At 71.6% G+C, this 56,120-nt stretch carries 51 protein-coding genes and 1 tRNA gene (2 of these 52 cut by a window edge); 17 read left to right on the plus strand and 35 right to left on the minus strand.

What is annotated here, in order from left to right; genetic code table 11:
* From SAM23877_RS09220 to SAM23877_RS09230, 3 genes are all read left to right on the plus strand, one after another.
* Window positions 1–613: the 3' portion of a carbohydrate ABC transporter permease gene (locus SAM23877_RS09220; RefSeq protein WP_079030103.1), read on the plus strand. The gene continues 263 nt to the left of window position 1, outside the view; 613 of the gene's 876 nt are visible here — the last part of the coding sequence; the start codon falls outside the window, past its left edge; the stop codon is at window positions 611–613.
* The gene (locus SAM23877_RS09225) at window positions 610–1,599 is read left to right on the plus strand and encodes a zinc-dependent alcohol dehydrogenase family protein (RefSeq protein WP_053128808.1); all 990 of its coding nucleotides are present in this window, start codon (window positions 610–612) and stop codon (window positions 1,597–1,599) included. The genes SAM23877_RS09220 and SAM23877_RS09225 overlap by 4 nt, the downstream gene beginning before the upstream one ends.
* 250 nt (window positions 1,600–1,849) lie before the next feature.
* Window positions 1,850–3,067, plus strand: a complete 1,218-nt coding sequence (locus SAM23877_RS09230; protein ID WP_079030104.1) for a TerD family protein — start codon at window positions 1,850–1,852, stop codon at window positions 3,065–3,067.
* Between the two features lie 37 nt (window positions 3,068–3,104).
* Here the strand turns inward: SAM23877_RS09230 and SAM23877_RS09235 are convergent, their stop codons facing one another.
* The 5 genes from SAM23877_RS09235 to SAM23877_RS09250 form a co-directional block, all read right to left on the minus strand.
* Entirely contained in the window at window positions 3,105–3,671 is a 567-nt protein-coding gene (locus SAM23877_RS09235; protein WP_053128818.1) for a TetR/AcrR family transcriptional regulator, read from the minus strand.
* Window positions 3,672–3,774: 103 nt separating this feature from the next.
* Window positions 3,775–5,358 (minus strand): TROVE domain-containing protein, encoded by a 1,584-nt coding sequence (locus SAM23877_RS09240; RefSeq protein ID WP_053128820.1) that lies wholly within the window; start codon window positions 5,356–5,358, stop codon window positions 3,775–3,777.
* Window positions 5,359–5,713: 355 nt separating this feature from the next.
* A tRNA-OTHER gene (locus SAM23877_RS39635) sits at window positions 5,714–5,842 on the minus strand.
* Window positions 5,835–7,301: a PhoX family protein gene (locus tag SAM23877_RS09245; RefSeq protein WP_053128822.1), complete on the minus strand. Its 1,467-nt coding sequence runs from the start codon at window positions 7,299–7,301 to the stop codon at window positions 5,835–5,837. Before SAM23877_RS09245 ends, SAM23877_RS39635 begins: the two co-directional genes overlap by 8 nt.
* Window positions 7,302–7,585: 284 nt before the next feature.
* Window positions 7,586–9,013, minus strand: coding sequence for a hypothetical protein (locus tag SAM23877_RS09250; protein WP_053128825.1), 1,428 nt, complete (start codon window positions 9,011–9,013; stop codon window positions 7,586–7,588).
* A gap of 308 nt (window positions 9,014–9,321) precedes the next feature.
* On the opposite strand from SAM23877_RS09250, the gene SAM23877_RS09255 reads away from it, so the two are divergent.
* A complete protein-coding gene (locus SAM23877_RS09255; protein WP_053128827.1) occupies window positions 9,322–11,145 on the plus strand; it encodes an endonuclease/exonuclease/phosphatase family protein in 1,824 nt (607 codons plus the stop codon).
* 20 nt (window positions 11,146–11,165) lie between these two features.
* Here SAM23877_RS09255 and SAM23877_RS09260 read toward each other — a convergent pair whose 3' ends face one another.
* From SAM23877_RS09260 to SAM23877_RS09270, 3 genes are all read right to left on the minus strand, one after another.
* The gene (locus SAM23877_RS09260; protein ID WP_053128829.1) at window positions 11,166–11,870 is read right to left on the minus strand and encodes an antibiotic biosynthesis monooxygenase; all 705 of its coding nucleotides are present in this window, start codon (window positions 11,868–11,870) and stop codon (window positions 11,166–11,168) included.
* A 150-nt stretch (window positions 11,871–12,020) separates the two neighbouring features.
* Window positions 12,021–12,548, minus strand: coding sequence for a DUF3618 domain-containing protein (locus SAM23877_RS09265; protein WP_053128831.1), 528 nt, complete (start codon window positions 12,546–12,548; stop codon window positions 12,021–12,023).
* Window positions 12,545–12,964 (minus strand): phage holin family protein, encoded by a 420-nt coding sequence (locus SAM23877_RS09270; RefSeq protein ID WP_053128833.1) that lies wholly within the window; start codon window positions 12,962–12,964, stop codon window positions 12,545–12,547. The genes SAM23877_RS09265 and SAM23877_RS09270 overlap by 4 nt, the downstream gene beginning before the upstream one ends.
* A gap of 154 nt (window positions 12,965–13,118) precedes the next feature.
* On the opposite strand from SAM23877_RS09270, the gene dapA reads away from it, so the two are divergent.
* Window positions 13,119–14,042, plus strand: a complete 924-nt coding sequence (dapA, locus tag SAM23877_RS09275) for a 4-hydroxy-tetrahydrodipicolinate synthase (protein WP_053128835.1) — start codon at window positions 13,119–13,121, stop codon at window positions 14,040–14,042.
* Here dapA and SAM23877_RS09280 read toward each other — a convergent pair.
* The 12 genes from SAM23877_RS09280 to SAM23877_RS09335 all read right to left on the minus strand — a co-directional run bounded on the left by SAM23877_RS09280 (window position 14,027) and on the right by SAM23877_RS09335 (window position 23,228).
* Window positions 14,027–14,257, minus strand: a complete 231-nt coding sequence (locus SAM23877_RS09280) for a hypothetical protein (protein ID WP_053128842.1) — start codon at window positions 14,255–14,257, stop codon at window positions 14,027–14,029. The genes dapA and SAM23877_RS09280 overlap by 16 nt on opposite strands.
* A 357-nt stretch (window positions 14,258–14,614) precedes the next feature.
* Window positions 14,615–15,604 carry a 2,3,4,5-tetrahydropyridine-2,6-dicarboxylate N-succinyltransferase gene (gene dapD, locus SAM23877_RS09285; RefSeq protein WP_053128845.1) on the minus strand — a complete coding sequence of 330 codons (990 nt, stop codon included), beginning with the start codon at window positions 15,602–15,604 and terminating at the stop codon, window positions 14,615–14,617.
* Window positions 15,605–15,699: 95 nt separating this feature from the next.
* Window positions 15,700–16,245: a TetR/AcrR family transcriptional regulator gene (locus tag SAM23877_RS09290; RefSeq protein WP_053128847.1), complete on the minus strand. Its 546-nt coding sequence runs from the start codon at window positions 16,243–16,245 to the stop codon at window positions 15,700–15,702.
* Entirely contained in the window at window positions 16,245–16,565 is a 321-nt protein-coding gene (locus tag SAM23877_RS09295) for a DMT family transporter (RefSeq protein WP_053128849.1), read from the minus strand. Before SAM23877_RS09295 ends, SAM23877_RS09290 begins: the two co-directional genes overlap by 1 nt.
* An 87-nt stretch (window positions 16,566–16,652) precedes the next feature.
* Window positions 16,653–16,985 (minus strand): metal-sulfur cluster assembly factor, encoded by a 333-nt coding sequence (locus SAM23877_RS09300; RefSeq protein WP_007448279.1) that lies wholly within the window; start codon window positions 16,983–16,985, stop codon window positions 16,653–16,655.
* Window positions 16,982–17,452 carry a Fe-S cluster assembly sulfur transfer protein SufU gene (gene sufU, locus SAM23877_RS09305; RefSeq protein ID WP_053128850.1) on the minus strand — a complete coding sequence of 157 codons (471 nt, stop codon included), beginning with the start codon at window positions 17,450–17,452 and terminating at the stop codon, window positions 16,982–16,984. The genes SAM23877_RS09300 and sufU overlap by 4 nt, the downstream gene beginning before the upstream one ends.
* Before the next feature lie 17 nt (window positions 17,453–17,469).
* Window positions 17,470–18,726 (minus strand): cysteine desulfurase, encoded by a 1,257-nt coding sequence (locus SAM23877_RS09310; protein WP_053128852.1) that lies wholly within the window; start codon window positions 18,724–18,726, stop codon window positions 17,470–17,472.
* On the minus strand, window positions 18,723–19,487 hold the full coding sequence (sufC, locus tag SAM23877_RS09315; RefSeq protein WP_053128855.1) for a Fe-S cluster assembly ATPase SufC: 765 nt from the start codon (window positions 19,485–19,487) through the stop codon (window positions 18,723–18,725). Before sufC ends, SAM23877_RS09310 begins: the two co-directional genes overlap by 4 nt.
* A gap of 7 nt (window positions 19,488–19,494) precedes the next feature.
* Entirely contained in the window at window positions 19,495–19,812 is a 318-nt protein-coding gene (locus SAM23877_RS09320; protein WP_053128856.1) for a non-heme iron oxygenase ferredoxin subunit, read from the minus strand.
* Window positions 19,809–20,993, minus strand: a complete 1,185-nt coding sequence (gene sufD / locus SAM23877_RS09325; protein ID WP_053128859.1) for a Fe-S cluster assembly protein SufD — start codon at window positions 20,991–20,993, stop codon at window positions 19,809–19,811. Before sufD ends, SAM23877_RS09320 begins: the two co-directional genes overlap by 4 nt.
* Window positions 20,994–21,051: 58 nt before the next feature.
* A complete protein-coding gene (gene sufB / locus SAM23877_RS09330; RefSeq protein ID WP_003976894.1) occupies window positions 21,052–22,473 on the minus strand; it encodes a Fe-S cluster assembly protein SufB in 1,422 nt (473 codons plus the stop codon).
* Window positions 22,470–23,228, minus strand: coding sequence for a helix-turn-helix transcriptional regulator (locus SAM23877_RS09335; protein WP_053128860.1), 759 nt, complete (start codon window positions 23,226–23,228; stop codon window positions 22,470–22,472). The genes sufB and SAM23877_RS09335 overlap by 4 nt, the downstream gene beginning before the upstream one ends.
* A gap of 160 nt (window positions 23,229–23,388) precedes the next feature.
* Between SAM23877_RS09335 and SAM23877_RS09340 the strand changes: the two genes are divergently transcribed.
* The 4 genes from SAM23877_RS09340 (at window position 23,389) to SAM23877_RS09355 (ending at window position 27,144) form a co-directional block, all read left to right on the plus strand.
* The gene (locus tag SAM23877_RS09340) at window positions 23,389–24,177 is read left to right on the plus strand and encodes an AAC(3) family N-acetyltransferase (protein WP_053128862.1); all 789 of its coding nucleotides are present in this window, start codon (window positions 23,389–23,391) and stop codon (window positions 24,175–24,177) included.
* Between the two features lie 197 nt (window positions 24,178–24,374).
* Complete coding sequence (locus SAM23877_RS09345) at window positions 24,375–25,298, plus strand: ABC transporter ATP-binding protein (RefSeq protein ID WP_079030106.1); 924 nt, start codon at window positions 24,375–24,377, stop codon at window positions 25,296–25,298.
* The gene (locus SAM23877_RS09350; protein WP_053128866.1) at window positions 25,295–26,068 is read left to right on the plus strand and encodes an ABC transporter permease; all 774 of its coding nucleotides are present in this window, start codon (window positions 25,295–25,297) and stop codon (window positions 26,066–26,068) included. Before SAM23877_RS09345 ends, SAM23877_RS09350 begins: the two co-directional genes overlap by 4 nt.
* Window positions 26,069–26,121: 53 nt before the next feature.
* Window positions 26,122–27,144, plus strand: a complete 1,023-nt coding sequence (locus SAM23877_RS09355) for a COX15/CtaA family protein (protein ID WP_244902925.1) — start codon at window positions 26,122–26,124, stop codon at window positions 27,142–27,144.
* Between the two features lie 132 nt (window positions 27,145–27,276).
* Here the strand turns inward: SAM23877_RS09355 and SAM23877_RS09360 are convergent, their stop codons facing one another.
* The 3 genes from SAM23877_RS09360 to SAM23877_RS09370 form a co-directional block, all read right to left on the minus strand.
* Window positions 27,277–28,383, minus strand: coding sequence for an amidohydrolase family protein (locus tag SAM23877_RS09360; protein ID WP_053128869.1), 1,107 nt, complete (start codon window positions 28,381–28,383; stop codon window positions 27,277–27,279).
* Between the two features lie 82 nt (window positions 28,384–28,465).
* Window positions 28,466–28,798, minus strand: a complete 333-nt coding sequence (locus SAM23877_RS09365; RefSeq protein ID WP_053128871.1) for a hypothetical protein — start codon at window positions 28,796–28,798, stop codon at window positions 28,466–28,468.
* Between the two features lie 114 nt (window positions 28,799–28,912).
* On the minus strand, window positions 28,913–29,881 hold the full coding sequence (locus SAM23877_RS09370) for a heme o synthase (RefSeq protein ID WP_418080494.1): 969 nt from the start codon (window positions 29,879–29,881) through the stop codon (window positions 28,913–28,915).
* Between the two features lie 356 nt (window positions 29,882–30,237).
* Here SAM23877_RS09370 and tkt point away from each other — a divergent pair, with 356 nt between their 5' ends.
* Genes tkt through pgl form a run of 5 tightly spaced genes read left to right on the plus strand, consistent with a single transcriptional unit; the run spans window position 30,238 to window position 36,854 of the window.
* On the plus strand, window positions 30,238–32,340 hold the full coding sequence (tkt, locus tag SAM23877_RS09375) for a transketolase (RefSeq protein WP_053128880.1): 2,103 nt from the start codon (window positions 30,238–30,240) through the stop codon (window positions 32,338–32,340).
* Between the two features lie 34 nt (window positions 32,341–32,374).
* Window positions 32,375–33,493, plus strand: a complete 1,119-nt coding sequence (tal, locus tag SAM23877_RS09380) for a transaldolase (RefSeq protein WP_053128882.1) — start codon at window positions 32,375–32,377, stop codon at window positions 33,491–33,493.
* Window positions 33,494–33,496: 3 nt separating this feature from the next.
* Entirely contained in the window at window positions 33,497–35,020 is a 1,524-nt protein-coding gene (gene zwf / locus SAM23877_RS09385) for a glucose-6-phosphate dehydrogenase (protein ID WP_053128884.1), read from the plus strand.
* The gene (opcA, locus tag SAM23877_RS09390; RefSeq protein WP_053128885.1) at window positions 35,017–36,075 is read left to right on the plus strand and encodes a glucose-6-phosphate dehydrogenase assembly protein OpcA; all 1,059 of its coding nucleotides are present in this window, start codon (window positions 35,017–35,019) and stop codon (window positions 36,073–36,075) included. The genes zwf and opcA overlap by 4 nt, the downstream gene beginning before the upstream one ends.
* Window positions 36,072–36,854 (plus strand): 6-phosphogluconolactonase, encoded by a 783-nt coding sequence (gene pgl / locus SAM23877_RS09395; RefSeq protein ID WP_053128888.1) that lies wholly within the window; start codon window positions 36,072–36,074, stop codon window positions 36,852–36,854. The genes opcA and pgl overlap by 4 nt, the downstream gene beginning before the upstream one ends.
* Before the next feature lie 58 nt (window positions 36,855–36,912).
* Here the strand turns inward: pgl and SAM23877_RS09400 are convergent, their stop codons facing one another.
* The 5 genes from SAM23877_RS09400 to SAM23877_RS09420 form a co-directional block, all read right to left on the minus strand.
* The gene (locus SAM23877_RS09400) at window positions 36,913–37,752 is read right to left on the minus strand and encodes a carbohydrate ABC transporter permease (protein WP_053128890.1); all 840 of its coding nucleotides are present in this window, start codon (window positions 37,750–37,752) and stop codon (window positions 36,913–36,915) included.
* A 10-nt stretch (window positions 37,753–37,762) separates the two neighbouring features.
* Window positions 37,763–39,127: a carbohydrate ABC transporter permease gene (locus SAM23877_RS09405; protein ID WP_053128893.1), complete on the minus strand. Its 1,365-nt coding sequence runs from the start codon at window positions 39,125–39,127 to the stop codon at window positions 37,763–37,765.
* Between the two features lie 6 nt (window positions 39,128–39,133).
* Window positions 39,134–40,462: an ABC transporter substrate-binding protein gene (locus SAM23877_RS09410; RefSeq protein ID WP_053128895.1), complete on the minus strand. Its 1,329-nt coding sequence runs from the start codon at window positions 40,460–40,462 to the stop codon at window positions 39,134–39,136.
* A gap of 35 nt (window positions 40,463–40,497) precedes the next feature.
* Window positions 40,498–42,120, minus strand: a complete 1,623-nt coding sequence (locus tag SAM23877_RS09415; RefSeq protein WP_053128903.1) for a glycoside hydrolase family 13 protein — start codon at window positions 42,118–42,120, stop codon at window positions 40,498–40,500.
* 178 nt (window positions 42,121–42,298) lie between these two features.
* Window positions 42,299–43,570: an ABC transporter substrate-binding protein gene (locus tag SAM23877_RS09420; RefSeq protein WP_053128906.1), complete on the minus strand. Its 1,272-nt coding sequence runs from the start codon at window positions 43,568–43,570 to the stop codon at window positions 42,299–42,301.
* A 167-nt stretch (window positions 43,571–43,737) separates the two neighbouring features.
* Between SAM23877_RS09420 and SAM23877_RS09425 the strand changes: the two genes are divergently transcribed.
* From SAM23877_RS09425 to SAM23877_RS09435, 3 genes are read left to right on the plus strand one after another with little or no spacing between them, the layout of a single operon-like run.
* The gene (locus SAM23877_RS09425; protein WP_053128913.1) at window positions 43,738–44,253 is read left to right on the plus strand and encodes a PadR family transcriptional regulator; all 516 of its coding nucleotides are present in this window, start codon (window positions 43,738–43,740) and stop codon (window positions 44,251–44,253) included.
* Window positions 44,250–45,050 (plus strand): ABC transporter ATP-binding protein, encoded by an 801-nt coding sequence (locus SAM23877_RS09430; protein WP_174532206.1) that lies wholly within the window; start codon window positions 44,250–44,252, stop codon window positions 45,048–45,050. The genes SAM23877_RS09425 and SAM23877_RS09430 overlap by 4 nt, the downstream gene beginning before the upstream one ends.
* 55 nt (window positions 45,051–45,105) lie before the next feature.
* Entirely contained in the window at window positions 45,106–47,517 is a 2,412-nt protein-coding gene (locus SAM23877_RS09435; RefSeq protein WP_053128915.1) for an ABC transporter permease, read from the plus strand.
* A 28-nt stretch (window positions 47,518–47,545) separates the two neighbouring features.
* Here SAM23877_RS09435 and pgi read toward each other — a convergent pair whose 3' ends face one another.
* The 7 genes from pgi to SAM23877_RS09470 all read right to left on the minus strand — a co-directional run.
* Window positions 47,546–49,198 (minus strand): glucose-6-phosphate isomerase, encoded by a 1,653-nt coding sequence (gene pgi, locus SAM23877_RS09440; protein ID WP_053128917.1) that lies wholly within the window; start codon window positions 49,196–49,198, stop codon window positions 47,546–47,548.
* Between the two features lie 126 nt (window positions 49,199–49,324).
* Window positions 49,325–49,660 (minus strand): RNA polymerase-binding protein RbpA, encoded by a 336-nt coding sequence (locus SAM23877_RS09445; RefSeq protein WP_003976875.1) that lies wholly within the window; start codon window positions 49,658–49,660, stop codon window positions 49,325–49,327.
* 200 nt (window positions 49,661–49,860) lie between these two features.
* On the minus strand, window positions 49,861–50,091 hold the full coding sequence (gene secG / locus SAM23877_RS09450; protein ID WP_053128919.1) for a preprotein translocase subunit SecG: 231 nt from the start codon (window positions 50,089–50,091) through the stop codon (window positions 49,861–49,863).
* A 151-nt stretch (window positions 50,092–50,242) separates the two neighbouring features.
* Entirely contained in the window at window positions 50,243–51,019 is a 777-nt protein-coding gene (tpiA, locus tag SAM23877_RS09455; protein WP_053128921.1) for a triose-phosphate isomerase, read from the minus strand.
* Window positions 51,020–51,024: 5 nt separating this feature from the next.
* A complete protein-coding gene (locus SAM23877_RS09460; RefSeq protein ID WP_053128923.1) occupies window positions 51,025–52,236 on the minus strand; it encodes a phosphoglycerate kinase in 1,212 nt (403 codons plus the stop codon).
* 138 nt (window positions 52,237–52,374) lie between these two features.
* The gene (gene gap, locus SAM23877_RS09465; protein ID WP_053128925.1) at window positions 52,375–53,382 is read right to left on the minus strand and encodes a type I glyceraldehyde-3-phosphate dehydrogenase; all 1,008 of its coding nucleotides are present in this window, start codon (window positions 53,380–53,382) and stop codon (window positions 52,375–52,377) included.
* A 227-nt stretch (window positions 53,383–53,609) separates the two neighbouring features.
* Window positions 53,610–56,120, minus strand: partial view of a M14 family metallopeptidase gene (locus SAM23877_RS09470; protein ID WP_053128928.1) — the 3' portion only. Its footprint extends 441 nt past the window's final position; only the last 2,511 of its 2,952 coding nucleotides appear in the window; its start codon lies beyond the right edge, outside the window — the gene reads right to left on this strand; it ends in the stop codon at window positions 53,610–53,612.

Below are 56,120 nucleotides of genomic sequence, written 5' to 3' on the forward strand. Positions count from 1 at the left end.
CAACTCGGCCGTGGCGTCGATCGCCTCGACCCTCCTCGTCCTGGTCCTCGCCCTCCCCGCCGCCTACGCCCTGTCCATCCGCCCGGTGAAGAAGTGGACGGACGTCCTGTTCTTCTTCCTCTCCACCAAGATGCTGCCGGTCGTGGCCGGCCTGCTGCCGGTCTACCTGTTCGCCAAGAACACGGACCTGCTGGACAACATCTGGCTGCTGGTCATCCTCTACACCTCCATGAACCTGCCGATCGCGGTCTGGATGATGCAGTCCTTCCTGGCCGAGGTCCCGGTCGCGATCATCGAGGCGGCCCGGGTGGACGGCGCGCGGCTGCCGACGGTCCTGACCCGGGTGGTCGCCCCGATCGCCCTCCCCGGCATCGCCGCGACCTCGCTGATCTGCTTCATCTTCAGCTGGAACGAGCTGCTTTTCGCCCGGGTGCTGACGGGTGTGGTCGCCGAGACCGCCCCCGTCTTCCTGACCGGCTTCATCACCAGCCAGGGCCTCTTCCTGGCCAAGGTGTGCGCCGCGTCGCTCGTCATCTCCCTGCCGGTGCTCGCCGCGGGGTTCGCCGCCCAGGACAAACTGGTCCAGGGCCTGTCGCTTGGAGCCGTGAAATGAAGGCCGCCGTCATCGAGTCCGTGGGCCGTGCCGTCGTCACCGAGGTCCCGGATCCGACGCCAGGGCCGCGCGAGGTCGTCGTGGAGGTCGCCGCCTGCGGCCTGTGCGGCACCGACCTGCACATCCTCCAGGGCGAGTTCGCGCCCGAGCTCCCCATCGTGCCGGGCCACGAGTTCGCCGGCGCGGTGGTCGGCGTCGGCGCCCAGGTCACCGAGGTGGCGGTCGGCGACCGGGTCGCGGTGGACCCGTCCCTCTACTGCCACGAGTGCCGCTACTGCCGGACCGGCCACAACAACCTCTGCGAACGCTGGGCGGCGATCGGCGTGACGACGGCGGGCGGCGCGGCGCAGTACGCGGTGGCACCGGTGGCGAACTGCGTGAAGCTCCCCGAGCACGTCCGCACCCAGGACGCGGCCCTGATCGAGCCCCTGTCCTGCGCGGTCCGCGGCTACGACGTCCTCCAGTCCCGCCTCGGCGCCCACGTCCTGATCTACGGCTCCGGCACGATGGGCCTGATGATGCTGGAGCTGGCCAAGCGCACCGGCGCCGCCGGCGTGGACGTGGTGGACCTCAACCCGGCCCGGCTGGAGACGGCCCGCACGCTCGGCGTCACGGGAGCCGCCGCCACCCCGGACGAGCTGGACCGCCCGCAGGGCTGGGACCTCGTCATCGACGCGACCGGCAACGCCGCGGCGATCCAGGACGGCCTGGACCGGGTCTCCAAGGCGGGCACCTTCCTCCAGTTCGGCGTCGCCGACTACGCGACGCGGGTGCAGATCGACCCGTACCGGATCTACAACCAGGAGATCACCATCACCGGCTCGATGGCGGTCCTGCACAGCTACGAACGCGCGGCGGAACTCTTCGCGAACGGCGTCCTGGACCCCGACGTCTTCATCAGCGACCGCATCGCACTGGACCGCTACCCCGAGGCACTGGAGCAGTTCGCGGCGGGGGTGGGCAGGAAGATCGTGGTCGTGCCGTAGCACCGAAGGGGGTCCGGGGCGGCAGCCCCCGGGGAAGAGGCGGTGGGGGCGGCAGCCCCCGGGGAGGAGGCGGTGGGGGCGGCAGCCCCCTGGGAGGAGGCGGTGGGGGCGGCAGTCCCCGGGACGGGAAGGGGCGGCGGGGCGAGACCCACTGGGCCCGCCACCCCATCCCGCCCGGGCCTGCGACCCGATTGGCCCCCGGGTAAGGGAACGGTAAAACGGCCTCGCTCGTTCACCCGGCATGACAGCTATGACCCCCGGCTCGAACATCCCCCTCTCCGCCGCCCGCGTGACGGTGGACGTCGCCGCGCCCGTGCGGCTCGACGTATCGGGCCTGCTGCTCACCGCCGACGGCAAGGTGCGCTCCGACGACGACTTCATCTTCTACAACCAGCCCACCGGGCAGGGCGTGACCTACCGCTCCGGCGGCGGCTCCGCCCCGGACGCGATCGTGGTCGACACGGCCGCCGTCCCGCCGGGCATCGAGAAGATCGTCGTCACCGCCAGCCCGGACGCCGCCGGCCAGTCCTTCCAGGGCATCGAGCCCACCGCCACCATCCGCAACGCGGACGACAACTCCGTCCTCGCCACCTTCACGCCCCCGCAGCTCGGCACCGAGACCGCACTGGTGATCGTGGAGGTCTACCTGCGCAACGGCGCCTGGAAGGCCCGCGCGGTCGGCCAGGGCTACGCCAACGGGCTCGCCGGCATCGCGACGGACTTCGGCGTGAGCGTGGAGGAGCCGGCCGCCCCCGCCGCCCAGCCCGCCGCACCGCCGGCACCGCAGCGGTCCCAGGCGGTCACCCCGCCCCCGCCCGCCGCCGCGCCGACGATGCCCGCCGCGCCCCCCGCGGCACCGGCCGCCCCGCCGGCCCCCGCCCCGGGCGCCGGCAAGATCAACCTCGACAAGGGCCGGGTCAGCCTCCAGAAGAACCAGACCGTCTCCCTGGTCAAGGGCGGGCGCCCGGTGCTCAGCCAGGTCAAGATGGGCCTCGGCTGGGAGCCCGCGTTCCGCGGCAAGGACATCGACCTGGACGCGTCGGTCATCGCCTACGGTCCGCAGCGCAACCACATCGACAGCTGCTACTTCGGCAAGCTCTCGATCGTGGGCGGCGCGATCAAGCACTCCGGTGACAATCTCACCGGTGAGGGCGGCGGCGACGACGAGGTCATCGTCGTCGACCTCGGCCGGCTCCCGCAGGAGGTCAGCGGCCTGGTCTTCACGGTCAACTCGTTCTCCGGCCAGAAGTTCACCGAGGTCGCCAAGGCCTACTGCCGCCTCATCGACGCCGCGAGCGGCGAGGAGCTGGTCCGCTTCGACCTCACCGGCGCCGAGCCGCAGACCGGCGTGATGATGGCGAAGCTCATCCGTCAGTACTCGGGCGAGTGGGAGATGACCGCGATGGGCGACTTCGTGAAGTCCCGCACGGTCCGGGGCATGGTGAAGCCGTCGGCCCAGGCCCTGTGAGCTCCGGGCGCGGGAGGCTCCCGGTGCGGGGAGCCTCCTACGCCCGCAAGCCGCCCCACACCAACGACAGGTACCGGCGGACGGCCCCGTCCTGCGCCTCCGCCGACTCGGCGGCCGTCGCCACCCCGTGCACCAGCCGCAGCACCTCGATCGGCTCGACGTCCCCGCGCAGCGTGCCCTCGTCCCGCGCGGCCCCGACCAGCCGCGTCACCGCGCCCCGCACACAGTCGCCGCACGCCCGGTCCGCCGCGGGGCCGTCCTCCGTGACGGCCGTCCCCAGCAGCGCCCTGAGTCCCCGCACCTCCAGCATCCCGGCGGCGAGTTCGTCGAGCCACGCGAACAGGGCCTCGCCCGGCGCCAGCTCCGCCGCTATCACGTCCGCTCGGGCCGCGATCGCCTCGATCCGCTCCAGGTAGGCGGCCTCCAGCAGCGCCTGCCGGGTCGGGAAGTGCCGGTACAGCGTGCCGACGCCGACCCCCGCGCGCCTGGCGATGTCGTCCAGCGAGGCGCCCTCACCGTGCTCGGCGAAGGCCTGAGCCGCCACCACGAGCAGCCGCTCACGGTTGCGCCGGGCATCCGCACGCATGGGCCTGACCTGCGCCATACCGTCACTCCCCGCCACCAGGCAACCTTCGGCGCACCCTACCGCGCGGCGCCCGCGGCCAGGGGCCCGCGGCCCCCGACGAGGGCGCGGGCCCGCGGCCGGCTCAGGCCGCCCAGGGCCAGTCGGCGTCCCGGGCCGCCTCCAGCAGGGGAACCATCCGGAAGGCGGCGTCCGAGAGCCCGCCGAAGGCGTGCCGGTTGTCCTTGCCGGACGGGCCGTGGCCCGCCCGGTACCCGGCGAGGTTCCAGGTGTAGACCGGGACGCGCTCCGGAACCTGCTCGGTCGGGTCGCCGTGCCGGTGGTACGCGTACTGCTCGTCGGTGACGATCAGCACCCGGTCGTGCTTGCGGTAGTGCCGCCGGACCGCCTCGGTCGTGTCGGTGCCGCCCAGGTCGCCGAAGCGCTCCAGGACCTTCAGCACCGACTCGCCCTTGCGGTACTCCACACGGTTGCTCGACGTACCGAACTCGACGAGGTCCGCGTCGGCCGCCCGCAGCGCGAGCGCCGTGCCGAAGACCGCCGCCGCGTCGGCCCGGTTGAGTTCCGAGCGGTCCGACAGCCGCGAGTAGAACATCGAGCCCGAGCGGTCCACGAGGACCAGCGTCCGGCCGGGCAGCGCGGGCACGTTGGCGAGCGAGTGGCCGAGCGCCTGCTCCAGCGGGTAGGACCAGCGCAGCGAGGGCGCGTGCCGGTACGCGGCGAGGTAGCGGAAGGGGAACTGCCGCGAGCGCGCCACCTGCTCCGGGTCGCTGATCCGCGCCGCCACCCGGGCCGCGACCTCGTCCGAGACGCCGGCCTCGTCGAAATTGCGCAGGTTGCGGGTCAGAGCCATCGCCCCCATGGACGGGATCACGGACTCCCAGGCCGCCTTGTCCATCGGCCCCTGGAGCCAGCCCGCCAGCATCTCCCAGGTGATGCCCGCCGCCGCGAGCCGTTCGGCGCCGTCGGGCGCGGTGACGACCGCCCGCCGCTGCTCGACGGGCAACGCCATCAGCTCGCGGTGCGCGGTCAGGACACCGTTCGAGGCGGGCGGCACCGCGCTGTCCGGGTGGTACCTGCGGTCGAGCGCGTACTGGAACAGTTCGCCCTGCCACGGCTTGTCCGGATCCGGCGCCGCGTGCACCAGGTTGAGGATGTCGCCGAAACGGTAGCCCTTGGCCGCGGAGTCGTACTTCAGGAGCGACCTGCCGTGGTAGAGCCGCCGCACGGCGTCGGCGATCCCCCGCTTGACCGGCTTGGGCACGGCACGGCCGTACGTCGCCGTCCAGTAGGCGAGCAGCTCGCCGGGCTCGTCGGGCCGCTGGAGGACGGAGGCGACGACCTGCCGGTTGGCGGGACCGTCGGTGGCGCCGGCGTCGAGGCGGGCCTTGACGTACTCGGCGGCTCCGACGATCGAGGCGGTGCGCAGGTTGCCCTCACCGCGCAGCCAGCCGAGCAGACCGGCCGTCCAGGACGGGTCGGCGACGGCGAGCTCGCGCACCAGCTCGGTGAAGCGGTCGTCGCGGGCCGCGCCGGTCTCGTAGAACGTCTGCTGGGACACGAAGTCGGTGACCGCCAGGAGGAAGAGTTCCGAGCGCGGGTCGCGCTCGCGGCCCCGGCCGCCCTCGTAGGTGCGCAGTACGCGGCCCGTCGACGTCACCCGCGAGGTGGGCCGCGCCTTCGCCGTCCTGGTGTTGAAACGCGCCATCGTGAATTCCCCCGAATTCCTTTCGGTGGAAGGCGCGCCAGAAGGAGGGTGCCCGAGGTCGGGATCGGCGGCGGAGAAAGTCGGACGTGTCTTCCGTTTTCACCACGTCGGCCCGGAGCCGACGACGGGATTCGAACCCGCACCCCTTTCGGGATCCGATCCAGAAGTATCCGCTGCCTGCGCACCGGGCACCACCGTCTGTAGCGCCTCCCGAGATCCATACGGCTGCGGCGTCTCTTTCGATGGCACGAAGTAGCCGCGGCCCACGCACCGGGAGGTGCATGACGTTCTGGTGTCCAGAGTTCAGGTCGGCGGAACCGACAAGGTGCTCTCACCCCTGAGCTACACCGGCGCGTGGTGCCGGTGACGGGACTCGAACCCGTGGCCGCCCCATTATCAGTGGAAGTAGGTCCTGCCTTCGCACCTGGACGTGCATCACTCTAAAAGGGCGGCCACCGCTCGGGCGAGCGAATTAACTACCGGCGCTTCTGCCGCTTCCACGGCCCGGTGATGGCGAGCATGATGCCCGGGTCCTGGATGTTGGCGTAAAGGGTCTTTCCGTCGGGCGAGAAGGTGACACCGGTGAATTCGCTGTACTCGGGCTCCTCCTCCGATCCGATGTTGAGGTCATTGCGCGCGATGGGGTACGTGCGGCCGCTGTCGGTGGCGCCGAACAGGTGCTGGACGCCGTCGCCGTCCTCGGCGATGACGAGGCCGCCGTACGGGGAGACGGTGATGTTGTCCGGGCCGTCGAAGGCGCCGTCGGCCGACGGGTCGGCATTGACGCCGAGGAGGACCTTCAGGGTGAGGGTGCGGCGCTTGGGGTCGTAGAACCAGACCTGGCCGTCGTGCGGGCGGCCGGGGCTCTCGTCACGGGCGTAGGAGGAGACGATGTACGCGCCGCCGTCCGCCCACCACATGCCCTCCAGTTTGCGGGCGCGGGTGACCTGTCCGGCGGTGAACTGCTTGCGGACGGAGGTGGTCCGCGCGTCGCGGTCGGGGACGTCGACCCAGTCCACGCCGTAGACCGTCCCGGTCCTCGTCGCGCGGGAGAGGTCGTCGACGAACTTGCCGCCGGAGTCGAAGCACTTGAAGGCCTGGAGGACCCCGGCGTCGTCGGCGAGGGTGCGCAGCCGGCCGCGGCCGTGCCGGAAGCCCTCCGGCGGCGCCCAGCGGTAGAAGAGGCCGTTGGGGCCGGAGGCGTCCTCGGTGAGGTAGAGGTGACCGCGCTTGGGGTCGACGACGACGGCCTCGTGGGCGTAGCGGCCCAGCGCCTTGATCGGCTTCGGGTCCCGGTTGGCGCGGCGGTCCTCGGGGTCGACCTCGAAGACGTAGCCGTGGTCCTTGGTCATCCCCTCCTCGCCGGCCTTGTCCTCGGTCTCCTCGCAGGTCAGCCAGGTGCCCCACGGGGTGCTGCCGCCCGCGCAGTTGGTGGCCGTGCCGGCGATGCCGACCCATTCGGCGACGTGTCCGCCGCGGCGGACCTCGACGACCGTGCAGCCGCCGGCGGCGGCCGGGTCGTAGACGAGGCCCTCGGTGAGCGGGACGGGGTGCGGCCAGTCGTCGCGGTGGCCGCCGAGTTCGTGGTTGTTGACGAGGAGGGTGGTGCCGCGCGGACCCTCGAAGGTGGCGGTGCCGTCGTGGTTGGAGGGGGTGTACTCGCCCGACTCCAGCCTGGTCCGGCCGCAGTAGGTGACGATCTCGTAGCGGAAGCCCTCGGGCAGGGCGAGGATGCCGTCCGGGTCGGGGACCAGCGGTCCGTAGCCGACGCCGTGGTCGTGGCCGTGTCCGCGGCCTGCTCCGTGCTCCTCCCCCGCGCGCTCGGTGTCGGTGGACGCGAGGGCGTTCGGGGCGGTGGCGAGGGCGCCGACGCTGCCCGCCAGCACGACCCCGGCGCCGGTGAGCGCGGATCGGCCGGCGAAGTCCCTGCGGGTGAGCGACATGGTGTCTCCTGTGACGGTGGACGTGCCGTGGAGGGTGGCGGACCTCGGGTTCGGCGTCACGGTCGCGCCCCCGCCTGAACGGGGAACCCGCCCGTGCCTGAACGAGAGTTGAACTGGGGGCGACCTCTCCCGGCGCCGTCCGCCGGAACGCGCGGGGGCGCCGGGCGACCGCCCCACCGCAGTGCACCGGTGCAGCCGCCCGGAGAGGACCCGCCGGGAGCGGGAGGCCCGCACGGTGCCGAGGTGCCCGCCCCGCGGGCGGCTCTCCGTCAGGACCCGCGTGGTCAGCCGCCGTGCTGGGAGCGTGCCTTGAAGGCGGCCTTGCGGGCCTCCTTGGCGATCTTCTTGTCGGGGTGCAGCCGCCCCATCGCCTCCAGGACGTCCGGCGTGGCCGGGTGGTCCACCCGCCAGACGGTGTCGAAGAAGCCGCTGTGCTGCCGCGCCAGACCCTCCACGAGGGCGCGCAGCTCCTCGGAGTTGCCCTCGGCCGCGAGCTGTGCGGCCACGGTGTCGATGGTCAGCCAGAAGACCATCTCCGGCGGCGGGGCCGGGACGTCCCGGGCGCCGTGCTCGGTCAGCCAGACCCGGGCCAGACCGCCCAGCTCGGCGTCGTCGAGGACCTCCCGCAGCGCGGGCTCCGCCTCGGTGCCGACCAGCGACAGGGCCTGCTGGCAGCGCAGACGGCGCAGGGGCGCGCCGGGGTCGGAGCCCCGTGCAGCCGCGAGCAGTTCACGGGCCGCGGTGAGCGGGCTGCGGCCGGCCAGCCACAGTTCGGTCTCGGCGTGCGCCGCGGCCGGCGGGAAGGAGGCCGTGCCGTCGAGCAGCGCGTCGGCGCCCTTGTCGGAGAGGTCGCCGACGGCGGGCGCGTCGAAGCCGGCCTCCAGGAGCCGGGTGCGCAGTCCGTACAGTCCGAGCGGGGTGAGCCGCACCATGCCGTAGCGGGCGACGTCGGTCTCGTCGACGGGTGCCGCGGGCTCCTCGTCCGCGTCGGCCATCAGCGCCTCGTCGACCGGCTGGTACGCCACGAGGCCGATGGGCTCCAGCAGCCGGAACCGGTCGTCCAGCCGCATCATCGCGTCGGACACCTGCTCCAGCACGTCGTTGGTGGGCTCACCCATGTCGCTGGGCACGATGACGGAGGCGGCCAGCGCGGGCAGCGGCACCGGTGTGTCGCCCGGGCCGTCCTCGCCGACGGCGAGCAGGTAGAGGTTGCCGAGCACACCGTCGAGGAACTCGGCCTCGGCCTCCGGGTCCCAGTCGAGGGACGACAGGTCGACCTCGCCGCCCTCGGCCATCGCGTCGACCAGGTCGTCGAGGTCGGGCACGCTCGCGTCGGCGAGCACCGCCTCCAGGGCGGTGAGCCACACCCCGAGCACGTCCTGCGGCGAGCCGCCGGTGAGCAGGGCGAGGTCCTCGCCCTGCGTGACGGTGCCCGCCTCCTCGTCGGTGATCTCGACGAGCCCGGTGTCCACGGCGGTCCGCCAGGCCTCGCTCACGTGGGCCGCGGCGTCGTCGCCGGTCAGTCCGAGCTCCTCGGCCGCCGCCGGCACCTGCTCCTCGACGAGCCCGCCCCCGGCGTCGACACGGGTGTCCGGGCCGGCCCAGCGGGCCAGCCGCGCAGCCCGGGCGAGCACCGGCGTGGACAGCGCGTCGCCCGCCAGCTCTGCTTCGGGACGCAGCCGTGCGGGCGGCAGGGTGGAGCTGTCTGACATCGCCTGTTTTCTCCTCGCGCGCCTGGGCGGCCGTGCGACCGCGCCTCGACGGCCGTACGGCCATCCGGGCGCCGTACGGCTCAGCCGCTCAGCCTAGACGGGTTTCCACCCATGCCGCCCGGTTCATCTCCCCGACGGGTGCGGTACATGGCCGAAACCTTGACAACCGGCTTTCCCAGGCAGGAGATTGACGCGCGTAGAAAGCGGGGGGACAAGTGTTCACTCAGGTCCACGTGCGCCCTGTGGCCCCTCGCGCCCCACGTCCCACCCTCGTCCCGGCGCTCTGTCACGTCCCCGGAGGGATCCCGTTGGCCAGCAAGTCCTCGGCGCGCCTCGCCGCGCTCACCGTCGCCGCCGTCTGCTCGGTGACGTCCACCGTCGTACTCACCTCGCCCGCGCACGCCGACTCCGTCCGCGTCCACGACATCCAGGGCAGCACCCGCCAGTCGCCGTACGCGGGCCGGCAGGTCACGGACGTGGCCGGAATCGTCACCGGCGTCCGCGGCTACGGCTCCAGAGGCTTCTGGATCCAGGATCCGCGGCCGGACGCCGACCCGGCCACCAGCGAGGGCGTCTTCGTCTTCACCAACTCCGTCCCGAAGGTCGCCGTCGGTGACGCGGTCACCGTCTCCGGCACCGTCACGGAGTACGTCCCCGGCGGCACGTCCTCCGGCAACCAGTCGCTGACCGAGATCACCCGCCCGACGTTCACCGTGGTCTCCAGCGGCAACGCGGTTCCGGCCGCGACGACCGTCTCCGCCCGGTCCGTACCGCGCGCGTACGCCCCCGAGGGCGACGAGGAAGCGGGCGGCTCGGTGGGCGGGCTGACCCTGCGGCCGGCGCGGTACGCGCTGGACCTGTACGAGTCCCTGGAGGGCATGAACGTCCGGGTCGCGGACGCCCGCGTGGTCGGCGCCTCCGACCCGTACACCGAGCTCTGGGTCACGGTGAAGCCGTGGGAGAACGCCAACCGCCGCGGCGGCACGGTCTACGGCTCCTACGACGCGCAGAACACCGGCCGGCTCCAGATCCAGTCCCTGGGCAAGCCGGCCGACTTCCCCGACGCCAACGTCGGCGACACCCTGGCCGGCACCACCGCGGGCCCGCTGGACTACAACCAGTACGGCGGCTACACGCTGGTCGCGAGTCAGCTCGGCTCCCTGGAGAGCGGGGGCCTGGAGCGCGAGTCCACGCGTGCGCAGAGCAGCCGCGAACTGGCGGTGGCGACGTACAACGTCGAGAACCTCGACCCGTCCGACGACACCTTCGCCGCACACGCCGAGGCGATCGTGCACCACCTGAAGTCGCCGGACATCGTGTCCCTGGAGGAGATCCAGGACGACAACGGCGCCACGGACGACGGCACGGTCACCGCCGGCGCGACGGTCGGCAAGCTGATCGACGCCATCGCCGCGGCCGGCGGCCCGCGCTACGAATGGCGCGGCATCGACCCGGTCGACAAGGCGGACGGCGGCGAGCCCGGCGGCAACATCCGCCAGGCGTTCCTGTTCAACCCGGAGCGCGTCTCCTTCACCGACCGGGGGGCCGGCGACGCGACCACCCCGACCGGGGTGACGAAGGTGCGCGGCAGGGCGGCGCTCACCCACTCCCCCGGCCGCGTCGACCCGGCGAACCCGGCCTGGGCGAACAGCCGCAAGCCGCTGGCCGGCGAGTTCGTCTTCCGCGGCCGGACGGTCGTGGTGGTCGCCAACCACTTCAACTCCAAGGGCGGCGACCAGGGGCTGACCTCCCAGTACCAGCCGCCGTCCCGCGGTTCGGAGACCCAGCGCCACCTCCAGGCGGCGGCCGTGAACACCTTCGTCAAGGAGGTCCTCGCCGTCCAGAAGAACGCGGACGTCATCGCCCTCGGCGACATCAACGACTTCGAGTTCTCGCGGACCACCCGCATCCTGGAGGACGGCGGCGCCCTGTGGTCGGCGGTCAAGTCGCTGCCGCGCGGTGAGCGTTACTCGTACGTGTACCAGGGCAACAGCCAGGTCCTGGACCAGATCCTGGTCAGCCCGTCCGTCCGGTGGGCCGGGCGGCTGTCGTACGACAGCGTGCACGTCAACGCCGAGTTCCACGACCAGGTCAGCGACCACGACCCGCAGGTACTGCGGTTCCGTCCCTGACCGGGCTTGCGGGGGCGGGTTCAGCGGGGCACGAGGCCGAGGGCGTGGTCGTAGCGTTCGACAGTGCTGCCCTTGAGGCCCGGCCAGTGCTGTACCCGCTCCCACCGCGCCGTCGGCGAGCCGACGCCCGTGCCCGGAGGGGCGAGGGCGTCGAGGTGGGCCTGGGCGCTCTCCCACTCCGCGTAGTTGAGGACGCGGGTGCCGTCGGTGCTGAGGTGGAAGTGGGCGGAGACACCACCGGGGTGCGGCCGCGGCTCGTTCTCCAGTGCCTCGACGACGGCGTCCACCCAGTCACGCTGACGCTGCGGGTCGGGGCTCTCGAACTCCACGTCGACGATGACGACGCAGCCCGGGGCGGCCGCGGTGCCCTCGTCCCGGACGAGGCTGCGGTACCGCCGGTACCGGCCGAGCCACAGCCGCTCGATGCCCGGCACGGCGGTGTCGATCTCGTCGACGCGTTCCTGCCGGTGCGTCTTCACGAAGGACTCGTACGCCCCCTCGCTCGCCCACTGCGAGTGGTGCAGCAGCGTGCTGCCGTCGTGGCCGGTGTAGACGTGATAGGCCATCAGATCCTCGGCGGGCCAGGGGCGGCTCTCCCAGGTGCGGGCGATGGCGTCCACGGTCTGCCGCTGCCGTTCGGGGGTGCGCACGCTCCAGGTGCTGAAGAAGGGTGCCCGGACGTCGGAACGGACGAGATCGGGGTGTGCGTCGGTACGGCGGGTCATGCCGGCCTCCGGTGATCGGTGGTCCTCGGATGCGGGTGCATCGGGTGCGCGCACCACCCTCCGGCCTCGACCAAGGTCGAGGTCAAGCGCCCTCCCTCCGCGGACGCGCGAGAGGGGCCTCCCGTCGGGAGGCCCCTCGTCGCGCCGCCCTCAGCAGGGCCCGTGGCGCCGGCGCCGCAGCACGCCCGCCGCGACCACCGCGCCCGCCGCCGCCGCGGCGACCAGCACCGCGCGGGGGTGCCTGCGCCCCGCCTCGACCGCACCGCGCGCCCGGCCCGGCACCCGTCGCTCCGCGGCGTGCCCGGCCTGACCCGCCTTGCCCTGCACGGCGTAGCCGGCCTGTCCGGCCTTCTCCTGTGCGGTGTGTCCGGCGCGGCTCGCCTTCTCCTGCGCCGAGTGACCGGCGCGGCTCGCCCTGTGCTGCACGGTGTGCCCGGCCTGCGCGGCGGAACTGCGCAGCTGAACGGTCATGGCACCGGCCTTGTCCCTGAGGTCGGCGGCCCGGGCCTTGGCACGGCCCTTCACGTCCGCCCTGCCCGCCAGCTCCTCCACGGTGTCGCCGAGTTCGCTGCGGGTCTGCTCGATCTGCCTTCGCAGCTCGTCGGGCCCCTTGGCCCCGCCGGTCGGCTGCGCGGTGGAACCGGCCCTGGTGCCGTCCCCGCTCGTCGCGTCGGTCATCGATGCGCCCTTTCCCTGATCACATCCACGTCGGTCCTGACGCTGCCGAGGGTCTCCTCGGGCTTGGGCGGTGCGGCGCGGCGGAGCTGGGCGCGGCCGGTCATGGCCAGCACGCCGGCGATCACGAAGAGCACCGCCGTCACGATGAGCGCCGCGGCCCAGACGGGCAGCACCAGCGAGAGCGCGGCGACACCCGTGCCGGCCAGGGCGATCAGGCCGACGTACGCGATGGCTCCCGCGGCGCCCAGCATGCCGCCGCCGCGCCCGACGCGCTTGCCCTTCTCGGCCAGCTCCATCTTGGCGAGGGCCACTTCCTGGCGCACGAGCCGGGAGAGCTGTTCGGTGGCCTGACCGACGAGTTCGCCCACGGAGTGGTGCTCGTCGTGCACTGGCCTGGTGTGCATGGTCCCGGTCACGGTCCCGCCTCCTCTCGGTTCGGAGCCACCCGGGTACCCCCGCCGCCCGGCGCTACCCCCTCGCTCTCGGACGCCCGACCGCGCAGCATTCCTTAGAGGTACCTCGTAGAAGAATTAAGTGGAGCTACACGATCAGGGCGCCGAGACTACTCCCATGACGACAGCCGACCGCCTGGCCCCTCCCCCCTTCGGCCGCGCCCTGTGCGCCATGGTCACGCCCTTCACCGAGGCGGGCGCCCTCGACCTCGACGGCGCCCAGCGGCTCGCCGACCGGCTGGTGGCGCGGGGTTGCGACGGACTGGTGCTGTCCGGCACCACGGGCGAGTCGCCGACCACCACGGACGCCGAGAAGGCGGCGCTGATCACGGCGGTGCGGGAGGCCGTCGGGGACCGGGCGGCGCTCGTCGCCGGGGTGGGCACGGCGGACACCCGGCACACCGTGGAGCTGGCGCGGGCCGCGGAGAAGGCGGGCGCGGACGGCCTGCTGGTGGTCGCGCCGTACTACAGCAGGCCCCCGCAGGACGCCCTGGAGGAACACTTCCGGGAGGTCGCGGACGCCTGCGGACTGCCGCTCGTGCTGTACGACATCCCGGGCCGCACCGGCACCCGCATCGAACCCGACACCCTCGTGCGCCTCGCCGGGCATCCACGGATCGTCGCCGTCAAGGACTGCTCCTACGACCTCCTCGGCACCCAGAGCGTCCTGTCCCGCACCGACCTGGCGTACTACGCCGGGTGCGACGAGCAGGTCCTCGCCCTGTACGCGGTCGGGGCGAGGGGGTACGTCAGCACGGTCGCGAACGTCGTACCGGAACTGTTCCGGGCCGTCCTCGACGCCTTCGACGCGGGGGACACGGGGCGGGCCGCCCTGCTCCAGCGGAGGGCGATCCCCCTCGTCGAGGCCGTCATGGCGGGGGGCCTGCCCGGGACGGTCACGGCCAAGGCCCTCCTCGGGGCGCTCGGCCTGCCCGCGGGGCCGGTCCGGGCTCCGCTGCGGCCCGCGGACCGGCCCACCGCCGACCGGCTCCTCGCTGCCTACGAGCAGCTGGTCGCCCGCACCGGTCAGCTCCAGGTGTAACCGTCCCCGAGCAGCAGCGTGTGTTCCAGCACGTCCTCCGCCGGGTCGTCGATCTGTCCCACGTTGACGTTGAGGAGGCCGACCCGGGGGCCGTTGTGCGAGCCCGTGGTGGTCTCGTCGGCGTGCGCGGCCCCCGCCGGGGCCCAGCACACCAGTACCGCAGCGCTCGCCCCGGCCAGCCAACGCGCCACGGTCCTCGCCCGCTCGTTCGTCATACCAGGCCCTCGTTTCGTCGGATCGGCTTCTGATCGGACCCTGCGTCCACCCGTTCATCCGCCGGGACCCCCGCGAGGACACGGGAGATCATCCGTACGTGCGGGGGGCGCTCGAAGCACGCGCCGCTTTTCCGCCTGCGGGACACCACCCCGGCCGTCTACGGTCGCGCGGTGAGCAGGTGAGCAGGTGAGCAGGTGAGCAGGTGAGCAGGTGAGCAGAAGACGTTATGTGGCCCGGGGCGTCCCGGGCGGTTACCGCATCCGGGGCAACCGGGGAAACGCTGAGCGCCCCCGCGGCGGGCCCGGCAGGGCACCGCCACGGGGGCGACTCGACCGTCACGGACCGGCTGCGGCCGGTCAGTTGTGGCTGTGCAGGATCTCGTTCAGGCCGCCCCACACCGCGTTGTTCGGGCGGGCCTCGACGGTGCCCGTGACCGAGTTGCGGCGGAAGAGGATGTTCGAGGCGCCGGAGAGCTCGCGGGCCTTGACGACCTGGCCGTCGGGCATCGTCACGCGGGTGCCCGCGGTGACGTAGAGGCCGGCCTCGACCACGCACTCGTCGCCGAGGGCGATGCCGACGCCCGCCTCGGCGCCGACCAGGCAGCGCTCGCCGATGACGATGCGGACGTTGCCGCCGCCGGAGAGGGTGCCCATGGTGGAGGCGCCGCCGCCGATGTCGGAGCCGTCGCCGACGACGACGCCGGCGGAGATGCGGCCCTCGACCATCGAGGTGCCGAGCGTGCCGGCGTTGAAGTTGACGAAGCCCTCGTGCATGACCGTGGTGCCCGCGGAGAGGTGCGCGCCGAGGCGGACGCGGTCCGCGTCGGCGATGCGGACGCCCTTGGGGGCCACGTAGTCCGTCATGCGCGGGAACTTGTCGACCGAGGTCACCTGGAGGTGCAGGCCCTCGGCACGGGCGTTGAGGCGGACCTTCTCCAGGTCGTCCACGGCGACCGGGCCGAGCGAGGTCCAGGCGACGTTGGCGAGGTGGGCGAAGATGCCGTCCAGGTTCTGGCCGTGCGGCTGGACCAGGCGGTGGGAGAGCAGGTGCAGACGCAGGTAGACGTCGTGCGTGTCGACCGGCTTCTCGTCCAGCGAGGAGATGACCGTGCGGACCGCGACCACCTCGACGCCGCGGCGGGCGTCCGGACCGACCGCGGCGGTCGCGCCGCCGCCGAGGAGCTCTGCGGCCTGTTCGGCGGTGAGGCGCTCGGTGCCGGACGGTCCGGGCTCGGCGGACAGTTCGGGCGCCGGGAACCAGGTGTCGAGAACGGTGCCGTCGGCGGCGATCGTGGCGAGGCCGGCGGCCACGGCGCCGGTGGTGCGGGGAGCAGTCGTGTCGGTCATGAGGGCAACCTAACCGGCAGCCGCCCGCCGAAGCGAGTCGGCCCCGTGGCCGTCTCGCGTGCCGGGCGCCGCGGGGCGTACGCCGCCGGTCACGGTCACCGGCCCGGAGGGATCACCCGTGCCAGGACCTCCCTCGCGTACGCCTCGTCGTACGGCGTGTCCGTCAGCAGGACCTGGAGGCAGATGCCGTCCAGCACGGCGACCAGGGCCCGCGCCGTGACGGGGTCCGTGCGGTCGGTGAGGAGGGCGCCGACGCCCTGCGCCCACTCGGCCGCGACCGGGCGCAGCGCGGGGCGGCGCAGGGCCGCCAGGTACAGCTCGTACTCCAGCTCCACGCCCGTGCGGTCGCCCGCCAGCCACTCGCCGAGGACCCGGGCGAGTTCTCCCGGCAGGTCGGCGTCGGGGTCGGACAGGGCCGGGTGCGCGGCGACCACCGCGGCGAAGCCCTCGCCTGCCTGGCGGAGGGCGGCGACGAGGAGTTCGTCGAGGGTGGCGAAGTGATAGGTCGTGGAGCCCAGCGGGACGTCCGCCTCGGCGGCCACGGAACGGTGGCTCAGGCCGGCGATGCCCTTGCGCCCCACCACCCGGATCGCCGCGTCGATGATCCGCCGGCGCCGCTCGGGGTCGTGGCGCCGGGTCATCAGTGCGCGCCGCCCAGGTTCAGCACGACCACCCCGACGATGATCAGCGCGATGCCGGCGGCCTTCACCGCGGTCATCCCCTCCCCCAGGAACACCACGCCGATGGCGGCGATGGCCGCCGTGCCGACGCCCGCCCAGATAGCGTACGCGGTGCCGACGGCGAGGGTCTTCAGGGTCTGGGCGAGCAGCGTGAAGGAGAGGACGTAGGCGAGCGCCGTCAGCAGTGAGGGGACGAGCCGGGTGAAGCCCTCGCTGTACTTCATGGCGGTGGTGCCGGCGACCTCGGCGGCGATGGCTCCGGCCAGGAGCAGGTATCCCATGTGTACGAGCGTACATAACGACACCGTCCGCGGACGCGAGAACGGCGGCACCCGAAAGGGTGCCGCCGTCGTCGTGAGGGTCGCGTCTCAGACGTTGAAGCCGAGCGCGCGCAGCTGCTCGCGGCCGTCGTCCGTGATCTTGTCCGGGCCCCACGGCGGCATCCAGACCCAGTTGATGCGCAGCTCGTTGACGAGGCCGTCCGTGGCGGACTTGGCCTGGTCCTCGATGACGTCCGTCAGCGGACAGGCCGCCGACGTCAGGGTCATGTCGATGGTCGCGATGTTGGCGTCGTCGATGTGGACGCCGTAGATCAGGCCCAGGTTGACGACGTCGATGCCCAGCTCGGGGTCCACGACGTCCAGCAGGGCTTCGCGGACCTCCTCCTCGGAGGCCGGCTTCATTTCCACGGTCTCACTCATGCCGTCGTCTCCTTCTCGGCGTCGGCGCCGTCCAGTGCCTGGGCCGTCGCGTCCTTCCAGGCCATCCAGCTCAGCAGGGCGCACTTGACCCGGGCCGGGTACTTCGAGACCCCGGCGAACGCGACCGCGTCCTCCAGGACCTCCTCCATCGCGTCGTCGGGCTCGATCCTGCCCTTGGACTGCATCAGCTCCAGGAAGGTCTCCTGAATCCGCTGCGCCTGGGCGAGGTCCTTGCCGACCAGCAGGTCGTTCAGCACGGAGGCGCTCGCCTGGCTGATCGAGCAGCCCTGGCCCTCGTACGACACGTCGCTGATCGTCGTGCCGTCGTACTTCACGCGCAGCGTGATCTCGTCGCCGCACGTCGGGTTGACGTGGTGGACCTCGGCGTCGCCCTCCCGCAAGCCCCGCCCGTGCGGGTTCTTGTAGTGGTCCAGGATGACTTCCTGGTACATGGAGTCCAGCTTCATGCTCTTCGCTCGTCCCGTCAGCCGAAGAAGTTCCGTACGTGCTCCAGACCGTCGACCAGTGCGTCGATCTCGGCCGGCGTGGAGTACAGATAGAACGACGCTCGCGTGGTCGCAGGAATTCCGTAGCGCAGGCACACGGGGCGGGCGCAGTGGTGACCGACCCGGACCGCGATGCCCTGCTCGTCGAGGACCTGGCCCACGTCGTGCGGGTGGATGTCGCCGAGCGTGAAGCTGATCGCCGCGCCGCGCTCCTCGGCCGTGGTGGGGCCGATGATGCGCAGGTCGGGGACTTCCGCGAACCGCTTCACCGCGTACTCGGTGAGGGCGTGCTCGTGGGCGAAGATCTTGTCCATGCCGATCGACTGCAGGTAGTCGATGGCCGCGCCCAGACCGACCGCCTGCGCGATCGGGGGCGTGCCCGCCTCGAACTTGTGCGGCGCCGGGGCGTACGTCGAGGAGTGCATCGAGACCGTCTCGATCATCTCGCCGCCGCCCAGGAAGGGCGGGAGGTCCTCCAGCAGCTCCTGGCGGCCCCACAGGACGCCGATGCCGGTCGGCCCGCACATCTTGTGGCCGGTGAAGGCCACGAAGTCGGCCTGGAGGGCCTGTACGTCCAGCGGCATGTGCGGTGCGGCCTGGGAGGCGTCGACGCAGACGAGCGCGCCGACCTCCTGGGCGCGGCGCACGATGGCCTCGACCGGGTTCTGGGTGCCCAGGATGTTGGAGACCAGCACGAAGGAGACGATCTTCGTCTTCTCGGTGATGACCTCCTCGATGTTCGAGAGGTCGAGGCGGCCGTCGTCGGTCAGGCCGAACCAGCGGAGCTTCGCACCGGTGCGCTGCGCGAGCAGCTGCCACGGCACGATGTTGGAGTGGTGCTCCATCTCCGTGATGACGATCTCGGTCTCGTGGTCCACGCGGTAGGGCTCGTCGGCCCAGCCCAGCATGTTGGCCACGAGGTTGAGGGACTCCGAGGCGTTCTTGGTGAAGATCACCTCGTCGCGCGAGGGCGCGTTGATGAACTCCGCGACCTTGTCGCGTGCGCCCTCGTACAGCGCCGTGGCCTCCTCGGCGAGGACGTGCACGCCACGGTGGACGTTGGCGTTGTAGCGCTCGTAGTACTCGCTGAGGGCGTCGATGACCTGACGCGGCTTCTGCGAGGTCGCCGCGTTGTCCAGGTAGACGAGCTTCCGGCCGTCGTGGATCTGGCGGTCCAGGATGGGGAAGTCCTTGCGGATCGCCTCGGTGTCGAGGAGGCCCGGCAGCTGTGTCACGCGGATACGCCACCCTTCGTGTATGCCTCGTAGCCCTCGGCCTCCAGCTTGTCGGCCAGCTCGGGGCCGCCCGACTCGGCGATGCGGCCGTTCGCGAAGACGTGGACGTGGTCGGGCTTGATGTAGCGCAGGATGCGCGTGTAGTGCGTGATCAGCAGGGTGCCGACCTCGCCGGTCTCGCGGACGCGGTTGACGCCCTCGGAGACGACGCGCAGGGCGTCGACGTCGAGGCCGGAGTCGGTCTCGTCGAGGATCGCGACCTTCGGCTTGAGCAGCTCCAGCTGCAGGATCTCGTGCCGCTTCTTCTCACCGCCGGAGAAGCCCTCGTTGACGTTGCGCTCGGCGAAGGCGGGGTCCATGTTGAGGCGCTCCATGGCCTCCTTGACCTCCTTCACCCAGGTGCGCAGCTTGGGGGCCTCGCCGCGGACGGCGGTGGCGGAGGTGCGCAGGAAGTTGGAGACCGAGACGCCGGGGACCTCGACCGGGTACTGCATGGCGAGGAAGAGGCCGGCGCGGGCGCGCTCGTCGACGGACATCTCCAGGACGTCCTCGCCGTCGAGGGTGACGGTGCCGCTGGTGATCGTGTACTTGGGGTGACCCGCGAGGGAGTAGGCGAGGGTCGACTTGCCGGAGCCGTTCGGGCCCATGATGGCGTGCGTCTCGCCCTGCTTCACGGTGAGGTCGACGCCCTTGAGGATCTCCTTCGTGGCGTTGTCGGCCTCGACGGTGACGTGCAGGTCTCGGATTTCAAGCGTTGCCATGGGTGCCTCAGGACTCCTGGGTGAGGGAGACGAGCACGTCGTCCCCTTCGATCTTTACGGGGTAAACGGGGACGGGGCGCGTCGCCGGAAGACTGTCGGGCTTGCCGGACCGGAGGTCGAAGCGCGAGCCGTGCAGCCAGCACTCGATGTGGCAGTCGTCGACCTCGCCCTCGGCGAGCGAGACGTTCGCGTGCGAGCAGATGTCGTTGATCGCGAACACCTCGCCCTCGGTCCGCACGACGGAGATCGGCGTGCCGTCGAGTTCCACCCGCTTCGGGGTGTCCTCCTCCAGCTCGTCCGCTCCACAGACGCGTACGAACGTCATGCGACCGACGCCTCCAGCTCCTCCGCGATCTTGGCGAGCAGACGCTCCTCGATGTCCGGGACACCGATCTGCTGGACCAGCTCGGCGAAGAAGCCGTGGACCACCAGGCGGCGGGCGTCGAGCTCGGGGATGCCGCGCGCCATCAGGTAGAAGAGCTGCTCGTCGTCGAAGCGACCGGTCGCGGAGGCGTGGCCGGCGCCGACGATCTCGCCGGTCTCGATCTCCAGGTTCGGCACCGAGTCGACCCGCGCGCCGTCCGTGAGGACGAGGTTGCGGTTCATCTCGTAGGTGTCGGTGCCCTCGGCCGCGGCCTCGATGAGCACGTCGCCGATCCAGACGGCGTGCGCGTCGTCGCCCTGGAGCGCGCCCTTGTAGACGACGTTGGACTTGCAGTGCGGGACGTTGTGGTCGACCAGGAGGCGGTGCTCCTGGTGCTGGCCCCGGTCGGTGAAGTACAGGCCGAACAGTTCGGCCTCGCCGCCGGGACCGGCGTAGGCGACCCGGGGGTGCAGCCGCACCAGGTCGCCGCCGAAGGTGACCACGAACGACTTGAAGGTCGCGTCCCGGCCGATCAGCGCGTTGTGCTGGCCGACGTGCACGGCCTTGTCGTCCCAGTCCTGGACGGAGACGACGGTCAGCTTGGCACCGTCGCCCAGGACGTAGTCGACGTTGGCGGCGAGGACCGCGTCACCGGTGTGGTCGATGACGACCACGGCCTCGGCGAAGGCACCCAGCTCGACGACCTGGTGGGCGTAGGCGGTGCCGCCCTGGCCGTGCACGACGATGCGGATCGGCTCGGTGAGGACCGTCTCCTTGGGGACGGTGATCACGCCGGCCTTCTCGAACGCCGAGTAGGCCTGGGCGGCGACCCGGTCCACGGGGGTCCCGGCCCGGCCGATGCGCGCGTCCTCGCGGCCGACGGTCTCGACGACGACGCCCTCGGGCGCGTCGATGTCGACCTTCACGCCGTCGCCGGTGGCGACGGCGGTGCCGTCGTGCAGCCCGCGCAGCCGCTCCAGCGGGGTGAACCGCCACTCCTCCTCGCGGCCGTGCGGGACCGGGAAGTCCGCCACGTCGAAGGACGCGGGCGCGCTCATGCGCGTGGCGACGGTCGACTCGGCGGCCACCGCGATCTGGCCCGCGGTGGTGGACCCCACGGGGATGTTCTGAGCCTCAGCCATGGCTGTCGGTCTGCTCTCTTCCTACGTCAGATATCTGGCGACTGCTTCGGGGCGGGTCTTAACCGACCGCGCCTTCCATCTGCAGCTCGATCAGCCGGTTCAGCTCCAGGGCGTACTCCATCGGCAGCTCCTTGGCGATCGGCTCGACGAAGCCGCGCACGATCATCGCCATCGCCTCGAACTCGCTCAGACCGCGGCTCATCAGGTAGAAGAGCTGGTCCTCGGAGACCTTGGAGACGGTCGCCTCGTGGCCCATGGACACGTCGTCCTCGCGGACGTCCACGTACGGGTACGTGTCGGAGCGCGAGATCGTGTCGACGAGGAGCGCGTCGCACAGCACGTTCGACTTGGAGCCGTGGGCGCCCTCACCGATCTCCACGAGACCGCGGTAGGACGTACGGCCGCCGCCGCGCGCCACGGACTTGGAGACGATGTTGGAGGAGGTGTTCGGCGCCATGTGGACCATCTTGGAGCCGGCGTCCTGGTGCTGGCCCTCGCCCGCGAAGGCGATGGAGAGGGTCTCGCCCTTGGCGTGCTCGCCCATCAGGTAGACGGCCGGGTACTTCATCGTCACCTTGGAGCCGATGTTGCCGTCGATCCACTCCATGGTCGCGCCCTCGTACGCCACGGCGCGCTTGGTGACCAGGTTGTAGACGTTGTTCGACCAGTTCTGGATGGTCGTGTAGCGGCAGCGGGCGTTCTTCTTGACGATGATCTCGACGACCGCGGAGTGCAGCGAGTCCGACTTGTAGATCGGGGCGGTGCAGCCCTCGACGTAGTGCACGTAGGCACCCTCGTCGACGATGATCAGGGTCCGCTCGAACTGGCCCATGTTCTCCGTGTTGATACGGAAGTAGGCCTGGAGCGGGATCTCGACGTGCACGCCCTTCGGCACGTAGATGAAGGAGCCGCCGGACCACACCGCGCTGTTCAGCGAGGCGAACTTGTTGTCACCGACGGGGATGACGGTCCCGAAGTACTCCTTGAAGAGCTCCGGGTGCTCCTTCAGCGCGGTGTCGGTGTCCAGGAAGATGACGCCCTGCTCCTCCAGGTCCTCGCGGATCTGGTGGTAGACGACCTCGGACTCGTACTGCGCCGCGACACCGGCGACGAGGCGCTGCTTCTCCGCCTCGGGGATGCCGAGCTTGTCGTACGTGTTCTTGATGTCCTCGGGCAGGTCCTCCCAGGACTCCGCCTGCTTCTCCGTGGAGCGCACGAAGTACTTGATGTTGTCGAAGTCGATGCCCGACAGGTCCGAGCCCCAGTTCGGCATGGGCTTCTTCTCGAAGAGGCGCAGGCCCTTGAGACGGAGCTTGGTCATCCACTCCGGCTCGTTCTTCTTCGCGGAGATGTCGCGGACGACGTCCTCGTTGATGCCGCGCTTGGCAGAGGCGCCGGCCGTGTCGGAGTCGGCCCAGCCGTATTCGTACTTGCCCAGGCCCTCGAGCTCAGGGTGAGCAGTCTCCGTGGGGAGAGTCATGCGGGGTTCCTCCCGGCCGTGCTTGCAGATGCGTTAGCGGTGTTCGTGGGCGCTTGCGCCGCGGGCGGCGCGTGCGAAGTCTTCGGAATGAACGTGGTGCAGACCCCGTCGCCGTGCGCGATGGTCGCGAGCCGCTGTACATGCGTACCGAGCAGCTCGGCGAAAAATTCCGTCTCCGCCTCGCACAGCTGCGGGAACTGCTCGGCGACATGGGCGACCGGGCAGTGGTGCTGGCACAGCTGCTCGCCCTGCTGGGGGTGGGGCGCGCTCCGCGCGGTAGCAGCGTACCCGTCCGCGCTCAGGGCCTTGGCCAGCGCTTCCGTGCGCCGGCCGGGGGCGGCCGACTCGACCGCCTTGCGGTACGCGCCGGCCTGACCGGCGATCCGGGCCCGGGCGAAGGCGGCGATCGCCTGCTCCCCGCCCTCCTGCTCGGCGATCCAGCGCAGGGCGTCGGCGGCCAGCTTGTCGTACGACTGGTCGAAGGCGTCCCGGCCGCAGTCGGTCAGCGCGAAGACCTTGGCGGGCCGCCCGCGCGTGCGCGTGCCGTAGACCCGCTGTTCCCGGGCTTCGACCACGTCGTCGGCGACCAGCGCGTCGAGATGGCGCCGGACGGCCGCCTGGGTCAGGCCCAGGCGCCCGGCGAGCTCGGCGACGGTCGACGGCCCGTGGTCCAGGATGGAGCGCGCGACGCGGTTGCGGGTGGACCGCTCACCGGTCGCGAGTTCCTCCTGCGGAGCCTCGCCAACGTTTTTCACAACGCCATTGTTGCGTAATTCCTTCGAGGCGGGCAACCCACGTCCGGATCATCGGACGGTGCCCTGCGTCACTTAGGTATACCTAATCTGACCTGCGGAAACGATCTTTGATCGATCAATCCGGTGGCGTCCCGGACCGGTCTGCGGGACACTCCGCGACATGCCCACACCCCCTCCCACCGGCCCACTCGTCACCCGGGGCACGATCGCCGCCGGGCTGCGCGAGATGGGTGTGCGGACCGACGACACCCTCCTCGTGCACTCCTCCCTCAGCTCCCTCGGATGGGTCTGCGGCGGGCCCGTCGCGGTGGTCCAGGGACTGCTCGACGCGCTCGCACCGGACGGCACGCTGGTCGTCCCCACACAGACCGGCGACCTCTCGGACCCCGCCCTGTGGAAGAGCCCGCCGGTGCCCGAGGAGTGGTGGGACACCGTCCGTCGGGCGATGCCCCCCTACGATCCCCTGGTCACGCCCTCGCGGGGCGTCGGGGTGATCCCCGAGACCGTGCGGACCTGGCCGGGCGCCCGGCGCAGCGCGCATCCGCAGACGTCGTTCGCGGCCGTCGGCCCGCGCGCCGCCGAAGTGGTGGCCGGGCACGCGACCGACTGCCGGCTCGGCGAGCGCAGTCCGCTGGCGACCCTGGAGCGGCTGGGCGCCCGGGTGCTGCTGATGGGCGCCGGCTACGAGGCGTGCACCGCCTTCCATCTCGCCGAGTACCGGATTCCCTCCCCGGTGGTGGAGGTGGGGCGGCCGGGCCCGGTGGGCTGGGAGCGGGTGACCGAGGTGTCGATCACCTCGGAGCGGTTCGACGAACTGGGGCACGACTTCGAACGGGACCGGCCGGTGGGGCGCGGGCGGATCGGCGCCGCCGTCGCCCGGTTGTTCCCGCTGGCCGACGCGGTCGCGTACGCACAGCGCTGGCTGCCGGTCCACCGACCTCGCGAGTAGGCGCCGCGCGGCGCACCGGCCTCGCGAGAAGGCGCCACGCGGTGCACCGCCCTCGCGTGCACCCGCTCCACGACCACCCGCGCGCCATCGTGCGCCCCCGCGCGAGCCCCGCCGGGCAGTGCCCCGCCCTCCCCCTCCGGAGGACATCCCGCACCCCCGCGCCCGTACCCCCGGTCGCCTACCTAGACTCGTGACCCATGCGAAGCGAGCCCGTGGTCCAGGTCCAGGCCCTGGTGAAGCGGTACGGCACGAAGACCGCGGTGGACGGCCTCGACCTGGCGGCCAGGGCGGGTGTCACCGCCGTGCTCGGCCCCAACGGGGCGGGCAAGACGACCACGGTCGAGACCTGCGAGGGATACCGGAAGCCGGACTCCGGCACCGTGCGCGTCCTGGGTCTCGACCCGGTGCGGCAGGGCCCCGAGCTGCGGCCCCGGATCGGCGTGATGCTCCAGTCCGGCGGCGTCTACTCCGGCGCCCGCGCCGACGAGATGCTGCGCCACGTCGCGAAGCTGCACGCCCACCCGCTGGACGTCGACGCGCTGATCGAGCGGCTCGGCCTCGGCTCGTGCGGCCGGACCGCGTACCGCAGGCTCTCCGGGGGCCAGCAGCAGCGCCTCGCCCTCGCGATGGCCGTGGTCGGCCGGCCGGAGCTGGTCTTCCTGGACGAGCCGACGGCCGGCCTGGACCCGCAGGCCCGCCGCGCCACCTGGGACCTCGTCCGGGACCTGCGCGGCGACGGCGTCGCGGTGATCCTCACCACGCACCACATGGACGAGGCCGAGCAGCTCGCCGACGACGTCGCCATCATCGACGCCGGCCGGGTCGTCGCGCAGGGCTCCCCCGAGGAGCTGTGCCGCGGCGGCGCCGAGAACACCCTGCGGTTCTCCGGCCGGCCCGGACTGGACGTCGCCTCGCTGCTCAAGGCGCTGCCCGCGGACTCCACGGCGGCCGAGCTGACCCCGGGCTCCTACCGCGTCAACGGCAAGATCGACCCGCAGCTGCTGGCGACGGTGACCTCCTGGTGCGCCCAGCACGGGGTGATGCCGGACCGGATCTCGGTGGAGCGGCACACCCTGGAGGACGTCTTCCTGGAACTGACCGGCAAGGAACTGCGCTCATGACGACCACCACCGGCACCTACACGCCGAAGCCCGGCGGCGCGCCGCTCGGCCGCATGATCGCCGCGCAGGCCGTGCTGGAGACCAGGATGCTGCTGCGCAACGGCGAGCAGCTGCTGCTGACGGTGGTCATCCCGACGCTGCTGCTCGTGCTGTTCAGCTCCGTGGACATCATCGACACCGGCGCCGGAGAGGCCGTCGACTTCCTCGCCCCCGGCGTCCTGGCCCTCGCCGTGCTGTCGACGGCGTTCACCGGGCAGGCCATCGCCACCGGCTTCGAACGCCGGTACGGGGTGCTGAAGCGGCTGGCCGCCTCACCGCTGCCGCGCTGGGGTCTGATGACCGCAAAGACGGTGTCCGTCCTGGTCACCGAGGTGCTCCAGATCGTCCTGCTCACCGTGATCGCCTTCGCGCTGGGCTGGTCGCCGCACGGCAACCCGTTCGCCGTGCTGCTGCTCCTGGTCCTCGGCACGGCCGCCTTCTCGGGGCTCGGGCTGCTCATGGCGGGCACGCTGAAGGCCGAGGCGACGCTGGCCGCGGCCAACCTGGTCTTCCTGCTGCTGCTCGTGGGCGGCGGTGTGATCGTGCCGCTGGACAAGTTCCCGCAGGCGGCGCAGAGCGTGCTCGGACTGCTGCCGATCTCCGCCCTGTCGGACGGGCTGCGGGACGTGCTCCAGCACGGGGCCGGGATGCCGTGGGGCGACCTCGGGATCCTCGCGGTGTGGGCGGTCGCCGGCCTCGCGGCGGCCGGGAAGTTCTTCCGCTGGGAGTAGGACGACGCCCGATGGACGACCCTCGTGAAAGCGTGCACAAGCGGGCGCCTACGATGGACCGCGTGCCAAACGTGACCCGTGCCGACACCGCAGCCGCCGTGCGCAACCCGCTCGCCTTCATCGCCGCGCGCTGGACCCCGGACCCCCGGACGGTTCAGCGGGCGGTCCTCGTCGCGCTCGCCATGTCGGTGGTCATCGTGATCACCGGCGGCGCGGTGCGCCTGACCGGCTCGGGCCTCGGCTGCCCGACCTGGCCCAAGTGCACCGACGACTCGCTGACCACCACCAGCGAGATGGGCTTCCACGGCGTCATCGAGTTCGGCAACCGCCTGCTGACCTACGTGCTGTGCGCCGCGGTCGGCTGGGCGATCATCGCCGCGCGGTCGCAGAAGCCGTACCGGCGCAGCCTGACGCGGCTCGGCTGGGCACAGTTCTGGATCGTGATGGGCAACGCGATCCTCGGCGGCATCGTGGTCCTGGTCGGCCTCAACCCGTACACCGTCGCGGCGCACTTCCTGCTGTCCAGCGCGCTGATCGCGGTCGCGACCGTGATGTGGCAGCGCACCCGGGAGGGGGACGGGGCCCCGCGCCCGCTGGTCGGCGGCTCCGTCCGTCAGCTGGTGTGGGTGATGATCGTCGTCTCCGCCCTGCTGATCGCGGTGGGCACGGTGGTCACCGGTGCGGGCCCGCACGCGGGTGACTCCAGCGAGGTCGAGCGGATGCCGATCGACTGGGAGACGGTGAGCAAGGCGCACGCCGTCCTGGCCTGGATCGTCGTGACGCTCACCTTCGCCCTGTGGTTCGTGCTGAAGGCGGTCGACGCGCCCAAGGGCCCGCTGGCCCGCACCCGTGACCTGTTCCTGGTGCTGCTCGCCCAGGGCGTCATCGGCTACGTGCAGTACTTCACCGACCTCCCCGAGGTCCTGGTCGGGCTGCACATGTTCGGCTCCTGCCTGGTGTGGATCGCGACGCTGCGGGTGCTGCTGGCGCTGCGCGAGCGGACGCGGGAGACGGCACCCGGGCTGCCGGCCCAGGAGTACGAGGCGCCGAGCGTGTCGATGGCCGGTCCCCGGTGACTTCGGGTCGGCCCGGGCAGCTCCGGGCCGGCCCAGTCGGCTCCCGGCCGGCCCACGCCGCTCCCGGTCGGCCCGGACAGCTCCGGGCCGGCTGACCGCCGCGGACCTGCCCGCTTCGTACGGGCGCCGGGTTCACTCCAGCCCGTAGACCCGCTCGGCGTTCCCCGACGCGATCATCTCCGCCACCCGCTGCGCGTCCCCGAGGGACCACGCCCCCTCGGCCACCCAGGTGCCCAGCACCCTGCCGAGGGCGTCGCGGAACAGCCGGGCCGCGACCACGTGCAGCTCGGGCAGGCCCTGGGCTCCGCTGGAGAAGAGGATCTTGCCGAAGGGCGCCAGTTCCAGGATCTCCGCCAGCACCGTCGCCGCGCGGGCACCGGTGCGGACCAGGGCGGCGCCGGAGTCGGCGTAGACGTGCGGGAAGACGCCGGCCAGGTGGGCGGCGTGGCGGTGGTACGGGTAGCCGTGCAGCAGGATCAGGTCGGTGCCGAGGCCCGCGGTGGCCCGCACGAAGTCGGTGAGCAGGACCGGGTCGGTGCGGTCGATGCGCAGGCCCGGCTCGCCGAGGCCGGCGTGCAGCTGGAGCGGCAGCCCCGAGGCGACGGCGATCCACAGCAGGTGGCGCAGCAGGACGGGGTCGCTCAGCTCGCCGCCGACCTCGCGTCCGGTCAGCCAGCGGGCGGCGGCGCCGCGCACCTCGCCCGGCCCGGGAGGCTCGGGCGCGAGGGCCAGACCGTGCCGTACCCCCGCGACCGAGGTGAAGGCGACCGCGTCGGCGGCGACGCCGTGCACGGCCTCGGCGAGGTTGGCGAGGAAGGAGTCGACGGTGCCGGAGGTGTCGGCGACCTGCTCGGCCAGCAGTTCCAGGCGCACGATCTCGTGGGTGTCGGCGTCCGCGGCGCGGGCCATCTCCGCGGGGCCCGTGAGGTCACCGGGCAGCCCCGCGTCGACCAGGTAGGTCGTGATGCCGCTGCCCCGCAGCAGCCGGCGGTCGGCCTCCAGGACGCCCAGTTCGCGGCGCCGGGCCAGGTAGTGGGCGGGCGGGCAGTGCGGCTCCAGGCCGAGCAGGGGCGGGCACCAGCGGCGTACCGCGAAGCCGGTCTGGGTGTCGAAGAGGGTGGTGCCCGGCGCGGGCGGGCCCTCGGTACGGGCCAGCTGGGCCTCGAAGGTGCCGAGGCCCAGCTCCGTTCTCAGGACGCCGTGGCAGTACTGGTCCACCAGGGACGGCGTTTCGATCATCCGGACTCCCCGTGATGGGACCGTGCGCCTCGCGGCTCGTACGCCTTGCGGCTCTCCACGGTCCTAACGGGTGAACCCGGTCTCAGGTGTTGCTCGGCCCGCCCACCTGGATGCCCGCCATGCGCGACCACTCGTAGGGGCCGGTCTCCACCTTGGCCGCGAACTCGCCGTCGAAGTCCTCGTGGACGGTGATGCCCGACTTCTCCACGGCCTTGTGGGCCGTCTGGTGGGAGCGCGCGACGAGGTCGCCCCAGGCACCGTCCGCGCCGACGAGCACGATCCGGGCGCCGCGCTCGCCGAGGTAGGCCACCTGGCCCTCGGCGCCGCCGTGCGCCTTGGAGAAGGAGTCGATCCGCCGGGCGAGTCGGGCCGCCTCGCGCTCGGCCTTCGCGTCAACCTGCTGCGTGTCTGCCATGACCAGGATGCTACCGACGGGTAGATCAATCGGCGACGGGCGGGGTGCGTGGCCTTGGCCACGCACCCCGCCCGTCGGACGCTCTTCTGGAACGGTTGTTCGGCGAGCAGGCGCTCAGCGCAGGAAGGGGTCCACCGCGATCGCCAGGAACAGGACCGACACGTAGGTGATCGACCAGTGGAACAGCCGCATCTCCTTGAGCTTGCCGCCCGTGACCTCGGCCTTGGCGCGGTTCTGCAGCCCGTGGGCCTCCCACAGCCACATGCCGCCGGCCAGCAGGGCCACCGCCGTGTAGAACCAGCCGGTGTAGCCGAGCGGCGTCAGCAGCAGCGACACACCGACCATCACCCAGCTGTAGAGGACGATCTGCCGGGCGACGACCTTGTTGGAGGCCACGACCGGGAGCATCGGCACGCCGACGCGTGCGTAGTCCTCCTTGACCTTCATGGACAGCGGCCAGTAGTGCGGGGGCGTCCAGAAGAACATCACGCCGAAGAGGATGACCGGCGCCCAGGACATCGAGTTGGTCACGGCCGACCAGCCGATGAGCACCGGCAGGCAGCCGGCGATACCGCCCCAGACGATGTTCTGCGAGGTGCGGCGCTTGAGGATCATCGTGTAGACGACCACGTAGAAGAGGAGCGCACCGAGCGAGAGCCAGGCCGACAGCCAGTTGACGGTGAGACCGAACAGCAGCGTGGAGACGACGGCCAGGCCGATACCGAACGCGAGGCATTCGCGCGGGCTGACCATGCCGGTCACCAGCGGACGCTGCGAGGTCCGGTCCATCAGCGCGTCGATGTCGCGGTCGATGTACATGTTCAGCGCGTTCGCGCCGCCCGCGGACAGGTAGCCGCCGACGCAGGTCAGCAGCACCAGCTTCAGATCCGGAACACCCTGCTCGGCCAGGAACATCACCGGAACGGTGGTGATCAGCAGAAGCTCGATGATCCGCGGCTTGGTCAGCGCCACGAACGCCTTGACACGGGCCCCGAACGGCCGGTGACTCGGGCTCTGGCTCGTCCCGATAACCCCCGCAGGACGGGATTCAACGGCCGTCACGCACACCCCTGACAGAGACATCCCAGCAAGCCCCGCCGTGTGAAGTGGCGGTAAAGGCTCGCGCGTACCACGCCACTTTAGACGTTGCCCGTACCTCGGCCTTCGCGGGGGTGGGGTCGTGTTGGCGAGGGCGCTCCGACGTGCGTTCGGAGAGTCGATTGAGCGGTCAGATGAGCGGCTCCGTATTCACTTGCCGAATGCGGTTTCACCCAGTCGACAGGCGGATCGCGAAGAGTCCCGGCAGTCTGGTTTCCAGCGGAAAAACGCACGTACTTACGGGGGTAGGCTCGACAACGGCCGGCCGACTCACGGACGCGCCGGCAGCCGGTGCACCCGTGCACCGGCATCCGACATGTGGAGAGGAGCCCTGACTCAGGGTGAGCACCAAGCCGACCACCACAGACCTCGAGTGGACCGAACTGGACCAGCGGGCCGTGGACACCGCCCGCGTCCTGGCCGCCGATGCCGTACAGAAGGTTGGCAACGGCCATCCGGGTACGGCGATGAGCCTGGCGCCCGCCGCCTACACCCTCTTCCAGAAGGTGATGCGGCACGACCCGGCCGACGCGAACTGGGTCGGACGCGACCGTTTCGTGCTGTCCGCCGGCCACTCGTCCCTGACCCTCTACACCCAGCTGTACCTGGCCGGCTTCGGCCTGGAGCTGGCGGACCTCGAGTCCTTCCGGACGTGGGGCTCCAAGACCCCCGGTCACCCGGAGTACGGCCACACCACGGGCGTGGAGACGACGACCGGCCCGCTCGGCCAGGGTGTCGCCAACGCGGTGGGCATGGCGATGGCCGCCCGCTACGAGCGCGGTCTGTTCGACCCGGAGGCCGCCGAGGGCACCTCCCCGTTCGACCACTTCGTCTACTGCATCGCCGGTGACGGCTGCCTCCAGGAGGGCATCTCCGCCGAAGCCTCCTCCCTCGCCGGCCACCAGAAGCTCGGCAACCTGGTCCTGCTGTGGGACGACAACCACATCTCGATCGAGGGCGACACCGAGACCGCCGTCTCCGAGGACACCTGCAAGCGGTACGAGGCGTACGGCTGGCACGTGCAGCGCGTCGCCCCGAAGCCGGACGGCGACCTGGACCCGAACGCGCTCTACGACGCGATCGAGGCGGCGAAGAAGGTCACCGACCGCCCCTCCTTCATCGCGATGCGCTCGATCATCGCCTGGCCCGCCCCGAACGCGCAGAACACCGAGGCCGCGCACGGCTCGGCGCTCGGCGACGACGAGGTCGCCGCGACCAAGCGCGTGCTGGGCTTCGACCCGGAGAAGACCTTCGAGGTCTCCGACGAGGTCATCGGCCACACCCGCAAGGCGCTGGAGAAGGGCCAGGCGGCCCGCGCCGTGTGGGAGAAGGCCTACCAGCAGTGGCGGGACAACAACCCCGAGCGCGCCGCCGAGTACGACCGGATCGCCAGGGGCGAGCTCCCCAAGGGCTGGGAGGAGAAGATCCCGGTCTTCGAGACCGGCAAGGGTGTGGCCACCCGTGCCGCCTCCGGCAAGATCCTCCAGGCGCTCGGCGCGGTCGTCCCCGAGCTGTGGGGCGGCTCGGCCGACCTGGCCGGCTCGAACAACACGACGATCGACAAGACGTCGTCCTTCCTCCCGGCGGGCAACCCGCTGCCCGAGGCGGACCCGTACGGCCGCACCATCCACTTCGGCATCCGCGAGCACGCGATGGCCGCGGAGATGAACGGCATCGCGCTGCACGGCAACACGCGCATCTACGGCGGCACCTTCCTGGTGTTCTCCGACTACATGCGCAACGCGGTGCGCCTGTCCGCGCTGATGCACCTGCCGGTGACGTACGTGTGGACGCACGACTCCATCGGCCTCGGTGAGGACGGTCCGACCCACCAGCCCGTCGAACACCTCGCCTCGCTGCGCGCCATCCCGGGTCTGAACGTGGTCCGTCCGGCCGACGCCAACGAGACCGCCATCGCCTGGCGTGAGGTCCTGCGCCGCTGGACCAAGGAGTTCGGCAAGGGCCAGCCGCACGGTCTGGCGCTGACCCGCCAGGGCGTGCCGACGTACGAGGCGAACGAGGACGCGGCCAAGGGCGGCTACGTGCTGTTCGACGCCGAGGGGCCCGAAGGACAGAGCGCCGAGGCCGAGGTCGTCCTGATCGCCACCGGTTCCGAGGTGCACGTGGCCGTGGAGGCCCGCGAGGCGCTCCAGGCCGACGGCGTGCCGACGCGCGTGGTGTCCATGCCGTGCGTGGAGTGGTTCGAGCAGCAGGACCAGGGGTACCGGGACAGCGTCCTGCCTCCGTCCGTGAGGGCGCGGGTCGCGGTGGAGGCCGGGATCGGTCTCACCTGGCACAAGTACGTCGGGGACGCCGGCCGGATCGTCTCCCTGGAGCACTTCGGTGCCTCGGCCGACGGCAAGCTGCTCTTCGAGGAGTTCGGCTTCACCGCCGAGAACGTGGCCGCCCAGGCGAGGGAATCGATCGCCGCAGCCCAGCGCTGACGCCCGTACACGACACGTAGGAGATGCATTTTCCATGACAGACGCACTCAAGCGCCTCTCCGATGAAGGCGTCGCGATCTGGCTGGACGACCTGTCGCGCAAGCGGATCACGTCCGGCAACCTCGCCGAGCTGATCGACCAGCAGCACGTCGTGGGCGTCACCACCAACCCGTCGATCTTCCAGAAGGCGATCTCGCAGGGCGACGGTTACGACCAGCAGCTCTCCGACCTGGCCTTCCGCAAGGTCACGGTCGAAGAGGCGATCCGCATGATCACCACGGCGGACGTCCGCGACGCCGCCGACATCCTGCGCCCCGTCTTCGACGCCACCGGCGGCAAGGACGGGCGGGTCTCCATCGAGGTCGACCCGCGCCTCGCGCACAACACCAAGGCGACGGTCGCCGAGGCCAAGCAGCTCGCCTGGCTGGTGGACCGGCCCAACACGCTCATCAAGATCCCGGCGACCGAGGCCGGCATCCCGGCGATCGCCGAGGTCATCGGCCTGGGCATCAGCGTCAACGTGACGCTGATCTTCTCGCTGGAGCGCTACCGCCTGGTCATGGACGCCTTCCTGACCGGCCTGGAGAAGGCCAAGGAGCGCGGCCTGGACCTCTCCCGGATCCACTCCGTGGCGTCCTTCTTCGTGTCCCGCGTGGACACCGAGATCGACAAGCGCCTCGACGCGCTCGGCACCGACGAGGCCAAGGCCGCCCGCGGCAAGGCCGCCGTCGCCAACGCCCGTCTCGCCTACCAGGCGTACGAGGAGGTCTTCTCGACGGACCGCTGGAGCGCCCTGGAGAAGGCCGGCGCCAACAAGCAGCGTCCGCTGTGGGCGTCGACCGGCGTGAAGGACAAGGCGTACAGCGACACCATGTACGTCACCGACCTGGTCGCGCCCAACACGGTGAACACCATGCCGGAGGCGACGCTGCTGGCCACCGAGGACCACGGCGAGATCACCGGGAACACCGTCGCCGGCACCTACGAGCAGGCCCGCGCCGACCTCGACGCCGTCGAGAAGCTCGGGATCGGCTACGACGAGGTGGTCCAGCTGCTGGAGAAGGAGGGCGTCGACAAGTTCGAGGACTCCTGGAACGACCTGCTGAAGTCGACCGAGGCCGAGCTGAAGCGCCTCGCTCCCTCGGAGGGCTAGAAATTGTCAAGCAGCAATCCGCTGCGTGACCCCGCAGACCGACGGCTCCCGCGCATCGCGGGGCCGTCGGGTCTGGTCATCTTCGGCGTCACCGGTGATCTGTCCCGCAAGAAGCTCATGCCCGCCGTGTACGACCTCGCGAACCGTGGTCTGCTGCCGCCGGGCTTCTCGCTCGTCGGCTTCGCCCGCCGCGACTGGGAGCACGAGGACTTCGCCCAGGTCGTGCACGACGCCGTCAAGGAACACTCCCGTACGCCGTTCCGCGAGGAGGTCTGGCAGCAGCTCATCCAGGGGATGCGCTTCGTCCAGGGCACCTTCGACGACGACGACGCGTTCGAACGGCTGCGCGCCACCATCGAGGACCTGGACAAGGCGCAGGGCACGGGAGGCAACTTCGCCTTCTACCTGTCGGTGCCGCCGAAGTCCTTCCCGGTCGTCATCCAGCAGCTGAAGAAGCACCAGCTGGCCGACCAGACGAACGGCTCCTGGCGCCGCGCGGTGATCGAGAAGCCCTTCGGCCACGACCTGAGGTCGGCCGAGGAACTCAACGCGATCGTCCACGAGGTCTTCGGCTCCGACCAGGTCTTCCGCATCGACCACTACCTGGGCAAGGAGACCGTCCAGAACATCCTGGCGCTGCGGTTCGCCAACACGATGTTCGAACCGATCTGGAACCGGTCGTACGTCGACCACGTGCAGATCACCATGGCCGAGGACATCGGCATCGGCGGCCGGGCCGGCTACTACGACGGGATCGGCGCCGCCCGCGACGTCATCCAGAACCACCTGCTCCAGCTGCTCGCGCTGACCGCCATGGAGGAGCCCGCCTCCTTCGACGCGGACGCGCTGGCCGCGGAGAAGACCAAGGTGCTCGGCGCGGTCCGGCTGCCCAGGGACCTGGGCCGGGACACGGTGCGCGGCCAGTACGCGGCCGGGTGGCAGGGCGGCGCGAAGGCCGTCGGCTACCTGGAGGAGGAGGGCATCGACCCGAAGTCGAAGACCGACACCTATGCCGCGATCAAGGTGGGCATCGACAACCGCCGCTGGGCGGGCGTCCCCTTCTACCTGCGCACCGGCAAGCGGCTCGGCCGCCGGGTGACGGAGATCGCGGTCGTCTTCCAGCGGGCCCCGCACTCCCCCTTCGACACGACGGCCACCGAGGAACTCGGCTCGAACGCGATCGTCATCCGCGTCCAGCCCGACGAGGGCGTCACCGTCCGCTTCGGTTCCAAGGTGCCGGGCACCTCGATGGAGATCCGGGACGTGTCCATGGACTTCGCCTACGGCGAGTCCTTCACGGAGTCCAGCCCGGAGGCGTACGAACGCCTCATCCTCGACGTGCTGCTCGGCGACGCGAACCTCTTCCCGCGCACCGAGGAGGTCGAGCTGTCCTGGAAGATCCTCGACCCGATCGAGCAGTACTGGGACCAGCACGGCACCCCGGCGCAGTACCCGGCCGGCACCTGGGGCCCCGTCGAGGCGGACGAAATGCTCGAGCGAGACGGACGGAGCTGGCGCCGGCCATGAAGACAGACCTCACGGACACCACGGCCAGCAAGATCAACAAGGCGCTGGTGCTGGGGCGCCGGGCCATCGGCACGCCCGCCATCGGCATGGTGCTCACGCTGGTCATCGTCACCGACGAGGAGAACGCCTACGACGCGCTGAAGGCCGCGAGCGACGCCGCGCACGAGCACCCCTCACGCACGCTCGTGGTCATCAAGCGGGTCTCTCGTTCGCCCCGGGACCGCACGAAGTCCCGGCTGGACGCGGAGGTACGCCTCGGCGCCGACGCGGGCACCGGCGAGACGATCGTGCTGCGCCTGTACGGCGACGTCGTCGACCACGCCCAGTCGGTGGTCCTGCCGCTGCTGCTGCCGGACGCGCCGGTCGTGGTGTGGTGGCCGGTGAACGCGCCGCTGAACCCGGCCGGGGACCCGCTGGGCGCGCTGGCCCAGCGCCGGGTCACCGACACCTACGCCTGCGAGCAGCCGGTACGGGAGCTCGCCGCCCGGGCCGACGCCTACACGCCGGGCGACACCGACCTGTCCTGGACCCGCATCACGCCGTGGCGCTCGATGCTGGCGGCGGCCCTGGACCAGGTCGACTGCAAGGTGCAGTCGGTCGAGGTGGAGGGCGAGGCGGACAACCCGAGCTGCGAACTGCTGGCGATGTGGCTGGCGGACCGGCTGGACGTCCCGGTCGAGCGCACCGTGTCGAACGGCCCGGGTCTGACTGCGGTCCGGATGGACACCGACTGCGGTCCGGTGGTCCTGGACCGGGCCGACGGCTCGCTGGCGAACCTGTCCATCCAGGGTCAGCCGGCCCGCGCGGTCGCGCTCAAGCGCCGCGAGACGGCCGAGCTGATCGCGGAGGAGCTGCGGCGCCTCGACCCGGACGACACGTACGCCTCGGCGCTGCGGTTCGGGGTGGACCGGCTCAACGCGCCCCGCAAAGGGGACGCGGGCGGTGACGGCGGCGGGGCCGTCGCGGTCGCCGCTCCCGTCGGGACGGTCGCGAAGGCCCGCGCGAAGGACGCGGCGCAGGAGAAGGCACCGGTGAAGAAGGCGGCGGCGAAGTGAGCACTCCCCAACTGGTCGTGCACCGCGACAAGGAGCTGATGGCCCAGGCCGCGGCGGCACGGCTGCTCACGAAGATCGTGGACGCGCAGGCCTCCCGGGGCAGCGCGTCCGTCGTCCTCACCGGTGGCCGCAACGGCAACGGCCTGCTGGCCGCGCTCGCGGGCTCCCCGGCCCGGGACGCCGTCGACTGGAGCCGCCTGGACCTGTGGTGGGGCGACGAGCGCTTCCTGCCGGAGGGCGACCCGGAGCGCAACGTCACCCAGGCCCGGGAAGCCCTGCTGGACTCGGTGCCGCTGGACCCCGGGCGGGTGCACGCGATGCCGGCGTCCGACGGTCCGTACGGCTCGGACGTGGAGGCCGCGGCGGCCGCGTACGCGCGGGAGCTGGCCGAGGCCTCCGTCCCCGAGAACCACGCCGCGGTGCCGTCCTTCGACGTCCTGCTGCTGGGCGTCGGCCCGGACACGCACGTGGCGTCGCTCTTCCCGGAGCACCCGGGCGTACGGGAGACGGAGCGCACGGTGATCGGCGTCCACGGCTCGCCCAAGCCGCCCCCCACCCGCGTCTCGCTGACCCTGCCGGCCATCCGCACGGCCCGTGAGGTGTGGCTGCTCGCGGCGGGTGAGGACAAGGCGAACGCGGTCGCGATGGCCCTCTCGGACGCGGGCGAGATCCAGGCCCCGGCGGCCGGGGCGCGGGGCCGCTCCCGCACGTTGTGGCTGTTGGACGCGGCGGCGGCTTCGCGGCTGCCGCGGTCCCTGTACCCGCCGGCGTCGGCGTAGCAACCCGGGAACGGGACGGGGCGGCGGGGCCGAAAGCCCCGCCGCCCCGTCCCGCGCCTCACTTCACCGACCCCGCCATGACGCCCTGCACGAAGTGCCGCTGGAAGGCGAAGAACACGACCACCGGCACCACCAGCGACAGGAACGCCCCCGGCGCCAGTACGTCGATGTTGCTGCCGAACTGCCGGATCTGCGACTGGAGTTCCACCGTCAGCGGCTGTGCGGAGCTGTCCGCGAAGAGGAGCGCCACCAGCATGTCGTTCCACACCCACAGGAACTGGAAGATGGCGAGGCTGGCGATCGCCGGCCGTCCCACCGGCAGCACCAGACGCGTGAAGATCCGCCACTCGTTGCCGCCGTCCATCCGCGCGGCCTCCAGCATCTCCTTCGGCATCTCGGCGAAGTAGTTCCGCAGCAGGAACACCGCGAACGGCAGTCCGTACGCCACGTGGAAGAGCACCACGCCCGGGATGGTCCCGAACAGCCCCAGCTGCCCGAAGATCTTGGCGACCGGCAGCAGTCCGATCTGCACGGGCACCACCAGCAGCGCCACGACGACCAGGAAGACCGCCTCCCGGCCCGGGAAGTCCAGCCAGGCGAAGGCGTACCCGGCGAGCGCCCCGACGACCACGACGAGCACGGTCGTCGGCACGGAGATCAGCACCGTGTTCCAGAAGGCCTGGGTGATGCCCGAGTTGCCCAGCAGGGCCGAGTAGTTGTCGAGGGACAGCTGCCCGGGACTGGCCAGAGCGGTCCACCAGCCGCCCTTCGCCGTGTCCTCGGCGGACCGCAGCGAGGACAGGAACAGTCCGGCCAGCGGTGTCATCCACACGAGACCGACGAGCACGAGGAAGGCCTGGACGACCCCGTTGCCCAGATAGCGCCGCACGGCGTTCATCGCTGACTCCTCATCGCTGACTCCTCCTGAAGCGGCGGACGTTGAAGACCATGGCCGGGACGACGAGCAGCAGGAGCAGCACGCCCAGCGCACTGCCGAGCCCCTGGTTGTTGCCGCCGCCGAACGACACCAGCCACATCTGCGTCGCCAGGACCGTCGCGTCCTCCTGCACGGGCCCGGGCGCGATGATGTAGACGAGGTCGAAGACCTTCATCACGTTGATCACGAGGGTGATGAAGACGACCGTCAGCACCGGCGCCAGCAGCGGCACGGTGATCCGCCGGAAGATCTGCCATTCGTTCGCGCCGTCCATCCGCGCCGCCTCCAGCGCGTCGCGCGGCAGCGAGGACAGCCCGGCGCCGATCAGCACCATCGCGAACCCGGTCCAGATCCACAGGTACGCCCCGATGATCGCGGGCGTGACCAGTGCGGGCCCGAGCCACGAGACGCCCTCGTAGGGCGGGGCGAAGTTCGAGGCGGGGAGCTTCACGGCGTACGAGCCCTGCTCCAGCGAGCCGAACCGGAAGGAGCCGTCGGCCGCGGTGGTCGTGGTCGCCACCGTGCGGCCGTCGCGCACCGCCTCGACCGTCATCTCGGGCAGCCCGCTCTCGCGCCGGTCCACCCGGCCCTGCTCCCCTCCCCCGCCGGGCGTGAAGTCCAGGTAGACGACGCCGCGCAGCTCGTCGGCGGCCGCCTCGCGCCCCGCCGCCCCGTAGGCGGGCCGCGCGCCGGAGGGCAGGTCGCCGGGCAGCACCCCGACCAGCCCCAGTGCCACCGTGTCCCCCGGCGCCACGCCCGCACCCGTCCGGTACGAGCCGTCCGCCTCCTCGGCCAGGCCGCCGTCCTGTCCGTCCCGCGCCCGGGCGGTCGGGTAGGAGGACGTGCCGGTGAAGGCGTCGTGGACACCGGTCACGGCGGCGTTGAGGACGCCCTTGTCCGGGTCGTGGTCGTAGGCGAGCCGGAAGATGATGCCGGCGGCCAGGAAGGACACCGCCATGGGCATGAAGAGCAGCAGCTTGAAGGCGGTGGCCCAGCGGACCTTCTCGACCAGCACGGCGAGGACCAGACCGAGGCCGGTGAGCAGGGTGGGTGCGACGACGACCCACAGGGCCGTGTTGCGGACGGCCTTGAGGGTGGCCGGGTCGCGGAACATCTCGGTGTAGTTGTCGCCGCCCACGAAGCGGGTGCCCGAGGCGTCGAAGAAGCTGCGCCCGACGGAGAACAGCACCGGGTAGACGACGAGCGCGCCCAGCAGGAGCAGCGCGGGGAGGACGAAGAGCAGGGCGACGGCCGCCCGGCGCCGCCGGGGGCGCCGCACGCGGGCCGGGCCGGGGACGGTGGGCGGGCTCGTCTCTTTCACCAGGGTCGAGGTCATGACCGGTCAGCCCTTGTAGGCCTTGGCCGCCGCGGCCTCCAGCTGCGCCGCGGTCTCCTCGGGGTCGGACGGGTCGCGCAGGAAGTCCTGGAGGAGCTTCCACTCGCCGGTGCCCTTGGTGCCGCCGAAGGCCGCCGGTGCCTGGTCGGACATGTCGAAGCGGACCGAGTCCCCGGCGCCGACGAGGGACTTGGCCGTGGCGCGGCTGACGTCGTCCCCGTACGCGGCCGGGTCGAGGTTCTTGTTCGGGGAGAGGAAACCGCCCGCCTCGGCCCACACGGCCGCGGCCTCCGGCGTGGCGAGGTACTCCAGGAGCGCCATGCCGGCCTTCGCGTTCTTGCCGTCCTTGAGGACGACGGCCGCGTCACCGCCGCTGACCACCGGCGCCTCGCCGCCGCCGACCGCGGGGAAGGGGAAGAAGTCGGCGTCCTCGCCGATCTCCCTGCCGAACTGGTCCTTGGCGACCCCGGCGACGAAGTCGCCCTCGTAGACCATGCCGGCCTCGGGCTTCGGGCCGAAGACCTTCTCCACGGAGCCCGGGAAGTCGGTGTTCAGTGCGCCCTTCTGGCCGCCCTCGATCAGCTGCTCGTCCTTGAAGAGCTTGCCGAGGGTGGTGAGCGCCCGGACCACGCTCGGGTCGGTCCACTTCAGCTCGTGGGCGGCGAGGGCGTCGTACTTCTCGGGTCCGGCCTGGGAGAGGTAGACGTTCTCGAACCAGTCGGTGAGCGTCCAGCCGTCCTGGCCGGCGACGGAGAAGGCGGCGAGTCCGGAGTCGGAGACGGTCCGCCCGGCCTCCAGCATCTCGTCGTACGTCGTCGGCGGTTCGACCCCGGCCTGGGTGAGGGCCTCGGGGCTGTACCAGACGGTCGACTTGTGGGCGGCCTTGAAGTAGAGGCCGTAGAGGCTGCCGTCGACGGTGCCGTACGTCTTCCAGACGTCCGCGAAGTGGGTGTCCACGGACTTCCGGGCCGTCTCGGACAGCGGCTCCAGCCAGCCCTTGCCGGCGAACTGCTTGAGCACGCCGACCTGCGGGACCATCACCACGTCGGGGGCGTTGCCGCCCTCGATCTTGCTGCCGACGACGGTGGAGACGTTGTCGCCGGTGGAGACGAAGGAGGTCTTGGCGCCGGTCTTCTCGGTGAAGGCGTCCAGCACCTTCTGGAAGTTCTCCTGCTCGGTACCGGACCAGACGCCGGCGACGGTGACCGTCTGGCCGCCGAGCGCCTTGTCACCGCCGCCGGCCGTGACGGGGCCCGAGCCTCCGCAGGCGGTCGTGCCGAGGGCGAGGGCGAGGGCGGTGCAGCCGGTGAGCAGGGTGGTACGTCGTCGCGTCATCGTCGATGTCCCTTCGAGGGTGGGGCGAGCACGGGTCAGAGGTCGGCGATCCACCAGGCGGCGGTGGCGCCGGGCAGGACGCCTGCCGGGCAGGGGCCGCTGCCGAGCAGCGGGGTGCCGGGTACCGGCGCGGGCGTGGGGGCGGTGCCGAAGTTCACGGCGCAGACCAGGCCGTCGCCGCGGACGAAGGCCAGGACCCCCGGCGGGGTGTCCAGCCAGCGCAGGGTGCCCTCGCCCAGCTGGGGCAGCGCGGAGCGGATTTGCAGCCCGTCGCGGTACAGGTGCCAGAAGGAGCGGGTGTCGGCGAGCGCGCGGTCGGTGGCGTACTCGGCGAAGTACTCCGGCTGGGGCAGCCAGGGCTTGGCGCCCCCGTCACCGGTGGTGAAGCCGAACGGGGAGGCCTGTCCCGACCAGGGCAGCGGCACCCGGCAGCCGTCGCGGATGCGGGCGCGGCTGCCGGTGCGGTGGAAGATCGGGTCGGTGAGCACGTCGTCGGGCAGGTCGACGACCTCGGGCAGGCCCAGTTCCTCGCCCTGGTAGATGTACGCGGCGCCGGGCAGCGCCAGCATCAGCAGGGCCGCGGCGCGGGCGCGGGCGGCGCCGAGGCCGCTGCCTTCGGTCGCGGGTTCGCCGTAGCGGGTGACGGTGCGGACCTGGTCGTGGTTGTTGAGGACCCAGGTGACCGTGGAACCGGTGCCGGCGATGTCCTGCATGGCCTCGGAGATGACCTTGCGGAAGGCGTCCGGGTCCCAGGGGGCGCCGAGGAGGTCGAAGAAGAAGGCCTGGTGGAGCTCGTCGGGGCGGACGTAGCGCGCGTGTTCGCGGGCACTGGGCACCGACACCTCGCCGACCAGGAGGCGTTCGCGGCCGTCGCGGGCGGCGTACTCCTCGCAGACGGCGCGCCAGTGCCGCCACACGTCGTGCACCTCGGGCTGGTTCCAGGCGAGCGGATTGACCGAGTCCCGGGTGCGGGCGTCGGCCTCCGGGTCCGGGGAGTCGGGCAGCTCCGGGTGCTTGAAGAGGCCGGCGGCGACGTCGATGCGGAAACCGTCGACGCCCCGGTCCAGCCAGAAGCGGAGTATCCGGTCGAACTCGGCGGCGACCTGCGGCTCGCGCCAGTTCCAGTCCGGCTGCTCGGGCGTGAACATGTGCAGGTACCACTGGCCGGGCCGGCCGTCGGCCTCGGTCACCCGGGTCCAGGCGGGTCCGCCGAACATGGCGTGCCAGTTGTTGGGCGGCTCGGCGCCGTCCGGGCCCCGGCCGTCGGCGAAGTGGAAGCGGGCGCGGGCCGGGCTGCCGGGCGGGGAGGCCAGCGCCTCGCGGAACCACGGGTGCTCGCTGGAGCAGTGGTTGGGAACGATGTCCAGCAGCACCCGGATGCCCAGGCGCCGGGCGGCCGCGACCAGCGCGTCGAACTCGTCGAGGTCGCCGAAGAGCGGGTCCACGCCGCGGTAGTCGGCGACGTCGTAGCCGTGGTCGTGCTGCGGCGAGGGGTAGAAGGGGCTCAGCCAGATCCCGTCCACGCCGAGTTTGCGCAGGTAGGGCAGCCCGGCCCGCACGCCGGCGAGGTCGCCGACGCCGTCGCCGGTGCTGTCGAGGAAGCTGCGGACGTAGACCTGGTAGATCACCGCGTCACGCCACCACTGGTGCCTGTTCACCCCGAGAACCCGTCTGTTGGGAGAAGCCGTTATGCATGCATGTTAGGTAGCGGTGTCGCGGGGATGTCAACGAAAAGAACAGGGGCCGCGGAACAACTGGGCCTTTATATCCGCACTTTTCGCCGCACCACGGGCACAGATGAGATGGGGGCGTTACCTAACACGTAACTAGAGGGCCTCAGCGGTGCGAGAGGGCGGCCAGCTCGCGCGCCAGTCGCCGCACCGCGGCCTCGGGCGTCTGCCGCCCGGTCATCGCGTCGTGCACGACCGCCTGCACGGCCAGGCTGACCTGGTCGTAGCGCGGGCTCTTGGGGCGCGGCGCGGCGGCCAGCACGCTCTCGCGCAGGGTCGGCAGGTAGGGGAACGCGGCGACGAGCTCCGGGTCCTCGTAGAGGTCGGCCCGCACCGGCGGCAGCGCGCCGCGGGTGAGGACCTGTCGCTGGACGCGCTCGCTGGTGAGGTACGCGATGAGGCGCGCGGCCGAGTCGGGATGCCGGGCATGGGCGCCGACGGCCAGGTTGGACCCGCCGAGGACGCTGGTCCCGGGACCGTCCGGCCCCGGCAGCGGTACGGCGCCGACCTTGCCGGCGACCTTCGAACCCTCGGCGGACGCGCCGACGTAGGCGTAGGGCCAGTTGCGCAGGAAGAGCAGGCGGCCGTCCTGGAAGGCCTGCTTGGACTCCTCCTCCTTGTAGGCCAGCGCGTCCCTCGGTATCCAGCCCTCGCGCACGCCGCGCGCCAGGAAACCGACGCCCTCGCGGGCCGCCGCCGAGTCCACGGTGACCCGTTCGCCCTCGTCACCGAGGATGCTCCCGCCCGCCGAGTAGACGGCCTCGGCCGCGTTGACCGTGAGGCCCTCGTAGGGCAGGAACTGGCCCGCGTAGCCGGCGAGTCCGTGCTTCGGGGCGATCGCCTCGGCGTACCGCTCCAGCTCGGCCCAGGTGCGCGGCGGCGGGACGCCCTCCGCGGCCAGGACGTCCTTGCGGTACAGCAGGAGACCCGCGTTGGTGACGTACGGGACGGCGTACAGCCGGCCCTCGTAGGTCGCGGTGTCGACGACCGGCGGCAGCAGGGCGCCGAGCGGGAACCGGTCGCGGGGCAGCGGACGTATCCAGCCGGCGGCGGCGAACTCGGTGGTCCAGTTGACGTCGATGTTGAGGACGTCGAAGCGGTGCCGGTCACCGTCGCGCAGGTCGGTGGCCATCTGCGCGCGGGTCTCGTCCGCGGAGTCGGGCAGTTCGACGAGGGTGACCTTCTCCGCGGGGTGCGCGCGGTTCCAGCCCGCCAGCAGCGGACCCAGATACCCGGTGAGGTCACCGGCGGTGGCCAGGGTGAGCGGACCGCGCCCGCCCGTCGCGCCCCCGTCGGCGCGGACGCCGGAGGCGGCGTATCCGGTCAGGATCACGACGAGGACGAGGAGGCCCCTACCGGCGGCGTGGATCCACCGCATAGGTTCCTCCCTGTACGACCTCGCTCACCGGCCGGTACGTGCGCACCTCGCGGGCCGGCACCGGGCGCCCTCGCCCGGACCAGAGGCCATGTATACCTGTTAGGTATGCGCGATACTAGGGCCTGGAGCACATCCGGGGACATGACCAGAGGCGGGAGGACGGCTGAGTGCGCCTGCACCTCCTGGCTCTCCTGGCCCGCGGTCCGGCCCACGGCTACGAGCTGAAGCAGGACCTTGAGCAACTGCTGGGCTCCGCGTACCCTCAGCCGAACGTCGGCCAGATCTACGTCACCCTCGGCCGCCTCGAGAAGACGGGACTGATCGAGGGCGAGGCCATCGAGCAGTCGAGCCGGCCCAACAAGAAGGTCTACCACCTCACCGAGGCCGGGCGCGACGAGCTGCGGGCCTGGTACGAGGAGACGGCGGACGAGCCGCGGGTGCGGGACGACTTCTTCATGAAGCTCGCCCTCGCCCCGCAGACCGGGCTCGCCGACCAGGTCGCCCTCATCAACAAGCAGCGGCGGCAGTACCTGAACACCATGCGGCAGCTGTCCAAGCTGGCCGCCGCCGAAGACCGCGACAACCGCGTCGCCCACCTCCTCATCGAGGGCGCGATGCTGCACCTGCAGGCCGACCTCGACTGGCTGGAACGGTGCCAGGAAGAGCTGGAGGAGCTGGAGTGAGCGCTGGAGCCGACTCCGCGGTGGTCTCCGCGGCGGGCACGGACCCGGCTCCCGTGCTGCGCGCCGAGGGCCTGGTCAGGACGCACCACGGTGAGGGCGCCCCGGCGCACGCCGTGCGCGGGGTCGACCTGTGTGTGCGGCGGGGCGAGTTCGTGGCGATCACCGGACCGTCCGGCGCCGGGAAGTCGACGCTGCTGCACCTGCTCGGCGGGCTCCAGCGGCCGGACGCCGGCAGCCTCTGGCTGGACGGCGCGTGCACGGACGCGTACAGCGAGGCGCGCTGGGCCGTCGAGCGCAGGAAGCGCATCGGGATCGTCTTCCAGTTCTTCAACCTGGTCTCCGACCTGTCCGTCGCCGACAACGTCGAGCTGCCCGCCCTGCTCGCCGGACTGCCGCCGAAGCGGGCGCGCGCCGAGCGGGAGGGGCTGCTGGCCGAGCTGGGCCTGACGGGCAAGGAGCGCAGCATGCCCGGGGAGCTGTCCGGCGGTGAGCAGCAGCGGGTGGCGCTCGCCCGGGCCCTGGTCAACCATCCGCCGCTGCTGCTGGCCGACGAACCCGCGGGCAGCCTGGACAGCAAGGGCACCCGCGAGGTGATGCGGCTGCTCACCCGCTTCCACCAGCGCGGCCAGACGATCCTGCTGGTCACCCACGACGCCCGGCTCGCGAGCGCCGCCGACCGGGTGATCAGCTTCTTCGACGGGCGCATAGCCGACGACGCCGCACTGGACGCCGGCACCCCGCCGCGCCGCCGGCCCGGCGCCTCCGCCGTGCTGGAGCTCGGGGACCGACCGCGATGACCGGCACGCGGACGTACGACCACCGCGCGCACCGCGCTCCGGAGCGCTGAGGCCGGTGCGAGCCACCCTGCGCTGGGCCCACTCCGATCTGCGCACCCATCGGGGCGAGGCGCTGTTCCTCGTCCTCGCCACCGCGGGCGTGGTCGCCTCGCTGCTGCTGGCCACCGCCCTGTTCGGGTACGCGACCAACCCCTGGCAGCGCGTCTTCACGCAGTCCCGCGGCGCCCATGTCTGGCTGCACACCGATGCCTCGGCGGACCCGGCCGAGCTGGCCGGCCTGGACGGCGTGCGCTCCGTCGCCGGTCCCTACCCCACCGCCCCCGCCACCGTCTCCGTACGCGGCACCCGCGCCTCCGTCGAGCTGCGCGGCACCGCCGAGGAGCCCGCCGTGGGGCGCCCGCTGCTCACCGCCGGGCACTGGCTCGACCCGGCGGATCCCCACGGGGTGGTCCTGGAGAGCCGGCTCGCCCGCGCACTGCTGGCCCAGCCCGGCGACACCCTCGCCCTCCCGGGCACGGCACGGACCCTGACGGTGCTCGGCATCGCGGACAGCCCCGAACGCCGCTACCGCCCGGGTGAGCAGCCGGGCCTGGTGTGGGCGCCGCCGGCCGCGGTGAGCCGCCCGGGCGGTCAGGTGACCGGCCTGCGGCTGACCGATCCCGCCGACACGGACTACGTCGTGCAGCGCGCCGTGACCGTGCTCGGCGCCGGTGCGATCGGCCAGGTCTCCACCTGGCAGCAGGCCCGCGCCGAGGCGCAGGGCGACAACCGGCTGCTCGGCCAGGTCCTCGGCCTGTTCGGACTGGGGGCGCTGCTCGCCGCCGGGCTGGCGGTGCACGGGGCGATCGGCACCCGGATCCGCGGTCATCTGCGGGACATCTCCGTGCTGAAGGCGATCGGCTTCACACCGGGCCAGGTCGTCCGGGTCTTCCTGCTCCAGCACCTCGCCTACGCGCTGCTCGGCGCGGTGGCCGCCGCCGCGCTCACCCAGGCCCTCGGCAGCCGGGTGCCCGGCCGGCTCGGGGACGCGGTCGGCGTCTGGCAGGGGCTGCCCGGCCACACCGTCGCGCTGTTCGCCGTACCCGCGGGCGCGGTGCTGTTCATCGCCGCCACCACCGGCCTCGCGGCCTGGCGGGCGGGGCGGGTGCCACCGGTTCCGGTACCCCGTCCGGCGGCGGTGCGGGGCGGGGGCCTGTCCGCCGCGGCCCGGCGTGCGCTGGGGCTGCGGGGGCTCCGGGTGCCGGGGGTCCGCCGGGGGCCGGGGCGCGGGCGGGGGTCCGACGTCCTGGAGCCCGGCGGAGAGGCCGGTGGAGAGCCTGCCGCGGGGCGGTCCGGCGGACGGGAACTCGAGGTGCGCGTGCCGCCCGCACTCGTCCTGGGCTGGCACAAGGCGTTCACGCGCTCTCCGCGCTCGCTCGCCACGGTCGCCCGCCTCACGCTGCCGCTGCTGCTGATCGTGGTGGCGATGAGCGCCTGGACCACCATCGACCGCTTCCAGAGCCGGCCCGAGCAGATCGGGCTGCCCGCCGCCCTCACCGTGCGCGCCGACACCGGTCTCGGCGACCGGGACGCCCGCGCCCTGCTGGAGCGCGACCCCGAGGTCGACGCCGCCTACCCCGGCGTGGAGGTGGCCGCGCTGGTGCCGGGGCAGACCGCGACCATCGCGCTGCGCGGTCTCGGCACCCATGAGGACCCGTACCCCTACGCCCTGGCCGAGGGCCGCCGCGCGCACGGGGCGGACGAGGCGGTGGCCGGGCAGGGCCTGCTCGACCTGCTGGACGTACGGGTCGGCGACTGGGTCCGGATGACCGTCGGCGACCGGCCGCAGATCCTGCACATCGTGGGCCGCAGCATCGAGCCGGAGAACGCGGGCCGGGTCGTCTCCACCTCCCTGGACACGCTCCGGGAGAACGATCCGCGGCTGAGTCCCACCCTCTACCAGCTGCGTCTGCACGCCGGCGCCGACCCGGACGAGGTCGCCGGGCGGCTCGCCGGAGCCGGGGAGGGCCGGCTCGACGTGCACCCCGTGGCGAACCCGGCCGACGGGCTCTCCCCGCTGCGCGGGGTCGTCCTCGGGCTGATCGCCGTACTCGCCCTGATCGGGCTGGTCGAACTGCTCACCGCGATCGGTGGCACCGTCCGCGAGAGCGAACGGGACCTGCTCGCCCTCAAGGCGATCGGCCTGTCACCCCGCCAGATCACCGGCATCACCGTCACGGCCACCGCCTGCACCGCCCTGGCGGCGGTGCTCCTCGCCACCGCGCTCGGGCTGCCGCTCGCGCACTGGCTGATCGACGCCCAGGGCGCCTCCAGCGGGATCGGCGCGGGGATCGCCCGGGCGCCCTCCCCCGGACTCCTCACGCTGCTGGGTACGGCCGCCGTGCTCGGTGCCGCCGCCCTGGCCGCGGTGCCCGCGGCGCGGGCGGCCCGGCGGCGCCTCGCCGACACGCTGGGGGCGGTGGCCTGACGGGACCGCCGGGCCACCGCGACCCGGCTCACTTCCGTCCGCGCAGCTCCCGGTAGGCGGCGACCAGTGCCTTGGTGGAGGCGTCCAGACCGGGGACCTCGGCGCCCTCCGTGAGGGCGGGCTCGACGCGCTTGGCGAGCACCTTGCCGAGTTCGACGCCCCACTGGTCGAAGGAGTCGATGTTCCAGATCGCGCCCTGGACGAACACCTTGTGCTCGTAGAGGGCGACGAGCTGGCCGAGCACCGAGGGGGTCAGCTCGCGGGCGAGGATCGTGGTCGTCGGGTGGTCGCCCCGGAAGGTCTTGTGCGGGACCAGTTCCTCCGGCACGCCCTCGGCCCGCACCTCGTCCGGTGTCTTGCCGAAGGCGAGTGCCTGGGTCTGCGCGAAGAAGTTGGCCATCAGCAGGTCGTGCTGGGCCGCGAGCTCGTCGCTCAGTTCGGCCACCGGGCGGGCGAAGCCGATGAAGTCCGCCGGGATCAGCTTGGTGCCCTGGTGGATCAACTGGTAGTAGGCGTGCTGCCCGTTGGTGCCCGGCGTGCCCCACACCACCGGTCCGGTCTGCCACGCGACAGGGCGTCCCTCGCGGTCCACCGACTTGCCGTTGGACTCCATGTCCAGTTGCTGGAGGTAGGCCGTGAACTTCGACAGGTAGTGCGAGTACGGCAGTACCGCGTGCGACTGGGCACCCATGAAGTTGCCGTACCAGACGCCCAACAGGCCCATCAGCAACGGCACGTTGGACTCGGCCGGAGCGGTGCGGAAGTGCTCGTCGACGAGGTGGAAGCCGTCGAGCATCTCCCGGAAACGGTCCGGGCCGATGGCGATCATCAGGGAGAGCCCGATCGCCGAGTCGTACGAGTAGCGGCCGCCGACCCAGTCCCAGAACTCGAACATGTTGGCCGTGTCGATGCCGAACCCGGCGACCTTCTCCGCGTTCGTCGACAGCGCGACGAAGTGCCGGGCGACCGCCTTCTCGTCGCCCAGCGCCTTCAGCAGCCAGGTCCGGGCGGAGGTCGCGTTGGTGACCGTCTCGATCGTGGTGAAGGTCTTGGAGGCGATGACGAACAGCGTCTCGGCCGGGTCCCGGTCCCGCGTCGCCTCGTGCAGGTCGGCGCCGTCGACGTTGGAGACGAAACGGACCGTCAGTTCGCGGTCGGTGAAGGCGCGCAGGGCCTCGTAGGCCATGGCGGGGCCCAGGTCGGAGCCGCCGATACCGACGTTGACGACGTTCCGGATGCGCTTGCCGGTGTGCCCCGTCCACTCACCGGAGCGGACCCGGTCGGCGAAGTCCGCCATCTTGTCGAGTACGGCGTGCACCTTGGGCACGACGTTCTCGCCGTCGACCTCGATCACCGCGTCCCGCGGGGCACGCAACGCGGTGTGCAGCACCGCCCGGTCCTCGGTGGTGTTGATCCGCTCGCCGCGGAACATGGCGTCGCGCAGGCCGAAGACGCCGGTCGCGGCGGCCAGTTCCCGCAGCAGCCGCAGGGTCTCGTCGGTGACGAGGTGCTTGGAGTGGTCGACGTACAGGTCTCCCACCCGGAGCGTGCAGCCGGTGCCGCGCCCGGGGTCGGCGGCGAACAGGTCGCGCAGCCGGACCTCGCCGAGCTCGTCGCGGTGCTTGGCCAGCGCCTTCCATTCGGGCGTCTGATGGAGCCTGGTACGGCCGTCTGCGTTCATGTTCGGACTTCAGCCTTCTTCCCTAGGTGTCCCAGCTGTCCCGGCTGTTCCAACCTAATTGATCAATAGTGGAGAAGACTGAACCGGACCGAAGTGACCGCAAGAGAAAGCCGCGAAGACCCCCGCCTAAATCTCGCCGCGGAGTTTGGCGAGCGCCTCGGCGAGAATCGCCTCGCCGTCCGCGTCGCTGCGACGCTCGCGCACATATGCCAGGTGGGTCTTGTAGGGCTCGGTGCGCGGCGGGTCCGGGGGGTTGTCCCGGTCCTGTCCGGCGGGGAAGCCGCAGCGCGGGCAGTCCCAGGTCTCGGGGACCTGTGCGTCGCTCGCGAAGCTCGGCTGCGTCTCGTGTCCGTTGGAGCACCAGAAGGAGATGCGCAGACGCGGCGCGGACTCGCCGCGCTCGGCCTCGCCCATCGGCCCCGCTCCGACCCGGCTCCCCCGGATCGCGTTGCCACTTGCCACGGTCGTAACTCCCTGCGTGATGGTGCCGCAAAGCGAGTCGGCGTTCCGCTTCGCTGCGAGCGCCTCAGTCTACGTAAGGCCCAACGCGCGTCCAGTGATTCGAGTTACAAGCCCAAGCGCCCAGACGCAAGCCCCATGATAGGCGGCGCCGTGAAGCGCGTACCGAACATGGGGCTTTACGTGCGGAAGTGCGTGATGGGTCAGCTGTTCGCCTTCATCAGCAGGCCGAGCACCATGATGCACGCGAACCACAGGAGACCGACCACCACGGTGATCCGGTCGAGGTTGCGCTCGGCGACCGAGGAGCCACCGACGGACGACTGCATGCCGCCACCGAACATGTCGGAGAGGCCGCCGCCCTTTCCCTTGTGCATCAGCACCAGCAGCATCAGCAACAGGCTGAAGACGATCAGGGCGATCGAGAACCCCATAACCACGGCTGGACCAACTTCCTCGGCTTCGGATGAACTACGGGGGCATGATGACAGCAGGCCACCATGCCCCCGCAAGGGTACGACGTATCGCCGCCACCGCATACTCACCGGTCGATCCGCCGGGCGAGCGGCCGGCCGACCGGGCGGTCTACTGGTCGCGGAAGCGGACGATCTTGACGAACTCGTCCGAGTCCAGCGAGGCCCCGCCGACCAGCGCGCCGTCGATGTCGGCCTGCGCCATGATCTCGGCGACGTTTCCGGACTTGACGGAGCCGCCGTACTGGATGCGGACCTTGTCGGCCAGCTCCTGCGAGTACAGCTCGGCGACCTTGCCGCGGATGGCCGCGCAGACCTCCTGGGCGTCCTCGGCACCGCAGACCTTGCCGGTGCCGATGGCCCACACCGGCTCGTAGGCGATCACGATCGTCTCGGCCTGCTCGGCCGGGAGATCCTTCAGACCGCCCTCGACCTGGGCGAGGGTGTGGGCGACGTGGTTGCCCGCCTCGCGGACGTCCAGCTCCTCGCCGACGCACAGGATCGGGGTGAGGTCGTGCTTGTAGGCAGCCTTGACCTTGGCGTTCACGAGCTCGTCGGTCTCGTGGTGGTACTGGCGGCGCTCGGAGTGGCCGACCGCCACGTAGCTGCACTTCAGCTTGGCCAGCATCGCGCCGGAGATCTCGCCGGTGTAGGCCCCGCTGTCGTGCGCCGAGAGGTCCTGGGCGCCGTACTTGATCTTGAGCTTGTCGCCGTCGACCAGGGTCTGCACCGATCGCAGGTCGGTGAAGGGCGGCAGGACGGCGACCTCGACGGCCTCGTAGTCCTTGTCCGCGAGGGCGAAGGCGAGTTTCTGGACGTGGGCGATGGCCTCGAGGTGGTTGAGGTTCATCTTCCAGTTGCCCGCCATCAGCGGCGTGCGGGTGGTCATTGAGGTCAGTCCTCCAGTGCGGCGAGGCCGGGGAGCGTCTTGCCCTCGAGGTATTCGAGGGAGGCGCCGCCGCCGGTCGAGATGTGGCCGAATGCGTTCTCGTCGAAGCCGAGCGTGCGGACGGCCGCGGCGGAGTCGCCGCCGCCGACCACGGTGAAGCCCGGGGCGTCGACGAGGGCCTGGGCGACCGCTTTGGTGCCCTCGGCGTAGTCGGGGTGCTCGAAGACGCCCATGGGGCCGTTCCAGAAGACGGTGGCGGCGTCGGCGAGCTTCGAGGCGTACAGCTTGCGGGTCTCGGGACCGATGTCCAGACCCTCCTGGTCGGCCGGGATGGCGTCCGCGGCGACGGTGGTGGGGTGGGCCGCGGCCTTGGTCTTCAGGTCGGGGAACTCGGTGGAGACCAGGACGTCGACGGGGAGGACCAGCTCGACGCCGTTCTTCTCCGCGCGCTCCATGTACTCCTTGACGACCGGGACCTGGTCCTCCTGCAGGAGGGAGATGCCGACCTCGTGGCCCTGGGCCTTGAGGAAGGTGTACGCCATGCCGCCGCCGATGAGGAGCCGGTCGGCCTTGCCGAGCAGCTGGTCGATGACGGCGAGCTTGTCGGAGACCTTGGCGCCGCCGAGGGCGACGACGTACGGGCGCTGGACGTCGTCGGTGAGCTTCTTCAGGACGCCGACCTCGGTGGCGATGAGGTAGCCGGCGTAGTGCGGCAGCCTCTTCGGCAGGTCGTAGACCGAGGCGTGTCCCCGGTGCACCGCGCCGAAGCCGTCGCCGACATAGACGTCCGCGAGGCCGGCCAGCCTGTCGGCGAAGGCCGCGCGCTCGGCGTCGTCCTTGCTGGTCTCACCGGCGTTGAAGCGCAGGTTCTCGATGACGGCCACCTGGCCGTCCGCGAGGCCGGACACCGTGGACTCGGCGGCCTCCCCGACCGTGTCCTCGGCGAAGGCGACGTCGGCGCCGAGGATCTCGCCGAGGCGGGCGGCGGCGGGGGCGAGGGAGAAGGCCGGGTCCGGGGCGCCCTTGGGGCGGCCCAGGTGCGAGGCGACGATCACGCGCGCGCCCGCGTCGGCGAGGGCCTTGACGGTGGGCACCACGGCGCGGATGCGGCCGTCGTCGGTGATGGTGGTGCCGTCCAGCGGCACGTTCAGGTCGGCGCGGACGAAGACGCGCTTGCCCGCGACGCCTTCGGAGAGCAGTTCGTCGATCGTCTTCAAGAGTGCTCCTGGGTTCTCGGATCGCTCGTGATCCTACGAGGGCTGGTCGCTGCGGACGCGACGCAGGGCCCGGACAGCGCGGCCTTGCGCTGCCCGAGCCCTGCTACCGCATCGAGGTGCCTGCTGAGTCCGGTTCGATCAGAGCTGGTTGCCGACGAAGACCGTGAGGTCGACGAGGCGGTTGGAGTAGCCCCACTCGTTGTCGTACCAGCCGATGACCTTCACGTTCTTGCCGTCCTGGACCATGGTCAGGGACGAGTCGAAGGTGCAGGACGCCGGGGCGTTGACGATGTCCGAGGAGACGATCGGGTCCTCGGTGTACTCCAGGATGCCCTTGAGCTCGCCCTCGGCGGCCTTCTGGAAGGCGGCGTTGACCTCTTCCTTGGTGACCTCGCGGCCGAGCTCCAGGACGAGGTCGGTGACCGAGCCGGTCGGGACCGGGACGCGCATCGCGATGCCGTCCAGCTTGCCCTTGAGCTGCGGGAGGACCAGCGCGGTGGCCTTGGCGGCACCCGTGGTGGTCGGGATGATGTTCTCCGCGGCGGCACGGGCGCGGCGCAGGTCCTTGTGCGGGAAGTCCAGGATGCGCTGGTCGTTCGTGTACGCGTGCACCGTCGTCATCAGGCCCTTGACGATGCCGAAGTTCTCGTCGAGGACCTTGGCCATCGGCGCCACACAGTTGGTGGTGCAGGAGGCGTTGGAGATGACGTGGTGGTTCGCCGGGTCGTACTTGTCCTGGTTGACGCCCATCACGATGGTGACGTCCTCGTCCTTGGCCGGGGCCGAGATGAGGACCTTCTTCGCGCCGCCCGCGATGTGCTTCTCGGCGTCGGCCTTCTTGGTGAAGATGCCGGTCGACTCGATGACGATGTCGACGCCCAGGTCGCCCCACGGGATGTCGGCGGGGTTGCGCTCGGCGAGGACCTTGACGGTCTTGTCACCGACGGTGATGGTGTCCTCGGTGTGCGAGACCTCGTACGGGAGGCGCCCGAGGATGGTGTCGTACTTGAGCAGGTGGGCGGTGGTCGCGGTGTCACCCAGGTCGTTGACAGCCACGATCTCGATGTCTGCACCCTGCTCCAGCAGCGCGCGGAAGTAGTTACGACCGATGCGGCCAAAGCCGTTGATGCCTACGCGGATCGTCACGAACCGATCTCCTCGTTGGTACGCCGGCCCGATGTGCCGGCGAGCTGTATTTGGGATGTCCCCGACCACCACCGACCCTACCTCTCCGGGGCCCCGGGGGTGACATCGAGACGCCCCATACCCGGCAGGGCGGTCCGTACCCGCCAGTAGGGGTACGGACCGCTCTGGGGCGTGGGGACCGATCACCCGATTTCGTTACACCGTGTCAGTCCCCAGCCCACTCGGATTCACTCATCCAGGGCACGCAGCGCCTGGCGGAGCAGGGCCGCCCGGGCGGCCGGCTCGGTGAGGTGCTCCAGGCCGAAGCCCAGCAGCACGGTGTCGTCCGTGGTGACCGCGCCGTACGTCTGGAACAGGGTCCCGGTACGGGCCCAGTCCTTCAGGACGGCGGGGCTGCCGGCGGGCGGCCCGGCCACCCGCCAGGCGCCGAGCGAGGTCTCGAAGCCCTCGGTCACGGCGGTGCCGCCGACGACGAGGGAGGCCTCGTCGGCGAGGACGCCGCGTCCGCCGCTGCCGGGGTCGGTGACGTAGGCGATCGACAGCTCGACGGACTTCCCGGCGTAGGCGCTCAGGTCGAACGCGACCTGCCGCCAGCCGCCGGACGATCCGGTGAGGCTGTTCCACTGCCCGGTGGTGCCGGCCGCGGTGCAGCCGTCGTCCGACAGGGTCAGGTAGCGCTCCAGCCAGGGGTGCTCGCTCACGTAGAACCCGGCCGAGCACTCCGCGGGCACGGCCGTGCCGGTGGCGCCGCCGGCCTCGGGCAGCGTCGTCCAGTCGTCGGCGCCGGTGGTGTGCGCCTCGACCAGGGCGTGGTCGTAGCCGCGCTCAGTGTCCCACAGCAGCTGGGTGCGGAGCGTGGGACGGTCGGCGGCGGTGACACCGGTGAGGTCGACGGTGCGGGTGAGGCGCTTGTAGGCGTCGTCGGTGTGGACGGCGGCGGCCATCCAGTCGCCCGCGTAGGGCCCGTACGGGTTGACCGTCCCGGCGAACTTCCCGGCGCCCGCGCTCGCGAACTGGGGGTAGGTGCCGACGGGCAGCTGGTCCGAGGTCACGCTGTAGGTTCCGGCCGCGTCGAGCGGGTTGCCGGGGGCGTCACCGAGCTTGCCGGTGGTGCCGCCGAGCTTGCCGGAGCCGGTGAATCCGGTGGCCCCCGGGGTCGAGGTGCGGGTGTAGGCGCCCAGGTAATACTGGCTGAAGTCGTCGGACAGGGTGCCGCCGCCGAGGTCGACGCTGCCGCCGGCCCGCTCCCCCGCCTCGATCAGCCGGCCGCCCTCGTTGAGGAAGGCGCGCAGCTGGAGCTGGGTGGCGTTGCCGGGCACCGCGGCGCCGGTGTGGTGGACGACGGTGTCGAAGTGGGCGAGGACGCCGAGCGCGTCGGGCGCGCCCTGTGCGGCGACGTCCCAGACGGCCGCCCGCTTGCCGTTGGCCTTGAGCGCGTCCACGTAGGTCTGCGTCTGCGTGGCCTTCGCGCCCTCCTCCGCGACGACGAGGACGTCCGCGCGGGGGCGCTCGGCGATCGTGTACGTGAAGTGCTCGCTCTCCGTCCGCTTCCCGCTCTTCGTCTCGCCGGTGAACCAGACCTCGACCTCGTCGCCGCGGTCGCCGTCCTTGACCTTGGCGCGGTACTCGTCGAAGTAGAGGTTGTCCTCGCCGCCGTACCGCTCACCTCCCCGCCACGGCTTGAGGGCCATGTCGTGGACGCGTCCGCCGTTGACGCGGTACTTCAGCTCCTTGTCGCGCACGGACTTGCGGACGACGACCGAGACCTCCTGGTCGGCGCCGCGCGAGTAGGACGTGGTGAAGGGGGCCGGGGTGAAGTCGGCGGCCTCCAGGCCGACCGCGGAGGACGGCCGGTCGGGGTGCGCGGCGCTCTCGGCGACGGAGAGCGCGAAGGGGATGTTCTTCGCGAACTCCTGCTGGATCAGCTCCTCGTCGTCGGGGAAGTTGAAGCCCGACTGGCAGTCGCCCGCGTTCCACTCGTCGTCGGGGTCCTGCTCGGAGATGGTCTGGCAGGTGGACATCTCCGGGGTGAACATCGCCATGCCGTTGACGTTGGCCGCGTGGCCGTCCGCCTCGCCGTTGGTGGTGTACAGCTCCGAGGAGACCTGCGGGTGGTAGCCGGGGATCGCGGAGTTGTCCGGCGTGCCGGCGAGCGCCTTGTAGAGGACGTCGTCCGGGGTGTTCGTGGCCACCTGCCAGCCGACTCCGTAGAGGAGGAGCTCGGCGGCGGAGTGGTAGTTGATGCCGTAGGTGAAGCCGATGCGCTTCTGGAAGGCGTCCAGGGCCTGGGTCTCGGGCTCGGAGTTCGGGCCGTCACCGCGGTAGGTCTGGCTGGTGGGGTTCGGGGAGGAGCCCTCGTCGTCGTAGCCCCACTTGTAGGCGAAGTTGCGGTTGAGGTCGACGCCGTCGCCGGTGCCGATGGTGCCGTCGCCGTTGTTGTCGCGCAGGTTCTTGCGCCACAGGCGGTTGTCGGTGTTCTCGAACGTGTAGTCGTAGCCGTCGGGGTTGGCCGACAGGAGGAACCACATTTCGGTGGAGTCGACGAGTTTCTTGATCCGCCGGTCCTCGTCGTACTTGTCCAGGTAGTGGTGCATCAGCCGGCGGGTCATCTCCGGGGTGATCCACTCACGTGCGTGCTGGTTGGACATGTAGAGGACGGAGGGCCTGGAGCCGTCCTTCGACTTCTTCGCGTTCTTGGTGAGCTTGAGCGCCAGGATGTCCTGGCCCTTCACGGTCTT

This window comes from Streptomyces ambofaciens ATCC 23877 (assembly GCF_001267885.1).
GTDB lineage: Bacteria > Actinomycetota > Actinomycetes > Streptomycetales > Streptomycetaceae > Streptomyces > Streptomyces ambofaciens.

What these genes read in the sequence shown, in the direction of transcription:
- SAM23877_RS09260 (WP_053128829.1), bottom strand. Translation starts at nt 11,870, where the DNA reads ATGACCCGCCGTACCGACGCACACCCCGATCTCGTCCGTTCCGACGTC.
- SAM23877_RS09345 (WP_079030106.1), top strand. Translation starts at nt 24,375, where the DNA reads ATGCGAAGCGAGCCCGTGGTCCAGGTCCAGGCCCTGGTGAAGCGGTAC.
- SAM23877_RS09355 (WP_244902925.1), top strand. Translation starts at nt 26,122, where the DNA reads ATGGACCGCGTGCCAAACGTGACCCGTGCCGACACCGCAGCCGCCGTG.
- SAM23877_RS09280 (WP_053128842.1), bottom strand. Translation starts at nt 14,257, where the DNA reads ATGACGAACGAGCGGGCGAGGACCGTGGCGCGTTGGCTGGCCGGGGCG.
- SAM23877_RS09340 (WP_053128862.1), top strand. Translation starts at nt 23,389, where the DNA reads ATGCCCACACCCCCTCCCACCGGCCCACTCGTCACCCGGGGCACGATC.
- SAM23877_RS09420 (WP_053128906.1), bottom strand. Translation starts at nt 43,570, where the DNA reads ATGCGGTGGATCCACGCCGCCGGTAGGGGCCTCCTCGTCCTCGTCGTG.
- SAM23877_RS09225 (WP_053128808.1), top strand. Translation starts at nt 610, where the DNA reads ATGAAGGCCGCCGTCATCGAGTCCGTGGGCCGTGCCGTCGTCACCGAG.
- secG (WP_053128919.1), bottom strand. Translation starts at nt 50,091, where the DNA reads ATGGGGTTCTCGATCGCCCTGATCGTCTTCAGCCTGTTGCTGATGCTG.
- SAM23877_RS09365 (WP_053128871.1), bottom strand. Translation starts at nt 28,798, where the DNA reads ATGGCAGACACGCAGCAGGTTGACGCGAAGGCCGAGCGCGAGGCGGCC.
- SAM23877_RS09235 (WP_053128818.1), bottom strand. Translation starts at nt 3,671, where the DNA reads ATGGCGCAGGTCAGGCCCATGCGTGCGGATGCCCGGCGCAACCGTGAG.
- SAM23877_RS09245 (WP_053128822.1), bottom strand. Translation starts at nt 7,301, where the DNA reads ATGTCGCTCACCCGCAGGGACTTCGCCGGCCGATCCGCGCTCACCGGC.
- pgi (WP_053128917.1), bottom strand. Translation starts at nt 49,198, where the DNA reads ATGAACGCAGACGGCCGTACCAGGCTCCATCAGACGCCCGAATGGAAG.
- SAM23877_RS09350 (WP_053128866.1), top strand. Translation starts at nt 25,295, where the DNA reads ATGACGACCACCACCGGCACCTACACGCCGAAGCCCGGCGGCGCGCCG.
- SAM23877_RS09250 (WP_053128825.1), bottom strand. Translation starts at nt 9,013, where the DNA reads ATGTCAGACAGCTCCACCCTGCCGCCCGCACGGCTGCGTCCCGAAGCA.
- SAM23877_RS09290 (WP_053128847.1), bottom strand. Translation starts at nt 16,245, where the DNA reads ATGACCCGGCGCCACGACCCCGAGCGGCGCCGGCGGATCATCGACGCG.
- SAM23877_RS09360 (WP_053128869.1), bottom strand. Translation starts at nt 28,383, where the DNA reads ATGATCGAAACGCCGTCCCTGGTGGACCAGTACTGCCACGGCGTCCTG.
- sufU (WP_053128850.1), bottom strand. Translation starts at nt 17,452, where the DNA reads ATGAAGCTGGACTCCATGTACCAGGAAGTCATCCTGGACCACTACAAG.
- SAM23877_RS09370 (WP_418080494.1), bottom strand. Translation starts at nt 29,881, where the DNA reads ATGTCTCTGTCAGGGGTGTGCGTGACGGCCGTTGAATCCCGTCCTGCG.
- sufB (WP_003976894.1), bottom strand. Translation starts at nt 22,473, where the DNA reads ATGACTCTCCCCACGGAGACTGCTCACCCTGAGCTCGAGGGCCTGGGC.
- SAM23877_RS09240 (WP_053128820.1), bottom strand. Translation starts at nt 5,358, where the DNA reads ATGGCGCGTTTCAACACCAGGACGGCGAAGGCGCGGCCCACCTCGCGG.
- SAM23877_RS09320 (WP_053128856.1), bottom strand. Translation starts at nt 19,812, where the DNA reads ATGACGTTCGTACGCGTCTGTGGAGCGGACGAGCTGGAGGAGGACACC.
- SAM23877_RS09410 (WP_053128895.1), bottom strand. Translation starts at nt 40,462, where the DNA reads ATGACGCGACGACGTACCACCCTGCTCACCGGCTGCACCGCCCTCGCC.
- dapD (WP_053128845.1), bottom strand. Translation starts at nt 15,604, where the DNA reads ATGACCGACACGACTGCTCCCCGCACCACCGGCGCCGTGGCCGCCGGC.
- dapA (WP_053128835.1), top strand. Translation starts at nt 13,119, where the DNA reads ATGACGACAGCCGACCGCCTGGCCCCTCCCCCCTTCGGCCGCGCCCTG.
- SAM23877_RS09295 (WP_053128849.1), bottom strand. Translation starts at nt 16,565, where the DNA reads ATGGGATACCTGCTCCTGGCCGGAGCCATCGCCGCCGAGGTCGCCGGC.
- sufD (WP_053128859.1), bottom strand. Translation starts at nt 20,993, where the DNA reads ATGGCTGAGGCTCAGAACATCCCCGTGGGGTCCACCACCGCGGGCCAG.
- SAM23877_RS09230 (WP_079030104.1), top strand. Translation starts at nt 1,850, where the DNA reads ATGACCCCCGGCTCGAACATCCCCCTCTCCGCCGCCCGCGTGACGGTG.
- tpiA (WP_053128921.1), bottom strand. Translation starts at nt 51,019, where the DNA reads ATGACCACCCGCACGCCGCTGATGGCGGGCAACTGGAAGATGAACCTC.
- SAM23877_RS09265 (WP_053128831.1), bottom strand. Translation starts at nt 12,548, where the DNA reads ATGACCGACGCGACGAGCGGGGACGGCACCAGGGCCGGTTCCACCGCG.
- SAM23877_RS09400 (WP_053128890.1), bottom strand. Translation starts at nt 37,752, where the DNA reads ATGAACGCCGTGCGGCGCTATCTGGGCAACGGGGTCGTCCAGGCCTTC.
- tal (WP_053128882.1), top strand. Translation starts at nt 32,375, where the DNA reads ATGACAGACGCACTCAAGCGCCTCTCCGATGAAGGCGTCGCGATCTGG.
- opcA (WP_053128885.1), top strand. Translation starts at nt 35,017, where the DNA reads ATGAAGACAGACCTCACGGACACCACGGCCAGCAAGATCAACAAGGCG.
- SAM23877_RS09300 (WP_007448279.1), bottom strand. Translation starts at nt 16,985, where the DNA reads ATGAGTGAGACCGTGGAAATGAAGCCGGCCTCCGAGGAGGAGGTCCGC.
- sufC (WP_053128855.1), bottom strand. Translation starts at nt 19,487, where the DNA reads ATGGCAACGCTTGAAATCCGAGACCTGCACGTCACCGTCGAGGCCGAC.
- SAM23877_RS09405 (WP_053128893.1), bottom strand. Translation starts at nt 39,127, where the DNA reads ATGACCTCGACCCTGGTGAAAGAGACGAGCCCGCCCACCGTCCCCGGC.